Annotated in this window: 25 protein-coding genes; 12 read left to right on the top strand and 13 right to left on the bottom strand. The window is 72.6% G+C overall.

The genetic code is table 11. The annotated features are described in order from the left end of the window. The 3 genes from ETD83_RS07540 to ETD83_RS07530 all read left to right on the top strand — a co-directional run. Positions 1 to 3,822: type I polyketide synthase (locus ETD83_RS07540; RefSeq protein ID WP_138644333.1), on the top strand; the 3,822-nt coding region annotated here is incomplete at its 5' end. Continuing rightward, positions 3,819 to 9,869 carry a type I polyketide synthase gene (locus tag ETD83_RS07535; RefSeq protein ID WP_138644332.1) on the top strand — a complete coding sequence of 2,017 codons (6,051 nt, stop codon included), beginning with the start codon at positions 3,819 to 3,821 and terminating at the stop codon, positions 9,867 to 9,869. The genes ETD83_RS07540 and ETD83_RS07535, both read left to right, overlap by 4 nt. Next, a complete protein-coding gene (locus tag ETD83_RS07530; RefSeq protein WP_138644331.1) occupies positions 9,866 to 11,833 on the top strand; it encodes an alpha-hydroxy-acid oxidizing protein in 1,968 nt (655 codons plus the stop codon). The genes ETD83_RS07535 and ETD83_RS07530 overlap by 4 nt, the downstream gene beginning before the upstream one ends. 78 nt (positions 11,834 to 11,911) lie before the next feature. Here ETD83_RS07530 and ETD83_RS07525 read toward each other — a convergent pair whose 3' ends face one another. The 3 genes from ETD83_RS07525 to ETD83_RS07515 form a co-directional block, all read right to left on the bottom strand. Next, positions 11,912 to 13,222: an activator-dependent family glycosyltransferase gene (locus tag ETD83_RS07525; protein WP_138644330.1), complete on the bottom strand. Its 1,311-nt coding sequence runs from the start codon at positions 13,220 to 13,222 to the stop codon at positions 11,912 to 11,914. Between the two features lie 23 nt (positions 13,223 to 13,245). Next, positions 13,246 to 14,445, bottom strand: coding sequence for a cytochrome P450 (locus ETD83_RS07520; protein ID WP_205717537.1), 1,200 nt, complete (start codon positions 14,443 to 14,445; stop codon positions 13,246 to 13,248). Between the two features lie 64 nt (positions 14,446 to 14,509). Continuing rightward, on the bottom strand, positions 14,510 to 30,976 hold the full coding sequence (locus tag ETD83_RS07515; RefSeq protein WP_171064063.1) for a non-ribosomal peptide synthetase: 16,467 nt from the start codon (positions 30,974 to 30,976) through the stop codon (positions 14,510 to 14,512). A 715-nt stretch (positions 30,977 to 31,691) separates the two neighbouring features. Between ETD83_RS07515 and ETD83_RS07510 the strand changes: the two genes are divergently transcribed. Then, complete coding sequence (locus ETD83_RS07510) at positions 31,692 to 32,444, top strand: AfsR/SARP family transcriptional regulator (protein ID WP_138644327.1); 753 nt, start codon at positions 31,692 to 31,694, stop codon at positions 32,442 to 32,444. Here ETD83_RS07510 and ETD83_RS07505 read toward each other — a convergent pair. The 3 genes from ETD83_RS07505 to ETD83_RS07495 all read right to left on the bottom strand — a co-directional run bounded on the left by ETD83_RS07505 (position 32,441) and on the right by ETD83_RS07495 (position 35,930). Then, on the bottom strand, positions 32,441 to 33,745 hold the full coding sequence (locus ETD83_RS07505; protein ID WP_230420751.1) for an activator-dependent family glycosyltransferase: 1,305 nt from the start codon (positions 33,743 to 33,745) through the stop codon (positions 32,441 to 32,443). The two genes, ETD83_RS07510 and ETD83_RS07505, sit on opposite strands and share 4 nt — an antisense overlap. 148 nt (positions 33,746 to 33,893) lie before the next feature. Next, positions 33,894 to 34,559, bottom strand: a complete 666-nt coding sequence (locus ETD83_RS07500) for a dTDP-4-dehydrorhamnose 3,5-epimerase family protein (RefSeq protein ID WP_138644325.1) — start codon at positions 34,557 to 34,559, stop codon at positions 33,894 to 33,896. A gap of 66 nt (positions 34,560 to 34,625) precedes the next feature. After that, the gene (locus ETD83_RS07495; protein ID WP_171064062.1) at positions 34,626 to 35,930 is read right to left on the bottom strand and encodes an activator-dependent family glycosyltransferase; all 1,305 of its coding nucleotides are present in this window, start codon (positions 35,928 to 35,930) and stop codon (positions 34,626 to 34,628) included. Between the two features lie 245 nt (positions 35,931 to 36,175). Here ETD83_RS07495 and ETD83_RS07490 point away from each other — a divergent pair, with 245 nt between their 5' ends. Genes ETD83_RS07490 through ETD83_RS07480 form a run of 3 tightly spaced genes read left to right on the top strand, consistent with a single transcriptional unit; the run spans position 36,176 to position 39,955 of the window. Further along, the gene (locus tag ETD83_RS07490; protein WP_171064061.1) at positions 36,176 to 37,273 is read left to right on the top strand and encodes an NAD-dependent epimerase/dehydratase family protein; all 1,098 of its coding nucleotides are present in this window, start codon (positions 36,176 to 36,178) and stop codon (positions 37,271 to 37,273) included. Next, a complete protein-coding gene (gene rfbH / locus ETD83_RS07485; RefSeq protein WP_138644322.1) occupies positions 37,266 to 38,570 on the top strand; it encodes a lipopolysaccharide biosynthesis protein RfbH in 1,305 nt (434 codons plus the stop codon). The genes ETD83_RS07490 and rfbH overlap by 8 nt, the downstream gene beginning before the upstream one ends. Beyond that, positions 38,567 to 39,955, top strand: a complete 1,389-nt coding sequence (locus ETD83_RS07480; protein ID WP_138644321.1) for an NDP-hexose 2,3-dehydratase family protein — start codon at positions 38,567 to 38,569, stop codon at positions 39,953 to 39,955. Before rfbH ends, ETD83_RS07480 begins: the two co-directional genes overlap by 4 nt. Before the next feature lie 21 nt (positions 39,956 to 39,976). Here ETD83_RS07480 and ETD83_RS07475 read toward each other — a convergent pair whose 3' ends face one another. From ETD83_RS07475 to ETD83_RS07460, 4 genes are all read right to left on the bottom strand, one after another. Next, positions 39,977 to 40,969 (bottom strand): Gfo/Idh/MocA family protein, encoded by a 993-nt coding sequence (locus tag ETD83_RS07475; RefSeq protein WP_138644320.1) that lies wholly within the window; start codon positions 40,967 to 40,969, stop codon positions 39,977 to 39,979. A 99-nt stretch (positions 40,970 to 41,068) separates the two neighbouring features. Further along, positions 41,069 to 42,052, bottom strand: coding sequence for a dTDP-glucose 4,6-dehydratase (gene rfbB, locus ETD83_RS07470; protein ID WP_138644339.1), 984 nt, complete (start codon positions 42,050 to 42,052; stop codon positions 41,069 to 41,071). Beyond that, positions 42,052 to 42,957: a glucose-1-phosphate thymidylyltransferase RfbA gene (rfbA, locus tag ETD83_RS07465; protein WP_138644319.1), complete on the bottom strand. Its 906-nt coding sequence runs from the start codon at positions 42,955 to 42,957 to the stop codon at positions 42,052 to 42,054. Before rfbA ends, rfbB begins: the two co-directional genes overlap by 1 nt. 256 nt (positions 42,958 to 43,213) lie before the next feature. After that, a complete protein-coding gene (locus tag ETD83_RS07460; RefSeq protein ID WP_171064060.1) occupies positions 43,214 to 44,530 on the bottom strand; it encodes a lysine N(6)-hydroxylase/L-ornithine N(5)-oxygenase family protein in 1,317 nt (438 codons plus the stop codon). A gap of 246 nt (positions 44,531 to 44,776) precedes the next feature. Here ETD83_RS07460 and ETD83_RS07455 point away from each other — a divergent pair, with 246 nt between their 5' ends. Both ETD83_RS07455 and ETD83_RS07450 read left to right on the top strand, forming a co-directional pair. Continuing rightward, the gene (locus ETD83_RS07455; RefSeq protein WP_138644318.1) at positions 44,777 to 45,424 is read left to right on the top strand and encodes an FMN-binding negative transcriptional regulator; all 648 of its coding nucleotides are present in this window, start codon (positions 44,777 to 44,779) and stop codon (positions 45,422 to 45,424) included. 258 nt (positions 45,425 to 45,682) lie between these two features. Then, positions 45,683 to 45,919 carry an MbtH family protein gene (locus tag ETD83_RS07450; RefSeq protein ID WP_138644317.1) on the top strand — a complete coding sequence of 79 codons (237 nt, stop codon included), beginning with the start codon at positions 45,683 to 45,685 and terminating at the stop codon, positions 45,917 to 45,919. 193 nt (positions 45,920 to 46,112) lie between these two features. On the opposite strand, the gene ETD83_RS07445 is transcribed toward ETD83_RS07450, so the two are convergent. From ETD83_RS07445 to ETD83_RS07435, 3 genes are all read right to left on the bottom strand, one after another. After that, positions 46,113 to 46,796, bottom strand: coding sequence for an LmbU family transcriptional regulator (locus tag ETD83_RS07445; RefSeq protein ID WP_171064059.1), 684 nt, complete (start codon positions 46,794 to 46,796; stop codon positions 46,113 to 46,115). A 539-nt stretch (positions 46,797 to 47,335) separates the two neighbouring features. Beyond that, positions 47,336 to 47,548 carry an MbtH family protein gene (locus ETD83_RS07440; RefSeq protein ID WP_329602686.1) on the bottom strand — a complete coding sequence of 71 codons (213 nt, stop codon included), beginning with the start codon at positions 47,546 to 47,548 and terminating at the stop codon, positions 47,336 to 47,338. Positions 47,549 to 47,816: 268 nt separating this feature from the next. Further along, positions 47,817 to 48,839: a ParB/RepB/Spo0J family partition protein gene (locus ETD83_RS07435; RefSeq protein WP_205717536.1), complete on the bottom strand. Its 1,023-nt coding sequence runs from the start codon at positions 48,837 to 48,839 to the stop codon at positions 47,817 to 47,819. 586 nt (positions 48,840 to 49,425) lie between these two features. On the opposite strand from ETD83_RS07435, the gene ppk2 reads away from it, so the two are divergent. The 3 genes from ppk2 to ETD83_RS44260 all read left to right on the top strand — a co-directional run bounded on the left by ppk2 (position 49,426) and on the right by ETD83_RS44260 (position 51,709). Then, positions 49,426 to 50,229 (top strand): polyphosphate kinase 2, encoded by an 804-nt coding sequence (gene ppk2, locus ETD83_RS07430; protein WP_138644316.1) that lies wholly within the window; start codon positions 49,426 to 49,428, stop codon positions 50,227 to 50,229. A gap of 82 nt (positions 50,230 to 50,311) precedes the next feature. Beyond that, complete coding sequence (locus ETD83_RS07425) at positions 50,312 to 51,010, top strand: arsenate reductase/protein-tyrosine-phosphatase family protein (RefSeq protein ID WP_230420749.1); 699 nt, start codon at positions 50,312 to 50,314, stop codon at positions 51,008 to 51,010. Between the two features lie 27 nt (positions 51,011 to 51,037). Then, positions 51,038 to 51,709, top strand: coding sequence for an arsenate reductase ArsC (locus tag ETD83_RS44260; protein WP_138644315.1), 672 nt, complete (start codon positions 51,038 to 51,040; stop codon positions 51,707 to 51,709). Positions 51,710 to 51,711 lie beyond the last annotated feature (2 nt).

The following is a 51,711-nucleotide window of genomic DNA, read 5'->3' as shown; positions in this document are numbered from 1 at the left end:
CACCTGCCCACCCCCCTCAAAACCATCCTGTTCGCCGACGAAGACACCCCCGAAGCCGTCCAGGTGCACCAAACGGTCTTCACCCAGCCCGCCCTGTTCGCCCTGCAAGTCGCACTATTCCGGCTGCTAGAGCACCACGGCGTCACCCCGCACGCGCTGCTGGGCCACTCCCTGGGTGAGATCACCGCCGCCCACCTGGCCGGAATCCTCACCCTCACTGACGCCTCCACCCTGATCACCCACCGCGCCCGGCTCATGCAAGCCGCGCCCACCGGCGGCGCGATGACCGCGATCCAAGCCACCGAGGATGAGATCCGCGCCACTCTGGCCGCCTACACCGGGCGCCTGGACCTGGCCGCCGTCAACAGCCCCACCACCGTCGTCATCACCGGCGACACCGACGCCACCGCAGAACTCGCCGCCTACTGGGAGGGCCAAGGCCGACGCACCACCCAGCTGAAGGTCAGCCACGCCTTCCACTCCCCCCACATGGACGGAGTCCTCACCGAATTCCGGGAGATCGCCGAAACCCTCACCTACTCCGAACCCCGCATCCCGATCGTCTCCAACCTCACCGGACAGATCGCCACCGCACAGCAGCTCACCGACCCCGACTACTGGGTCCAGCAACTACGCCACACCGTCCGCTTCGCCGACGGCATCCACACCCTCACCCAACACGCCACCACCACCTACCTCGAACTCGGCCCCGCACCCGTCCTCACCACCCTCACCCGAGCCTGCCTCGACCACGACAACCCACAGGCATTCACCCTCCTACACCCCGACCAAGCCGAAACGACCACCTTCACCACCGCACTCGCCCACACCTACACCAATGGCACCCCCGTCAACTGGAACCACTACTTCCCCCACGCCCGCACCGTGCCGCTGCCCACCTATCCCTACCAGCGCGAGCGGTTCTGGTTGAGGGCCCCGGCCGAGCCTGTAGCCCGGGCGGCCGGACAGGAGCATCCCGTGCTCGGCGAGGGTGTGGAGCTGGCCGACGGGCGGGGCCTGCTGTTCAGCGGACGCCTCGACGTGGAGGCCGAGCCATGGCTCGCCGACCATGCCATCGCCGGAGCCGTGATGCTGCCCGGCGCGGGTGTCGCGGAACTCGCGTTGTACGCGTCGCGGCACATGGGGGCCGGGCGGGTGGCCGACCTCGCCCTTGAGCAGCCCCTGTCGCTGGAGCAGCCTGCCGCGATCCAGCTCACCGTCGCCGCCCCTGCGGCCGATGGGAGCCGCTCCCTCGCGCTCTACTCCCGGCCCGCGACCGCCGCGCCGGGCGCGGAGTGGACCCGTCATGCCACCGGCACGCTGGAGACCGCCGGGGCCGACGAGCCGGCGCCTCTGACGTCGTGGCCGCCGCAGGGGGCGTCGCCGGTTCCGCTCGACGGGCTGTACGCCCGCCTGGCCGAACGCGGCTACGGCTACGGGCCCGCCTTCCAAGGGCTGCGCGTTCTGTGGCGCCATGGAGCCGACTTGTATGCGGAGATCGCGCCGCCTCCGGGCTCGGGGGGCGACGGCTTCCTGCTGCATCCCGCCGCGCTGGACGCCGCACTGCACACCCTGCTCGCCGCCGCCGGGGATCATGACCGGCGCCTGGTGCCGTTCGCGTGGAGCGGCCTGACTCTGCACGGCGAGGGCAGCGGCGTGTTGCGGGTACGGCTGCGGCCCGGCCGCGGCGACACCTGGTCCCTGCTCGTCGCCGACGAGGGCGGCGCGCCGGTGCTCGGTGTCGACGAGCTCGTGCTGCGCGAGCTGCCGTCCGCCACGGGACGTCCGGCCGATGCCGCCTCGCTGTTCGCCCTGCACTGGATCGGCCGGACGTTCGACGCGCCCGCCCCGCAGGGGCCCTGGGCCGTGGTCGGCCCGGACGGTGACGAGCTGCGCGATGCCGTGCGGGCGAGCGGGGTGACGGTGCGCGCCCACGCGGGTCTGGACGACCTGTCCGGGTCCATCGACGACGGTGCGGAGGTTCCCGCGGTCGTCGTCCTCAAGCTCGGTGAGGCCGCTGCACACAGTGGTCCCACCGCGACCGGTGCGGCCGCCGCCGCGCACAACGGCACCACCGCAACCGGCGCGGTAACCGCTCTCGGCGCGAGGGGCGGAGCCACCGGGCCCGCGGCACACCGCGCGGCCCCCGCCCCTGGTGGGCCCACCGAACCCGGTGGGTCCCCCGGGGCGGACACCCGGGAAGTCCTGGGTCTCGTCCAGGACTGGCTCAGCGATGAGCGGTACTCGTCCAGCCGGCTCGTCGTGCTCACCCGGGACGCGGTCGCCGCGGCCGAAGGGGAGCACCCGGACCCGGGACGCGCCGCGGTGTGGGGGCTGGTCCGCGTCGCGCAGTCGGAGCATCCCGGGAGGTTCACGCTGGTCGACACCGACGGTCGGCCGGAGTCCGTCCGCGGGCTCGTGCCGGCCGTCGCCTCGGTCGAACCCCAGATCGCCATCCGTACGGGCGGGTTCCTGGTGCCGCGGCTGCGCGCACACCAGCCGCGGCCCGCGGGCACCGCGCCCTTCGACGAGCGGAGCCGCGTCCTGATCACCGGCGGCCTCGGGACCCTGGGGCGCCTCATGGCCCGGCATCTGGCGGACCGGTACGGCGTCCGGCGGCTGGTGCTCACCGGACGGCGCGGCCCGCGCACGCCGGGCGCCGCCGAGTTCGTGGCCGACCTTGAGGCCGCGGGCGTCCAGGTGACCGTCGTGGCCTGCGACATCGCCGACCGCGCCGCCCTGGCCGCCGCCCTCGACGGGCTCCCCCAGCCACCGACCGCGGTGGTGCACACGGCGGGAGTCCTCGACGACACCATCATCGAGAAGCTCACGCCCGAGCGCCTGGACGCCGTCCTGCGGCCGAAGGCCGACGCCACCGTCCACCTGCACGAGCTGACCCGGCACCTGGACCTGTCCGCGTTCGTGCTGTTCTCGTCCCTCACGGGGATGATGGGCGCCGCCGGGCAGGGGAACTACGCGGCCGCCAACGCCTTTCTCGACGCCCTGGCCCTCAGGCGCCGCGCCGAGGGGCTGCCCGCGGTGTCGCTGGCGTGGGGGTTGTGGGGCACGGAGGCCGGGGAGGGCGCGGACGCGTCCGGCGCCGGCCTCGCGGGCGAGCTGGGCAGCGCGGATCTGCTGCGCCTGTCGCGTTCCGGTGTCGCCCCGCTGCTCGTCGGCGAAGGGCTCGCCCTGTTCGACGCCGCCGTCGCGGACTCCGCGCCCGTTCTAGTGCCCGCCCGCTTCGAGCTGGGCGCGCTCGACGCGGAGTCGGCCCCGCCCCTCCTGCGGGCCCTCGCGCCCGCCGCCCCGCGCGTGGCGGCGGCGCGGCCCGCCGAGGATCCGGCCGCCGCGCTGCGCGGCCGCCTGGCCGCCGCGCCTCGCAAGGAACGCCGGCACATCATCCTCGAAACCGTACGGACGGAGATCGCCGCCGTCCTCGGGCACACCAGCCACGAACGGGTGGTGGCCACCAGGCGCTTCCTGGACATGGGCTTCGACTCGCTCACCGCGCTCGAACTGCGCAACCGGCTCAGCTCGGTGACCGGGGTCCGGTTGCGCCCGACACTCGTCTTCGACCATCCGAGCCCCGGCACCCTCGCCGATCGTCTCGCCGCCGACCTGGCCGATCCCGCTGACCGAGCTGATCCCGCCGGCCGGGCCGATCCCGCCGCCGGGCCCGACGAGCCCGGCGGGCCCGAAGGGCCGCAGGCGGGCGGCGGCAGCGCCCTGGACACGATGACCACCGAGGAACTGGTCCGCCTGGCTCTGGGCGCAGACCGCAATGACCAGCCCCAGCACGGAATCGATGGAGATGAACGATGACGGCCACAACCCACGAGCAAGTCGTCGACGCATTGCGGGCCGCGTTGAAGGACAACGAGCAGTTGCGGACCGCCGCCGCACGGCGGGACGAGCGCGAGCACGGGCCGATCGCCATCGTCGGCATGGCCTGCCGCTACCCCGGCGGGGTCGCGTCCCCGCGGGACCTGTGGCGCCTGGTGACCGATGAGGTCGACGCCATCGGCCCGTTCCCCGCCGACCGCGGCTGGGACCTGCCCTCGCTGTACGACCCGGACCCGGACACGCCCGGGACGTCCTACGTCAAGGAGGGCGGTTTCCTGTACGACGCCGCCGACTTCGACGCCGGGTTCTTCGAGGTCTCGCCCCGCGAGGCGTACGCGATGGACCCGCAGCAGCGGCTGCTGCTCGAAACCGCGTGGGAGACCTTCGAGAGCGCCGGGCTCGACCCGGCGGCGCTGCGCGGCAGCCGCACGGGTGTCTTCGTCGGCACCATGTACGACGACTACGGCTCCCGCCTTTATCCCCGTCCGCCCGAGTACGAGGGCTACGTGGGCCTCGGCAGCGCGGCCAGTGTCGCCTCCGGGCGCCTCGCCTACACGTTCGGGCTCGAAGGGCCCACCCTGACGGTCGACACGGCGTGCTCGGCCTCCCTCGTGGCGCTGCATCTGGCAGGCGGCGCGCTGCGCCGCGGCGAGTGCTCCCTGGCCTTGGCCGGGGGCGCGACCACGATGGCGACGCCGATGCCGTTCGTGGAGTTCAGCCGCCAGCGCGGGCTCTCCACCGACGGTCGCTGCAAGTCGTTCGCCGCGTCCGCGGACGGCACCGGCTGGTCCGAGGGCGTCGGGCTGCTGCTTCTGGAGCGCCTTGAGGACGCCCGCCGCCTCGGGCATCCCGTCCTCGCCGTCGTCCGGGGCTCCGCCATCAACCAGAGCGGTGACAGCAACGGCCTGACCGCGCCCAGCGTCCACGCCCAGGAAATGGTCATCAAGCAGGCCCTCGCCGCCGCGGGCGTCTCCCCGGCAGAGGTGGACGCCGTCGAGGCGCACGGCACCGGCACCACGCTCGGCGACCCCATCGAGGCGAGCGCCCTGCTCGCCGCCTACGGCGCGGACCGTCCGGCGGACCGCCCGCTCTACCTGGGGTCCCTCAAGTCCAACATCGGGCACGCGCAGAGCGCCGCCGGGGTCGGCGGCATCATCAAGATGACGATGGCGTTGCAGGAGGGCCTGCTGCCGAGGACCTTGCACGCGGACGAACCCACGCCGCACGTGGACTGGTCCGAGGGGACCCTGGCGCTGCTGACCGAGGCGAGGCGGTGGCCCGAGTACGGGCGTCCGAGGCGGGCCGCGGTCTCATCGTTCGGCATCAGCGGCAGCAACGCCCACGTCATTCTCGAACAGGCCCCCGAGCCCGCCGACGCCGGGGAGGCCGCCGGGACCGGGGAAGGGGGCGCGGCGCCGCTGCCCGTCGTCCCCATCGCCCTGTCGGCGCACAGCGAACCCGCGCTACGCGCGCAGGCCGCCCGCGTCATCGAGCTGCTGACCACCGAGACCACGGAACTTCTCGACCTCGGTTTCTCCCTGGCCACGACCCGCGGTCACCTCGCGCACCGCGCCGTCCTGCTCCCGGAGGGGCGGGAGGGCCTGCTGGACGGCCTTCGCGCGCTCGCGGGGGGCTCCGGGGCGGACGCGGCCGTCCGCGGCAAGGCGGCCGAGGGACGCGACGCCTTCCTGTTCGCCGGGCAGGGCGCCCAGCGGCCCGGCATGGGCGAGGAGCTGTACCGCGCATTCCCGGCGTTCGCCGCCGCGTTCGACGCGGTCTGCGCCGAGGTCGACGCCCGCCTGGACCGCCCGCTGCGCGAGGTCGTCTTCGCGCCCGAGGGCTCCGCCGAGGCGGCGCTGCTGCACAGCACCGAGTACACCCAGCCGGCGCTCTTCGCCTTCGAGGTCGCCCTGTTCCGCCTCTTCGAGTCCTGGGGGATCAGGCCCGACGCCGTGATCGGGCACTCCGTCGGCGCGCTCGCCGCCGTGCACGCCGCGGACGTGCTCTCCCTCGCCGACACGGCCGAACTGGCCGTGGCGCGCGGCCGGATCATGCAACGGCTGCCGGGAGGCGGTGCCATGGTGGCGCTGCGCGCCGGCGAGGACACCGCCGCCGCGCTGATCGCCGGGCGCACGGACCGGATCTCCCTCGCTGCCGTGAACGGGCCCGCCGCCACGGTGCTGTCCGGCGACCGGGACGAGCTCGCCGCGATCGTCGCCGAGTTCGAGCGCACCGGCGGCAAGGCCACCTGGCTGGAGGTCAGCCACGCCTTCCACTCCCCGCTGATGAAGCCCGCACTCGACGAGCTGCGCACGGTCGTCGAGGGCCTGACCTTCCGGGAGCCGCAGCTCACGGTGGTGTCGGACCTGACCGGGCGGCCGGCGGAGCCGGGCGCGCTCGCCGACCCCGACTACTGGGTCCGGCACGCCGCCGAGCCGGTCCGCTTCCAGGACGGCGTGCGGTCACTGGCGGAACTCGGCTGCACTCGGTTCCTGGAGGTCGGACCGGCGGGCGACCTCACCGCGATGGCCGCCGACTGCCTCCCGGCCGAGGCCGAGGCGGGGGCCGCGCCCGCGCTGGTCCCGGCGCAGCGCCGCCGGCTGCCGGAGACGACCGCGCTGCTGACCGCGATCGCGCGGCTGCACGCCGCCGGCGCGGAGGTCGGCTGGGCCGCCGTGTTCGCGGGCCGCAGCGCCCGCCGCGTCGCACTCCCGAGCTACCCGTTCCAGCGCCGCCGCTACTGGCTCGACATGCCCGAGCGCACCGGGGACGTGCGGTCGGCCGGGCTCGGCGGGCTCGACCATCCCGTGCTGGCCGCCGTCGCCGACGTGCCGGAGCCGGGCGGGACACTGTTCACCGGACGGGTCTCGCGCACCGCGCTCCCCTGGCTGGACGATCACCGCGTCGGGGGCCGGGTGCTGCTGCCCGGCACGGCCCTGCTCGACATGGTGGTGACCGCCGCCCGCACGGCGGGCTGCGACCTGGTCGAGGAGCTCGTCCATGAGGCGCCGCTCGTCGTGCCGAACGGCGCGGAGATCGAGCTGCGGGTGTTCCTCGCGGCGGCCGGCGAGGACGGCGGCCGCGCCGTCACCGTACACGCCCGCCGCGCGGACGGCACCGGCCCGTCGGCCTGGACCCGCCACGCCCACGGCACCGTCTCCCGCCAGGGTCCGGGCGCGGACGCGGACCCGTGGGACGGGCCGCCCGGTGACGCCGTGTCCCTCGGTGTGCCCGACGACCTCTACGCCGCTCTGGCGGCACGGGGGCTCCGGTACGGGCCGGCGTTCCGCGGCGTCCGGGCGATGTGGGAGCACGGCACGGAAACGTACGCCGACGTGGCCCTGCCCGAGGAGACACCCGCCGGTACGCACGCGCTGCACCCCGTGCTCCTCGACGCCGTCCTGCACCCGCTGGCGGCCAGGGACACCGAAGACGCTGACGGCTCTCCGGGTCTGGCCATGCTGCCGCACACCTGGACCGGCGTGCGCGTCCACGCCGTCACCGCCGACCGGGTACGGGCCCGCCTGGCGCCCGCCGGGTCGGACACGGTCGCGGTCGACATCACCGATCCCGAGGGCAGGCCGCTGGTCTCGATCGGCTCGCTCGCCCTGCGGCCGGCTCAGGCCGGGGGCATCGGCTCCGTCGACGAGGACGAGTCCGACGGCCTGTTCCTGCCGCACTGGACGCCGATGCCCGCGCCGCCCACCGCGGCGCCGTCCGCGTCGGCCGAGTCCTGGGTGGAACTTGGACCGGGCGGCCACCGCGATCCGGCCGCCCTTGCCGAGGCGCTCGCCGCCGGGGAGCCCGCTCCCCGGACGATCCTGCTGCCGTGCCCGGTCCCCGAGGCCGTCACGTCGGCGGCCGTGCGGGACACGCTGCGCGACGTCCTGAGCGCGGCCCAGTTCGTCGTCGGGAACGACCGGTTGACGGGCGCCCGGCTGGTCGTCGTGACCCGCGGCGCCGTCGCCGTGGCCGGGGAGCGCTCGCCCGGGCAGCAGCCCGCGCACCGCGCGGTGTGGGGCCTGCTGCGCTCCGCCCAGGCCGAGCACCCGGGCCGCTTCGTCCTGCTCGACGACGACGGCACGGCCGCCTCACGCGAAGCCTTCCCCGCCGCGCTGGCCACGGGCGAGCCGCAGCTCGCGCTGCGCGGCGGCACCGTGTACCGGCCCGCCCTCAGCGCGACCGCGCCCGCGACGACCCTCCGCCCGCCCGCCGGGCGGAACTGGCGCCTCGACCACGCGGGCAAGGAGTCCTTCACCGAGATCTCTCTCGAACCGTGGCCGGAAGCGGAGCAGCCCCTGGCAGCGGGCCAGGTCCGGGTGCGCCTGCGGGCGGCCGGGTTCCGCTTCCGCGACGTGCCGCTCTCCCCGGGCGGGGCGGGCGCCGGCGTCGTCGTCGACGTGGGTGACGGCGTCAGCGGCCTGCGTCCCGGCGACCGCGTCCTCGGCCTGTGCTCCGGCGTCGGACCGATCACGGTGACCGACCGCCGCCTGGTTTGCCGCGTCCCCGACGGGTGGTCCTTCCGCCAGGCGGCCGCGGTCACCGCGTCCCGGCTGACGGCCGCCGCGGACCCGGACCGCGTCCAGGACGCCCTCCTCGACCTGTCCGGCAAGGGCGCGGCGCCGCCGCCGCAGGTGCCGGTCTGGGACGTCCGCAGCGCGCCCGACGCCTTCCGGCACCTCGCCGACACCGGGTATACGGGCGAGATCGTCCTCGACCTGCCGGACCCCGAGGAGCTCTGGGACACCACGAGGGCGGTGCTGGTCACCGGCGGTCTCGGCTGGCTCGGCCGGATCACCGCCCGGTACCTGGCGCAGCGGCACGGCATCCGGCAGTTGGTCCTGATGGGCCGCGGCGCACCCGGGCCCGACGCGGAGCGCACCATCGCGGACCTGCGCGGCCTCGGCGCCGACGTCCGCACGGTGGCCTGCGACGCCGCCGACCGCGGGGCGCTCGCCGCCGCGCTGGACGACCTCGCCCGCGACGGCGTCCGCATCGGCGGGGTCGTCCACGCGGCGGGCGTCCTCGAAGGCGGCATCCTGACCGACCTGACCGCCGGCGACTTCGAGGGGCCGCTGCGTCCCAAGGTCGACGCCGCGCTCAACCTGCACGAGCTGACCGCGGAGCTGGACCTGTCCGCGTTCGTCGTCTTCTCCTCCATCGCGAGCACGTTCAACTCCGCGGGGCAGGGCGCCTACGCGGCCGGGAACGCGTTCCTGGAGGGCCTGATGGAGCGGCGGCACGCGGAGGGCAGGCCCGGCGTGTCCATCGTGTGGAGCCAGTGGGACGTGGGCGGCGGCATGGGCAGCACGCTCACCAGGGCCCAGATCGCCCGCATGGCGCGCCTCGGCGTCCTGCTGATGCCGATCGAGCAGGGCCTGGCCTTCCTCGACGCCGCCGTCCGCCGGAACCGGCCGGTGGCCGTGGCGGGGCGCTGGGACGTCGAGGCCCTGGCCGCGCAGCGCCGCGGCGGCGCCCTGCCGCCGCTCCTGGAGTCCCTGCTGCCCGCCGGGGCGGACGGGCCCGAGGAGCGCGCCGCCGGCTCCGGGACGCGGCACGCGCAGGACACCGGGCCGGCGGAGGGCACGGCGGAGGGCACGGCGGAGGGCAGCGGCGACAGCGTCCTGGACCAGCTCCTCGCCAACCTCGCCGGGGTGCTCGGCCACGCCTCCGCCGCCGACGTCGACCCGGACCTCGCCTTCGACCACGCGGGCGTGGACTCGCTGGCCGCGGTGGAGTTCCGCAACCACCTCACGGCCGCCACCGGGTTCCGGCTTCCGGCCACGTACGTCTTCGACTGGCCGACCCCGCGCGAACTCGCCGGCTACCTGCGCGAGATGGTGCCGGGGCTCGGCGCCGAGGTCACCGGCGTGGACTCCTCACTCATCGACCAGATCGCGGGTTTCGAGGCCGCGTTCGCGGAACGGGCCCTCACGGGTCCCGAGCGCGACGTCGTGCGGGAGCGCCTCGGCCGCCTCCTCGACAAGCTGGCCACCTCCACCGAGAACGGGGCACCGACCTCATGACCGAGCGCACCGCCGAATCCGCACCCGCCCAGCCCAGGACGCCGGACCGTGCCGGACGCTGGATCCGCGTCTTCCATCCCCGGGAGCACGCCACCGCCCGCCTGGTGTGCTTCCCGCACGGGGCGGGCACCGCGCAGGCGTTCACCGGCCTGTCCGGGGCGCTGCCCGACGACGTCGAGCTCCTCGCCGTGCAGTACCCCGGCCGTGCCGAACGCAGGGCCGAGCCCTTCGCCGCGGACATCGCGGCCCTGGCCGCCGGGACGGCCGACGCCCTGGCCCCGTGCGCCGACCGTCCCCTGTTCCTCCTCGGCCACAGCCTGGGCGCCCTCGTCGCCTTCGAGACGGCCCGCCTCCTGGAGCAGCGCGGCGGGGCCGCCCGCGTGTTCGTCTCCGCCGCGCGGCCCCCGTCGGCGGACTGGGAGGAGCCCGACCTCGACGCCATCCCGGACGACGGCCTCGCGGACGGCCTCCGGCACCTCGGCGGCGTCCCCGAAGCGCTCCTGCGGGAACCGGACTTCCTGGCGGAGGTGCTGCGCATGATGCGCGGCGACCACCGGCTGCTGCGCCGCTACCGGTGCTCCGAGGACACCGTCCTCGCGACACCGCTCACCGTGCTCCTCGCGTCCGCGGACCCGAAGAACACGCTGGAACAGGTGCAGCCCTGGACCCGCCACACCACGGTCGACCACTCCGTGGAGATCCACTCCGGCGGCCACTTCGGGCTGACGGAACGCGTCGCCGAGATCTCGAAACTGCTCACCCGGTACATCCACGACGACCTGGCGGCGCGCGCCGCCGGCCCCCCTGCCGACCTGGTCCTGGAGATCTACCTGGCGGGCCCGGACGCGCGCGGGGGCCGGCTCACCACCGATCTCACCCTGCTGGAGGACGAGGCACGCGAGGTGCTGCCACCGGCCGTGCACGCGTTCGTGGCGGGCAACGCCGGAACCGGGGCGACGGGGCGCGCCAACCGCGAGGCGTTCGACCGGTGGCGTCTCGTGCCGCGGGTGATGCGCGGCGTCACCCGCCGCGACCTGTCGGTGTCCCGCGCGGGCCTGCGCCTGCCCGCACCCGTCCTGCTGGCGCCGATCTCCGCGCAGACCGTCGTCCACCCCGAGGGCGAACTCGCCGCCGTCCGGGCCGCGGCCGACGCGCGCCTGCCCTTCGTCCTGTCCTCCTACGCCTCGCACAGCCTGGAGGACGTCGCGGCGGCGGCAGGCCCGCAACCCCGCTGGTTCCAGCTCTACTGGCCCTCGGACGAGGAGCTGGCCACGTCCCTGGTCCGCCGCGCCGAGGCGAGCGGCTACACGGCACTGGTCCTCACGGTCGACAACCCCGCCCCCGGCTACCGGCCCGCCGACCTCGACCACGGCTACCTGCCGTTCCTGCGCGGGACGGGGCTCGCCAACTTCACCAGCGACCCGGTGTTCCAGGCGGCGCTGCCGCCCGGCGCGGGCACCGACGCGGTCGTCATGCACTGGGCGAGCGTCTCCGGCAACCCGTCCCTCACCTGGGAACGGCTCCCGTGGCTCCGCGAGCTGACCGACCTGCCCATCCTCGTCAAGGGCGTCCTGCACCCGGACGACGCCCGCCTCGCGCTGGCCGGCGGCGCGGACGGGGTGATCGTCTCCAACCACGGTGGCCGCCAGCTCGACGGCACGATGGCCGCCCTGGACTGCCTGCCCGCGGTGCGCGCCGCCGTCGGGGACGACGTCCCGGTCCTGCTGGACTCCGGTGTCCGCACCGGCGGCGACGTCGTCAAGGCCCTGGCCCTCGGCGCCGACGCCGTCCTGTACGGCAGGCCCTACCTGTACGGGCTGGCGCTCGACGGGCAGAGCGGTGTGCACCACGTCCTGCGGTGCCTGCTCGCCGAACTCGACCTGGCGCTGGCGCTGACCGGCTGCGGCAGCGTCAAGGCCATCGGCCCCGACCTGCTCGCGCCCGCCGGTCCCTTTCCCGGCTGACCCCGCAGATGCTGAACGCGGCCGAGCTCAGGCTCGGCCGCGTTCAGCGTTCTGATTTCTCCGTTCTCCGGTCCCGGTTCAGCGATCGCGGAAGTGGCTCGTGAGCCGCTCCAGTTCCTTGACCGCCTCGCCTGGGGTGGGCTGGGCGAGCAGTTCCTTGCGCAGCCGCCCGGCGCCCTCACGGAACGCGGGCTCGTCCAGGAGCCGCAGCAGGTGCTCGCGGATCCGCTGCCCGCTCAGCTCCTCCGGGTCGTCGCCCGGGATCCACAGCCCGGCCCCGGCGCGTTCCAGGCGCGGGCCCCGCTCACCGATGTCCGGCATGATCCGGCTGATCACCAGCTGGGGCACCCCGTGGACGAGCGAGTCCACGAACGAGGGGATCCCCCCGTGGTGGATGACGGCCGAGCACGACGGGATGATGACGTGCAGCGGCACGAACTCCACCATCCTGGTGTTGTCCGGGACCCGCTTGAGCTCCTTCTGGACCTGTTCGGGCAGGGTCACGACCAGCTCGATGTCGAGATCGGCGACGGAGTCCAGCATCGCCTGGAGCTGGTCGCCGGACAGCGCCAGCGCCGACGGGTCCTTCTCCATCGTCCAGCCGAAGGTGGCGAGGACGCGCCGCTTCGACGGGTCGCGGCGGGTCCAGTCCGGCACCACCGACGGCCCGTTGTAGGGGACGTACCGGAGGGGAACGGACGGCACGTCCGACTCCAGCACCATGGAGCCCACCATCTGGTCGATGGTGAACTGGCCGGTCACCAGTTCCTCGGAGAACGGCGCGCCGTACTTGTCCGCCCACTCCGCCAGCCAGTCCCCGAGCGGGTCCTCGCGCTTCTCCGGCGGCTGCTCCGCCCGCACCCGCAGGTAGTGGTCCCGCATCCGGGCGTCCACGTTCAGCCCGATCGGCACGCGGGCGTGCGGCACCCCGACCGCGGCGGCGGCCACGGGGCCCGCGTAGCTGATCCAGTCCCAGACCACGAGATCGGGCTTCCACCAGCGGCAGTACTCGACCAGGTCCTCGATCATCGAGTCGTTCATGGCCTTGATGTTCGCGGCGATGAACCGGTACCCCCAGCGCAGGCGGTCCCAGGTGAGCTTCTCCTCGCGGTTCTCGGACAGGTCGAAGCTCAGGTCCAGGTCGGCCTGGCCGTCGAGTTCCGCGGTGAGCTTCTCGAACAGCTCGCCCTGCGAACGCTCCAGCTTCTCGAAGACCGGCTCGTCGGAGCCGACGGGGACCGCCGTCAGGCCCGACCTCGTGATGACGTCCGTCAGCTCCGGGCCGCTGGCGACGCGCACCTCGTGCCCGGCCGTCTGCAGGCCCCACCCCAGCGACACGAGGAGGTGGAAATGGCTCTGCCAGGGAAAGGTGACAAGCAAGACGCGCATGGCGCTCAGCTCCTTCGTGTCCTCTAGTTGACGAGCAGCGGCAGCTTCGAGGCCAGGAGGACCTCCTCCATCGCCGTGAACTCGTGCGGGTTGTCCGGGTCCGTGCGCACCTTCGGGAACCGCTCCAGCAGGACGTTCGTCCCGATGCGGCCTTCGAGGCGGGCCAGCGGCGCGCCGATGCAGAAGTGGATCCCGCGGCCGAAGCCCAGATGCGGGTTGGGGTCGCGGTCCGGGTCGAACACGTGCGGTCGCTCGAACTGGCGCTCGTCCCGGTTCGCCGCGCTGAGCCAGAGCCTGACGAGCCGGCCCTTCGGAATCTTGACCCCCGCCAGCTCCGTGTCGGCGACGGTCGCGCGGATGGACGCCACGAACGGCCCCAGGAACCGCAGGCTCTCCTCGATCACCCCGGGGGCCAGGTCCGGGTTCGCGCGCAGCCGTGCCATCTGCTCCGGGTGGGCGTCCAGGCACAGCAGCGTGTTGCCCAGCGTCGCGCTGGTGGTGAGGTGCCCGGCCATGAGGAGCTCCCTGGCGAAGACCGCGATGGCGGCCTCGCTCAGGCGGAAGCCGTCGATCTCCGCTTCGACCAGCTTGGTGAACAGGTCCTCCCGCGGCTTCCGGCGCCGCTCGGCGATGTGCTCGCGCAGGTAGTTCATCATCTCGGGCACCTGGCCCATGGCGGCCGCGACGTCCTCGTCCGTGCGCTGCTTGTCGGTGCTCTCGACGGTCACCTCGCCCGCGGCGGTGACGATCTTGTCCACCCACTCCTTGAAGAGGCCGCGGTCGCTGTGCGGGACACCGAGCATCTCGGCGATCACGATCAGCGGCATCGGGTACGCGAGGTCCTCGATCAGGTCCAGGCGGTCCTTGTCCGCCGCCGCGTCCAGCAGCTCATGGGTGATCTTGGTGATCTGCGGTTCGAGGCCGGCCACCATCCGCGGGGTGAACGCGCGGCTGACGAGCTTGCGCATCTTCGTGTGCTTCGGCGGGTCCGCGGCGCTCAGCGCGCCCTCGCTGAGCGCCTCGCCCTCCTCGGCCTCGCCGAAGAACAGCGCCTCGATGTTGGACGAGTACGTCTTCGGGTCGCCGTAGACCTCGACGCACTCGGCGTACCCGTACACGTGGAACACGCCGTTGTCGTCGACCTTGACGGGATTGTCCGGCCGGCGGTCCCACATCCAGAAGTACGCCGGATTCATTCCCCAGCGGTCAGCGACGTGCGTCACTTTCTTCTCCCTTGCTCTCTCGGTTCCATGGGTGATCCCGGGCGCGGTCATCGAGGACCGGCCCCTAGTCGCGGAGGTGGCGGTTGAGAACGGCGCAGATCTCGGCCGCGGGCTTCGGCGCGGTCAGGCCGAAGTGCGTGGAGTCGATGTCGTAGGCGTGCACCTCGCCCTCGACGTAGGGGTCCCACAGGCCCGGCTGCGCCTCGGGGCTCTGCGTCGCGTTGAAGAACAGAACGGTGCCGCGGTAGGTGGGCTGCTTGAACTCCGCGACCATCCGGGTGTGCTCGACCATGACGGTGGCCCCGTTCTCGACGATGGTCCTGCGGTCCTCGTCGTCGGCGTCGCCCGGCAGGTAGCCGTCCAGGAAGTCGCGCGCCTCGGACCGGTCGAGACGCGAGCCCGCGTGCCGCACGAACCAGTCGCCCGGGACGGCGTCGAGCAGCGCGACCAGGGCCACCTCGTGCCCCCGGCCCTGGAGCTCGGCGGCGACGGCCTGGGCGAGGGGCCCGCCGATGGAGTGCCCCGCAAGCTGGAACGGGCCCTCCGGCTGGACGGAGAGGATCTGCTCCGTGTAGTCGGTGACCATGGCCGCGAGGCTCTCCGGCAGCGGCGCGCCGTCGAAGCCGCGCGCCTGGACGCCGTACACCGGCCGGTCGCCGAGCCGCCCGGCCATGCCCAGGTAGGCCCAGCACAGGCCGAAGCCCGGGTGGATGAACCACATCGGCGGCTTGGTCCCGCCGGTCCTCAGCGGGAGCACCACACCGAACGGGTCGCTGTCGCCGGTCGCGCCGGAGCCCCCGGTCAGGTGCGCGGCCAGCTCCGCGACGGTCGGCGCCTGGAACACCAGGCGGATCGGCACCTCGACGTTCAGCACCGTGCGGATCCGGTTGATGAGCTTGGTGGCGAGCAGCGAGTGGCCGCCGAGGTCGAAGAAGTCGTCGTCGACGCCGACCCGCTCGACGCCGAGGAGCTGTGCGAACACGTCGGTCAGGAGCTCCTCCTGGGCGGTGCGCGGGGCCCGGTAGGGGGCGTCGCTGACGAACTCGGGCGCGGGCAGCGCCCTGCGGTCCACCTTTCCGGTCGCGCCCAGCGGAAGGCTCTCCAGGATCATGAACGCGGACGGCACCATGTGGCCCGGCAGCCGCTGCGCGGTGAAGACCCGCAGCTCGTCGGCGTCCGGCTCCTCCCCCGCGGCCGGGGTGAGGTAGGCGATGAGGCGCTTGCCGGCGCTCCGGTGGTCCCGGGCCACCACCACGGCCTGGGCGACGCCCGGATGCGCGGCGAGGGCCGCCTCGACCTCGCCGGTCTCGATCCGGAAACCGCGGATCTTGACCTGGTCGTCGGCGCGGCCGTGGAAGACCAGGAGGCCCTCGTCCGTCCAGTTCACCACGTCGCCGGTGCGGTACATGCGCTCGCCCGGCCCGCCGAAGGGGCAGGCCACGAAGCGCTCCGCCGTCAAGCCGTACCGGCCCAGATAGCCGCGGGCCAGGCGCTCACCGGCGACGTACAGCTCGCCGGGGACCCCCACCGGCACCGGCCGCAGCGCCGCGTCGAGCACGTACATGCGGGTGTTGTCCATCGGGTGGCCGATCGGGACGACGTCGCGGGCGTCGGCGGCATCGGCCATGACGTGCATGGTGGTGGCCGCGGTCGTCTCGGTCGGGCCGTAGCCGTTCACGACGGACAGGCCGGGGCAGGCCCGCAGCACCCGCTCCACGGCGGCGGGGGTCACCACGTCACCGACCGTCCACACCTCGCTCGCCGCGCCGAACGCCTCGGGCGTCTCGTCCGCGACGGCCATGAACAGGCCCGCCGGCATGGCGAGACCGGTCACCCCGTGATCGGCGATCATGCGCTTGAGCGCGGCGGAGTCCAGCCGCCCGGGCGGCAGGACGACGATGGCCCCGCCGCTGAGCAAGGGGCGCCACAGCTCGTAGGTGAAGGTGTCGAAGGCCTGCGTGCCGTGCATGAGGATCCGTTCGCCGTGCCCCGTCTCGGCGACGCACCGCTCCGCCATCCGCACCACGAGGCGGTCCGCGGTCAGGACCGCCATGCACCGGTGGGAGATGCCCACCCCCTTGGGCCGGCCCGTGGAGCCGGACGTGTACATCACGTAGGCGAGCTGGTCCACGTGCCCGGCCGTCGCCGCCGCGGGCGGTTCCGCCGACGCGGCGGCGATCTCGCGGGCGGTGTCCGGCTCGTCGACGACCAGGTGGGGGCAGCCGCTCTCAGGCAGGCCCGCCGACGTCTTCTCGTCGGTCACGAGGACCGTCGGGTCGGCGTCGCCCAGCATGAAGGCGATGCGCTCGGCCGGATGGTCGGGGTCGACGGGCAGGTACGTGCCTCCCGCCTTGGCGATCGCGAGGACGGCGATGATGTGCTGCACCGAACGCGCCATCGCGAGCCCGACCAGCGACTCCTGGCCCACGCCCCGCGCCGCAAGGACCCGCGCGAGCCGGTTGGCCCTGGCGTCCAGGTCCCCGTACGTGAGCGTGGTGTCGCCGGAGATCACCGCGACCTCGCCGGGGTGCCGCGCGGCGTGCCGCCCGAACAGCTCGCCCAGTGTCGCCTCGGGAGCGTCGGTGACGAAGTCGTTGAAAGCCGTCAGCATCCGCTCGCGCTCGGCGGGGTCCACCACGTCCACCTGGCTCACGCGGAGGCCGGGGTCGGCCGCGATGTGCCGGAGGATCCGCGCCAGCCGGCCCGCGAGCCGGTGCGCGGTCCCGGAGTCGATGGCGTGCTCCTGGTAGCCGAGCACGAGGCCCAGCTCCGGTTCGTCCACGGCGAACAGGCCCAGCGGGTAGTGGACGGACGCCTTCCAGTCCATGCCGGTGATGGTGAGCCCGGCCGCGCTCTGCGTCTCGTGGAGGCCGTCCTCGTCCGCCGGGTAGGACTCGAAGACCACGACCGTGTCGAAGAGCGTCCCGAGCCCGGTGGCCCGGTGGATCTCGGCGAGCCCGAAGTGGTGGTGGTCCATCAGCGCCGCCTGCCGCTCCTGCAGGTCGCGCAGCAGCCCGGCGAGGGTCTGCCCGGGCGCCGGGTTCACCCGCACCGGCAGGGTGTTGATGAACAGGCCCACCATCTCGTCCACGCCCTCCACCTCCGGCGGCCGGCCGGAGACGGTGGCGCCGAACACCACGTCCTGGCGCCCGGTGTGGCTCGCGAGGAGCATGCCCCAGGCGCCCTGCACCAGGGTGTTGAGGGTGATGCCGAGCTCCGCGGCGCGCCGCGACAGCGTGCGCGCCGTGTCCTGGTCCAGGTCGACCTCGATGCGCCGGTGGCCGCCGCCGGTCGTCTCCTGCCTGGCCTGCGGGGCCGCGAGGGTCGGCTCGTCCACCCCGGCGAGCTCCGCCGTCCAGGCCCGCGCCGGTGCCTCGTGATCCTGGCGCGAGAGCCAGTCGAGGAAGTCGCGGTAGGGGTAGGTCCGGCCGAGGCTTCCCGCGTCGCCGCCGGTGCCGTACAGGCGCAGCAGGTCGTGCAGCACGAGGGGGCTCGACCAGCCGTCGTACACGATGTGGTGGACGGTGAGGAGCAGCTCGTGGCGCTCGGCCGCCCGCTTCACCAGGGCCAGGCGCAGCATCGGCGGGGCGGTCAGGTCGAAGCGCTCGGCCTGGTCGCGGGCGCGGAGGTCCCGCAGGGCGGCGTCCTGCTCCGCCTCGGTCAGGTCGCTCCAGTCGAGGGCCTGCCAGGGCAGTTCGACGCGTTCGAGCAGCACCTGCACCTGCTCGCCGTCGGCCGTGGCCACGAACGCGGTGCGCAGGCTGTCGTAGCGGTCGAGCAGGGCCTGGCCGGCCGCGCGCATCCGCTCCGGGTCGGCCCGCCCGGTCAGGTGGAAGACCAGCTGCACCTGGTAGGCGTCGAAATCGTCGTCGGCCAGCCGGCTCTGGAACAGCAGGCCGGACTGCATCGAGGTCAGCGGCCACACGTCGGCCACGCCCCGGTACTGCTCCTCCCACACCTCCAGGTCCCGCTGCCGCACCTGGACCAGCGGCACGTCCGACGGCGTCAGGCCGCCCGCGCCGGGCCGGGCGGCGTGCCGGGCGAGCCCTTCGAGGGCCGTGCGCCACAGGTCCGCGAACTCCCGCACCTCCTCCCGGGTGAACAGGCCGGTGGGGAAGGCGATCCCGGCGGTCAGCCGCGGGCCCTGCGGGGACTCCACGGCGTAGGCGGTGATGTCCAGGGCGGCCAGCGCGGGCGTGGTGGGCTCGGGGGCGAGGTCGTCCAGGTCGGCGGCGATCGTCCAGCCCGCGTCGCCGGACTCCGCCGCCGGTCCGCCCGAGCCGAACCGGCCCAGGTAGTTGAAGGAGACCTGGCCGTCGCCGCGGGCCGTGAGGGCCTCGGCGGTCTTCGGGTTGAGGTGGCGCAGCAGGCCGTAGCCGATGCCCTTGTCGGGGATCGATTGGAGCTGCTCCTTGACCGCCTTGACGGCGCCGCCCGCCGGGCGTCCGCCCGCGATGGCCGCGTCGAGGTCGAGGCCGCCGACGTCGAGGCGGACGGGGTAGACGGTGGTGAACCAGCCCACAGTGCGGGTGATGTCGGTGCCGGGGACCGCGGTCTCCTCGCGGCCGTGGCCTTCGAGGCGGATCAGGGCCGAGGACTCCTCGACGCCCCGTGCCCGGCGCCACTTGGCCATGGCCAGGGCAAGGGCGGTGAGCAGTCCGTCGTTGACGCCGCTGTGGAAGGCGGCGGGCAGCGTCGTCAGGAGCGCACGGGTGACCTGGGGTTCCAGCTTGACCTGCACCGTCTCCACGGTGGCGCGCACGTCGACGGCCGGGTCGAGGGCGCGGGCGGAGAGCAGCGGGTCGGGGCCGTCCAGGACGTTCTGCCAGGTGGGTAGCTCGGCCACCCGCTCGGGCGCGGCGGCCGCCTCGACCAGGCCGTGCGACCAGCGGCGCATCGTGGTGGGGACCGGGGCCGGTCGCGGCGTCCGGCCCTGGCGGACCTGCTCCCATGCCTCGGCGAGGTCGGACAGCAGGATGCGCCAGGAGACACCGTCGACCACCAGGTGGTGCAGGACGATGATGAGGCGTCCTGAGACGTCGGGTCCGGCGTCGCACCAGATGAAGCGGGCCATCTGACCGGCCGCTGCGTCCAGTTCGCGGACGGCGGCGTCGACCTCGGCCTTCGTCTCGCGCCGCCAGGTGGTGTCCTGCCAGTCGCCGCCGCAGTGCCTGCGGCGGACGAGCGCCGCCACGTCGACGGCGCCGGGCTCGGCGGCATCCAAGCCCGGCTCACCCGCGCGGACGCGGACGCGGGCGCGGAGCATGTCGTGGTGGTCGACGACCGCGGACAGGGTCGCCACCAGGCCGCTCTCGTCGATGCCCGCGGGCAGGGCCACCGCCATCGACATGACGAACCCGTCGTGGCCGCCGGCGTACTCGCTCATCCGCCGCGCCACGGGAGGCAGCGGCATCCAGCCCACACCGCCGCCCGCCGGTTCCCCGCGGGCGGGCCCGCCCCGGTCCGTGACCGCGGCGGCCGCGGCGAGCGCCGCGACGGTCCGGTGCTTGAACATCAGCCGCGGCGTGACCTCGATACCCTGCGCGCGGGCGCGGGAGACGACCTGGATGGAGCGGATGCTGTCGCCGCCGATGGCGAAGAAGTCGTCGTCGATCCCGACCCGGTCCTGTTCGAGGATCTCGGCGTAGATGGCGGCGAGCGCCCGCTCGTCGTCGGTGCGGGGCGCCCGGTAGGCGCCGCCGGTGACCTCCGGTTCGGGCAGCGCGGCCTTGTCGAGCTTCCCGTTGGGCGTCAGCGGGAGGGCGTCGAGCAGCATGAACAGCGAGGGCACCATGAAGTCCGGCAGGCGCTCGGAGAGGAACGCGCGCAGCCCGTCCGCGTCGGGGGCGCCGCTCCCCTCCGGGCCGGCGCCCCCGGCCGGGGCAGGCACCGCGTAGGCCACCAGGCGCCTCTCGCCGTCCTTGGTCTCGTGGACGGTCACCACGGCCTGCGCGACGCCCGGGTGCCGGCCCAGGGCGGCGGCGATCTCGCCGGGCTCGATGCGCATGCCGTTGATCTTGACTTGGTCGTCGCCGCGGCCGACGTAGTCGAGCTGCCCGTCGGCGCCCTGGCGGACGATGTCGCCCGTCCGGTACATGCGGGTGCCGGCGGGGCCGTAGGGGTCGGCGACGAAGCGCTCGGCGGTGAGCACGGAGCGGTTCATGTAGCCGCGGGCCAGGCTCGGCCCCGCGACGTAGAGCTCGCCCGGGGTGCCCGGCGGCACCGGGGCGAGCCGCTCGTCGAGCACCCGCAGCCGGTTGTCGGCGATGGCGGTGCCGATGGGCGTGCGGTCGCTGGTGAGGGGCGCGCTGATCGAGCCGCAGACGGTCGTCTCGGTGGGGCCGTAGGCGTTGACGAAGCGGCGTCCCGGCGCCCACGCGGCGACCAGCGCCGGCGGGCATGCCTCGCCGCCGACGGTGACGGTGCGCAGCCCGGTCAGGGCGCGGGACGCGCCGGGCGGGAGCGCGGCGAGCACGCTCGGCGGCAGCATCACGTGAGTGATGTCGCGCTCGGCGAGCGTGCGGGCCAGGATGTCGCCGACGACGCGCTGTTCGGCCGGGATCACGAGGGCCGCGCCGGTGGTGAGGGTCTGCACCAGCTCCCAGAAGGCGGCGTCGAAACTGGGGGCCGCGACCTGGAGGACGCGCGCGTCCGGGGTCAGGGCGAGGCGCTCGCGCGTGGTGCGGCTGAGGGCCGCGATGCCCGCGTGGGTGACGGTGACGCCCTTGGGCAGCCCGGTCGAGCCCGAGGTGAAGATGACGTAGGCGGGGTGGGCGGGGTTCAGGACGGTCGCCGGGTCCGTGCCGGGGCTCTCCCGCCACGCCGCCTGGACCTCGGGGGTGTCGACGGCGACGACCTCGGTGGTCACGCCTTCCGGCAGGTCCCCTCCGCCGCTCCGCGTCGTGAGCAGGACGGCGGGGGCGGCGTCGGTGAGCATGAACAGCACCCGGTCGGCCGGGTAGTCGAGATCGACGGGCAGGTAGGCGGCGCCCGCCTTGAAGACGCCGAGGGCCACGGCGACCTGGTCCGCGCAGCGCGGCATGGACACGCCGACCGGCTGCTCGGGGCCGACGCCCCGGGCGATCAGCCAGTGCGCGATCCGGTTCGCCCGCTCGTTCAGCTCCTCGTACGTCCAGACCTGGTCGGGCGACTCCACCGCGAGCGCCCGCGGAGCCTGCCGCAACCGTTCCGCGAAGAGCTGCGGGAAGGTGGCCTCCGCGACCGTCCGCTCGGCCCGCCGCTCGGCCACGCGCAGCTCGCGGCGTTCCTCGGCGGTGAGCAGATCGGCGTCGCCGATCCGCTGCCCGGGGTCGCGGACCGCGGCGGCCAGCAGCCGCTCCCAGCGGGCGATCAGGGTCTCGATCGTCGAGGCGTCGAACAGCTCGGTGGAGTACTCGGCGGCGATGTGGACGCCCGCGGGCGCGCCGCCGTCCCCGGTGGTCTCGCTCAGGCTCAGCGTGAGGTCGTACCGGGACGTCCCGGTGCCCACGCCCTCGCTGACGACCCGCAGGCCCGCCAGCTCGAAGTCCTTGTCCTCGGTGTTCTGCAGGATCAGGGCGATCTGGAAGAGCGGGTTGACCGAGGCGGAGCGCTCCGGGTTGAGCTTCTCCACCAGGGCCTCGAAGGGGATGTCCTGGTGGGTGTACGCGGCGAGGCTCGTCCTGCGCACCTGGCCGAGCAGCTCGGTGAAGGTCGGGTCGCCCGCCGTGTCGGTGCGCATCACCTGCACGTTGACGAACAGGCCGATCAGGTCGTTCAGGTTCTCGTCGACGCGGCCCGCGATACCGCTGCCGAGCGCGATGTCGGTGCCCACGCCGAGCCGGGTGAGCAGGGCGGCCATGGTCGCCTGCAACACCATGAAGGGGGTGGTTCCGGTGGCCCGGGCGAGGCCCGCGATGCCCTCGTGCAGCGCGGCGCCCATGGTGAACTGCAGCACGTCACCGCTGCGGTCGAGCTCGGCGGGCCGCGGCCGGTCACCGGGGATCGTGACCGTGGCGGGCAGCCGGGACAGCTGCTTGGACCAGTAGCGGTACTGCCTGCTGAACCGGCTGCCCGGGTCGCCGTCGTCGCCCAGCAGCTCCCGCTGCCAGAGGGCGTAGTCGGCGTACTGCAGCGGCAGCGGCGCCCACCGGGGCGGCTCGCCCCGGGTGCGGGCCGCGTAGGCGACGGCCAGGTCCTTCGCGAGGGGCGTCGCCGACCAGCCGTCGGCCGCGATGTGGTGGATCACGAGGACCAGGACGTGCTCGTCCGGGCCGGCGCCGAGCAGGACGGCCTTCAGCGGGATCTCCGCGGCGATGTCGAAGGGGTGGCGGGCCGCCGCGTCGATCTCCCCGGCGAGGTCCGCCTCGTCCGCGGCCTGCCGCACGGGAAGCCCGACGCGCGCCCGCTCCGGCCCCAGGACGTGCTGGTACGGCTTGCCCGCGACCTCCCGGTAGACGGTGCGGAGGATCTCGTGCCGGGTGACGATGTCGTTGACCGCCTCCTCCAGGGCGCGCACGTCCAGCTCGCCGCTGAGCCGCAGGACGAGCGGCATGTTGTAGGTCGCCGCGTGACCCTCGAACTTGTGCAGGAACCACAGGCGCTGCTGGGAGAAGGACAGCGGCGGACGTTCGGGCCGCTCCACCACGGGGGCCAGCGGTGCCCGGGCGGAGGCGGCGACGTCCAGGTGCGGGACGAGCCCCGCCACGGTCGGGTGGGCGAAGAGGGTCCGCAGCTCCAGTTCGGTGCCCAGCGCGACGCGGACGCGGTTGACGAGCTTGGTCGCCATGATCGAGTGCCCGCCGAGGGTGAAGAAGTCGTCGTCGATACCGACCCGCTCCACGTGCAGGACCTCTGCGAACAGCTCGCACAGCAGCTCTTCCTGAGCGGTGCGCGGGGCCCGTCCCGCAGCGGCCCTGGCGAAGTCCGGCGCGGGCAGCGCCTTGCGGTCCAGCTTGCCGTTGGCGGCCAGCGGCACGGAGTCGATGGCGACGACGGCGGCGGGCACCAGGTGGGCGGGCAGGCGGTCCTGCAGATAGCCGCGCAGCGAGCCGGTCAGGGCGTCGGCCTCCCCCGGCTGCCCGGTGCCGTCCGCGCCGTTCAGGCCGTCCGTGCCATCCGGGGCGGGCACGACGTAGGCGACGAGCTGCTGTCCCCCAGCGCGCCCGGCGTCCCGGGCGACGACCACGGACTGGGCGACGCCCGGGTGCCCGGCCAGGGCGCGCTCGATCTCGGCGGGCTCGACCCGCACACCGCGGATCTTGACCTGGTCGTCGTCGCGGCCGGCGTACTCGAGCTGCCCGTCCGCGGTCCAGCGGGCCAGGTCGCCGGTGCGGTACATGCGCGCGCCGGGCGGGCCGTAGGGGTCGGCGACGAAGCGCTCGGCGGTCAGGGCGGCACGGCCGAGGTAGCCGCGGGCGATGTTGCCCCCGACGTACAGCTCGCCCACCACGCCGGGCGGTACGGGCGCGAGGCCCTGGCCGAGGACGTAGGTCCGCATGTTCCCGAGCGGCGTGCCGATCGGGGCGCTGCCGGCGGCCTCCCAGGCCCGGCCCGCCTCGACGGCGAACGCGGTGGCGTAGAACGACTCGGTCTGCCCGTAGGCGTTGACGACGCGCACCCCGGGCAGGGCCTCGCGGACGCGCTGCACGAGCGTGCCGGGCAGCGCCTCACCGGCGAAGACGACGGTCTCCAGGCCGGAGACCCCGGCCATGCGGTCGCCCAGCTCGGCGAAGACCGACGGCACGGTGCTGATCACGCTCGCCGACACCGTTTCGCGCTCGGCGAGCACGAGGGCGTCCCGGACGATCTCGACGGTGCCGCCCCGGGCCAGGGTCGTGACGATCTCGAAGACGGACACGTCGAAGTTGACGGAGGTGCCCGCGAGCATCCGGGTGCCGGCGTCCACGCCCACCCGCTCGGCGAGCCGCGTCACGCCGTTGACCACGTTGGCGTGGCTGATCACCACGCCCTTCGGGAGGCCGGTGGAGCCGGACGTGTACATCACGTACGCCGCGTTCCAGGGCCGCGCCGCCGGTTCCGCGGCCGCGTCGCCGGTGTCGAGGTCTACGTCGCCGGTGTCGAGGTCCACGTCGCCGGTGTCGAGGTCCACGTCGCCGAGGAGGAGGGTCGGGACGTCGGTCCCGGCGAGCACCCCGGCGGTATCGGCGTCGGTGAGGACCAGCCGGGGCCGTGCGCTGCCGAGGATGTGGTCCAGGCGGGTACCGGGGTACTTCGGGTCGATCGGCAGGTACGCGCCGCCCGCCTTCAGGATGCCGAGGATGCCGGTGACCAGGTCGGCCGAGCGCGGCAGCGCCAGGCCCACGACGGTCTCGGGGCCCACCCCGAGCCCGGTCAGCGCACGGGCGAGACGGCCGGCGCGGGCGTCCAGCTCCCCGTACGTGCGGGCCGTGTCGCCGCAGGTCACCGCGATCTTGTCCGGCGTCTTCGCCGCCTGCCGCTCGACCAGGCCGGTGATGGTCAGCTCGGGGGTCTCGGCGGCGGTGTCGTTGACGCCGGTCAGGAACCGCTCACGCTCGGCGGGCTCCAGCAGGTCCACCGTGCTGAGCTTGGCCCGGGGGTCGTCGGCCAGCCGGGCGAGGACGCGTCCGAAGCGCCGGGCTATGACGGCCGTCCGCTCCGCGTCGAGAAGGTGGTGCTGGTACTGCAGGCCGACCTTCAGGTGCGGCTCGGCGAAGGCCATCACCACCAGCGGGTAGTGCGTGCCGCTGAGCGGGCTGATGCCGGTCACCGAGATCCCGGCGGCCGAGTACGCCTCGCTCAGGCCCGCGCCGTCGATCGGGTACGACTCGAAGACCACCACCGTGTCGAACAGCGAGCGCAGCCCGGTGGCCTGGTGCATTTCGAGCAGGCCGTGGTGGTGGTGGTCGAGCAGGGCGCTCTGCCGCCGCTGGAGCTCGCCGAGGACGTCGCCGAGCGACCGGCCGGGGGCGCATTCCACCCGGACGGGCAGCGTGTTGATGAACATGCCGACCATCTCGTCCACGCCCGCGACCTGCGGCGGACGCCCCGAGACGGTGGCGCCGAACACCACGTCCCGGCGGCCGGTGAGGCCCGCGAGGAGAACGGCCCAGGCGCCCTGCACCAGGGTGTTGAGCGTCACGCCCAGCTCGCCCGCGCGGCGCGCGAGCCCGGCGGACCGCTCCGGCGTGAGCGGCACCTCCATCTGGCCGACCCCGGCGGCCTCGCCCCCGAGGACCGGCGCGTCGGGGACGAGGAGGGTGGGCTCGTCGACGCCGTCCAGCTCCCGCGCCCAGGCGCGGGCGGTGGCCTCCCGGTCCCGGCGGGCGAGCCAGGCGAGGAAGTCGCGGTAGCTCCGCGGCCTGGACAGGGCGGCGGCGTCCCCGGCCGAGCCGTACAGGCGCAGCAGGTCCTGCATGAGCAGCGGCACCGACCAGCCGTCGAACAGGACATGGTGGGTCGTGAGGACCAGGTCCCACTCACCGGCCGCGAGCTTGACCAGCGACATCCGCATCAGCGGCGCGGCGGCCAGGTCGAGGCGGGTGCGGTGCTCCTCCTCCAGTAACCGCTTGCGGCGGTCTTCGCGCTCGTCCGCGGCGAGGGCGCTGAGGTCCTCCTCGCGCCAGGGCAGCTCGACGCCGTCCTGGACGATCTGGACCCGGTCGCCGTCGTCGTCGGTGACGAACGCCGCCCGCAGGTTCGGGTAACGGTCGAGCAGCCCCTGACCGGCCGCGCGCATCCGCCGTGGCTCGACCTCACCGGCGAGGTGGAAGGCGAACTGCATCTGGTAGGCGTCGAACGCGGCACCGGCCAGCTCGGTGTGGAACAGCAGCCCGCTCTGCATCGCCGTCAGCGGCCATACGTCGCTCAAGCCCGCGTACTGCTCCTGCCAGGCGTCCAGCTCGCCCTGGCTCACCTCGACCAGAGGCACGTCCGACGGCGTGAGGCCGCCCGCGTCCGGTCGCGCGGCGTACCTCGCAAGGCCCTCCAGGGCGGTGCGCCACAGCGCGGCGAACTCCTGGACCTCGTCGGCGCTCAGGAGTCCGGTGGGGAACTCCAGGCGGGCGTCCAGGCGCGGGCCGCGCTCGGTGTCGGTGACGTAAGCGCTGATCCCCAGGGTGGCGAGGGCGGGCATGTCCCCGTCCGGCCCGACCGCCAGCATGGTGGTGCCCTCGACCTGGGCGAAGCCGAGGCCGCGCAGCTCCTGCGGCATGTTGGCCGAACCGGTGTAGCGGCCCAGGTAGTTGAAGGTGATCTGCCCGGCCGCGTGCCCGCCGAGGACGGCCTCGGTCTCGGGGTTGAGGTAGCGCAGCATGCCGTAGCCGACGCCCTTGTCCGGGACGGCGAGCAGCAGTTCCTTGACGGCCTTGACGGCGGCTCCGGCGGACGCGCCGCCCGCGAGGGCGTCGTCCAGGTCGACTCCGGCCACATCGAGGCGGACGGGGTACATGCTGGTGAACCAGCCCATGGTGCGCGACAGGTCGGCGCCGGGAACGACGGCCTCCTCCCTGCCGTGGCCCTCCAGCCGGACCAGCGCCGAGGTCTCGCTGATGCCGCGCCGCTCGCGCCATTTGGCGACGGCGACGGCCAGCGCGGTGAGCAGGCCGTCGTTGACGCCGCCGCGGAACGCGGCGGGCAGCGTGGTCAGCAGGACCTCGGTGGTCTCGGCGGGCAGGTCGAAGGAGACGTGCCCGACCGTGGCCATCGTGTCGACGGACGGGTCGAAGGGCCGCGCGCCCAGGTCCGGGTCGGGGCCGGACACGATCTCGCGCCACAGCCCGAGCTCCTCCGCGCGCTCGGCGGCGGCCTCGGACAGCGCCTGCGCCCAGCGACGTGCGGAAGTGGCGACTTCGGGCAGCCGCGGGGCGCGCCCGTCGCGGATCTGCCGCCACGCGGCGGCGAGGTCGGGCAGGAGGATGCGCCAGGACACGCCGTCCACCGCGAAGTGGTGCAGCAGGATGCTCAGCCGCCCGGACGTCTCGGCGCCCGCGTCGAACCACACGAACTGCGCCATCACGCCGCCCGCGGCGTCCAGCCGGCCCGCCGCGGCGTCGAGTTCGGCGGCGGCCCGTTCCCGCCAGGACTCACCCCAGGTACCGTCGCACACCACGCGGTGGACGAGCGGCGCCACGTCGACGGTGCCGGGCGCGGCCACCTCCAGCCCGGTCCTCTCGCCGGTGACCAGCCTGGAGCGCAGGATGTCGTGCCGGTCGAAGGCGGCCGTCAGTGTCGCCGCTAGGCCGTCCCGGTCGATCCCGGCGGGGAGGTCGACCGTCATCGCCATGGTGAACCGGTCGATGTCGCCGCCCAGCCGCATCAGGTAGTGGCCGATGGGCAGCAGCGGCATGAAGCCGGTGCCGCCGCCCTCCGGCTCCCGCGGGGTCGGCGCGGTCTCGCCGCCCTCCCCGGCCGCCCGGGCGAGCTCCGCCACGGTCCGGCATTCGAAGATCTGCCGCGGGGTGATCTCGACGCCCTGTGCCCTGGCCCGGGAGACGACCTGGATGGAGCGGATGCTGTCGCCGCCGACGGCGAAGAAGTCGTCGTCCACACCGGCCCGGTCCAGGCCGAGCACCTCCGCGAAGACGGCGGCGAGCACCTCCTCGGCGGGGGTGCGCGGGGGGCGGTAGGCGGTGCCGGTGACATCCGGCTCGGGCAGCGCCCCGTGGTCCAGCTTGCCGTTGGGGGCCAGCGGGAGCCGGTCCAGCATCACCAGCGCCGACGGCACCATGAACTCCGGCAGCCTGGCGGAGACGAACTTGCGCAGGTCACGCGCGGAGACGGCGGCGGTCAGGTCGACCTCCAGATCGCCCAGGCTCGCCACCGTGCCGAAGCCCGAATCCCACATGCCCGCCGGCACCACGTAGCCGACCAGCCGCGCGCGGCCCTGGTCCCGGCGCGCGACGACGGCCGCCTGCGCCACACCCGGGTGCGCGGTCAGCGCCGCCTCGACCTCGCCCGGCTCGATGCGGACGCCGCGCACCTTCACCTGCGCGTCGTCACGTCCGGCGTATTCGAGTAGGCCGCCGGCCGTCCAGCGGGCCAGGTCGCCGGTGCGGTACATGCGCGCGCCGGGCGGACCGTAAGGGTCGGCGACGAAGCGCTCGGCGGTGAGCCCCGGCTTCCCGTGGTACCCGCGCGCCACGTTGCCCGCCACGTACAGCTCGCCCACCACACCCGGCGGGACGGGCTTGAGGCCCGCGCCGAGGACGTAGGTGCGCATGTTGCCCAGCGGGGAGCCGATGGGCACGCTCGCGGTGCCCGTCCAGGCGTCGTCGGCGGTGAAGGCGGTGGCGTAGAACGACTCGGTCTGCCCGTAGGCGTTGACCACGCGGGCGCCCGGGATCACCTCGCGGACCCGCTCGACCAGCGAGGCGGACAGGGCCTCACCGGCGAAGACGACCGCCTCGGCCTGGATCTTCCCGCCCACCCGGTCCAGGACCTCGCCGAAGACGGACGGGACCGTGCTGATGACGCCCCCGGACCAGCCCCCGCGCTCGTCGACGACCAGGACGTCGCGGACGACCTCGACGATGCCGCCGGAGGCCAGGGTGGTGACGGTCTCGAAGACGGAGACGTCGAAGTTGACGGACGTGCCCGCGAGGGTGCGCGTGCCCGCGCCGATCCCGGCGACGCCGGCGAGGCGCAGCACGCCGTTCACCACGTCCCGGTGGGTGATGGTCACCCCCTTCGGCACGCCGGTCGACCCCGAGGTGTACATCACGTACGCGGCGTTCGCCGGGCGGGCCGCGGCCGGCCGCGCCCGCGGGCCCGCCGCTGCTGGATCGGCTGACCGGGCGTCCTCGATGAGCTCGGCGTCCTCGATGAGCAGGGTCGGCACGTCAGCGCCGGGCAGCACCCCCACGGTGTCCGCGGCGGCGAGGACGAGCTGGGGGCGGGCGTCGGAGAGGATGTGGCCCAGGCGCGCCCCCGGGTAGGCGGGGTCGATCGGCAGGTAGGCGCCGCCCGCCTTCCAGATGCCGAGGATGCCCACGATCAGGTCCGCCGAGCGCGGCAGGGCCAGGCCCACGACGGTCTCCGGGCCGACGCCCCGCCCGGCCAGCTCGCGCGCCAGCCGCTCGGCCCGGGCGTCCAGCTCCGCGTAGGTCAGCTCCAGGTCGTCGTGCACGACGGCGGTCGCGTCCGGCGTCGCCGCCACCTGGCGCTCGATCAGGCCCGCGACGCTCAGCCCGGGTGTCTCGGCCGCCGTGTCGTTCCAGGTGCGCAGGACGAGTTCGCGCTCGCCGTCCGCCAGGACGTCCGCCAGCGCGACCGGCCGTGACGGTGCGCCGGTCAGCAGCTCGGTGAGGCGGACGAGGCGGTCCATGACGGCCTCGGCCGTGGACCGGTCGAACAGATCGGTCGCGTACTCCAGGTGGATCGACAGCCCCGGACGTCCTGGCTCGTCGAAGAAGCTGAACTCCAGGTCGAACTTGGCCATCGACGTCCACAGCGGGGCCATGTGGGCGCGCAGGCCGCCCGGGAGGCCGAACTCGACCGAGGCGCCGTCCGACCAGGTGAACATCACCTGGAACAGCGGGTGGTAGGCGGTGGACCGCTCGGGGTTGAGGGCCTCCACCAGCCGCTCGAACGGCGCGTCCTGGTTGTCGTACGCGGTCAGCGCCTTCCGCTGCACCTGCGCGAGGACCTGGTCGAAGGAGGGGGTGCCGGAGAGGTCGGTGCGCAGCACCCACGTGTTGACGAAGAAGCCCACCAGGTCGGTGAGGTCGGCGTCGCGGCGTCCGGCGATGGTGGAGCCGATCGCGATGTCCTCGCCCGCGCCGAGCTGCTGCAGGAGGACCGCGAGGACGGCCTGGAACACCATCGGCGTCGACACCCCGGCGCGCTCGGCCAGGGCCTCGGCCCTGGCCAGCAGGTCCTCGCCGACGGCGCGGTCGACGACGTCGCCCCGGTGGCTGGCCGCCGGGGGGCGCGGCCGGTCCGCGGGCAGGCGCAGGGGCTGCGGCACGCCCGACAGCTCGCCGCGCCAGTAGTCGAGCTGGGCGGACAGGACGCTGCCCGGGTCGTCCTCGTCGCCGAGCAGTTCGCGCTGCCACATCGTGTAGTCGACGTACTGCACGGGCAGTTCGGGCCAGCCGGGCGCCTCGCCGCTGACGCGGGCGGTGTAGGCGGCGGCCAGGTCGCGCGCCAGCGGGCCGATGGACTCGCCGTCGCCGGCGATGTGGTGGACCAGGAGCAGCAACCGGTGGTCCAGGGCGCCAACGCGGAACAGGGTCGCGCGGACGGGTATGTCCTCCGACAGCCTCAGCACGGTGGCGGCGGCCTCCCGCACCGCGCCGTCCAGCTCCCCGGGGGCCACCTCGGTCACCGGGACGTCCAGGCGGACCTCCTCGGCCGGGAGCACCCGCTGTTCGGGGACGCCGCCGGCGTCCTCCACGATCAGGGTCCGCAGGCTCTCATGCCGGGCCACCACGTCACGCACCGCCGCCGCGAGCGCCTCCGTGCCCAGCTCACCGGTGAGCTGGACCAGGAAGGGCACGTTGTACATCGCCGACGGGCCCTCGAACCTGTCGATGAACCACAGTCGGCGCTGCGCGAAAGACAGTGGGATCATTACTCGGCACTCCTGTTCATCCTGCGCGGACGCGGCTGGTTCGCCACTGGCTTTCATCGGCATTTCGTCGCTTCCCCAGAGAAAGATCCCAGCGGAAGTCTCACACCGGCAGAGCGACAGTTATCTGGCACCAGGAGATGGAACCGTCACTTGACCGATGTCACCGAACCGGCGGGGGAATATCGAGCCGACAGCGACCCCGCGCGCGCCGGTTCTCGCCAGGACCGCCGTTCTCGAGTCCGCCCGTTTCCGTCCTGTAGGGATGGTCGCGCAGCCATTAGGAAAGCACGTCGCCCCAGGCGCCTGTCAATGCTCGAACACGGCGCGGCACCCATTCCCGGAAGCCCGGCCTGCCTCCCGTTTATGGAACTCACGCGCTGTCCTGGCGACCAGACAGCGGTTCGGGGCCGCCGAGGACGCCGGATGGCGGCCCGCACGCTGGTCCGGCACCGGTACCGGCCGGCCGGCCGGGCGCCCGGCACCCGCCGCGGCCGGGTCACGATCGGCCGATCTGAGGTATGTTCAGGCCAGCCGGGGCGCGGTCCCTCCCACCACTGGATGTCAATCTCCACAGGTGGGGCAGAAGGCTCTGAATTCCTTGATCCGCGGCTCCGTCCCGACTTTCACTCACCGGACGAATTCCGCACGCCGCGGCCACCGCAGCGGCGTCACCCGGCGCGGACGAACGTCTTTCCAGAGAATGGGAGTTCACAGCGTGCGTTACGAGATTCTGGGACCGCTGCGCGTCATCGACGGAAAGAGCGCGCAGACCGTCAACGCGCAGAAGGTGGAGATCCTGCTGGCCGCGCTGATCATCCGGTCCGGCCAGGTCGTCAGCGCCGACCGGCTCATCAGGGAGATCTGGGGAGAGGAACCGCCGCGCAGTGCCACGGCGGGCCTTTACGTCTACATCTCCCAGATCCGCAAACTGCTCCGGCGTCCCGGAACGCAGCCGAGCCCCGTCCTCACCCGGCCCCCCGGATACGTCCTGACGCTGGCGCCGCCGGACGGGCTCGACCTGCGCGACTTCACGGCCCTGCTGAAAGAGGGCCGGGCCCATCTCAGGAGCAGCGACCACAAGGCCGCGGTGCGCAGCTTCGAGGACGCGCTCGCCCTGTGCCGGGGCCCGCTTCCCGCCGACGCGGCGCGCGGGCCGATCCTCCAGGGGTTCCGCACCTGGCTCAACGAGGCCCAGCTGGAGTGCATGGAGGGCCTGATGGACGCGCGCATGGCCCTCGGGCGGCACCGCGAGCTCGTCAGCGACCTGTACCTGCTCAGCACCGAGCACCCCATCAGGGAGGCGTTCCACCGGCAGCTCATGCTGGCGCTGCACCGCAGCGGATGCCGGGGCGACGCCCTGCTCGCCTACCAGCGGGCCCGCCGGACGCTCCGGGAGGAGCTGGGCGTCGAGCCCGGAGCGGCGCTCCAGGACGTCCAGCGGGCGATCCTGATGGACGACGGCCATTAACGCGACCGGTAGCGGCTGGTGAGCAGCTCCAGCTCCCGGACCGCCTCGCCGGGGGTCGGCTGGGCGAGCAGCTCCGTGCGCAACCGCCCGGCGCCCTCCCGGAACGACGGCTCGTCCAGGAGCCGCACCACGCGCTCGCGGATCCGCTCCCCGCTCAGCTCCCCGGGATCGTCACCCGAGATCCACAGGCCGGCCCCGGCCTGCTCCAGGCGCGGACCGCGCTCGCCGATGTCCGGCAGGACGCGGCCGACCATCAGCTGAGGCAGCTCGTGGGCGATCGAGTCCAGGAACGGGCCGATGCCCCCGTGGTGGATGACGGCCGAGCACGACGGGATGATGACGTGCAACGGCACGAACTCCACCATCCTGGTGTTGTCGGGGACGCGCTTGAGCTCCTTCTGGATCTTCTCCGGCAGCGTCACGACCAGCTCGATGTCCAGGTCGGCCAGGCCGTCCAGCATCCCCTGCAACTGCTCGTTGGAGAGTGCCTGGGCCCAGTCGGCCTGCTCCAGGCTGATCCCGAAGGTGGCCAGGACGCGCCGCTTCGACGGGTCGCGCCGGGTCCAGTCCGGTTCCACGGACGGCCCGTTGTACGGGGTGTAACCGATGGGGACGCTCGGGACGTCCGACTCCAGCCGCAGGGAGCCCACCATCTGGTCGATGGTGAACTGCCCGGTCACCAGCTCCTCGGAGAACGACGCGCCGTACTTCTCCGCCAAGCCTCCGAGCCACTCCTCCAGCGGGTCCTCACGGTCCTCCAGGGGCTGCTGCGCCCGCACCCGCAGGTAGTTCGCCCGCATCCGGGCCTCGGCGTTCAACCCGATCGGCATGCGCGCGTGGGCCGCCCCCACCGCCGCGGCGGCGACCGCGCCCGCGTAGCTCAGGTAGTCCCAGATCACCAGGTCCGGCTTCCACCAGCGGCAGTACTCCACCAGGTCCTCGACCATCGAGTCGTTCATGGCCGCGTGGGTCCGCTTGTACATGCGGTACGCCCATTTCAGGCGCTGCCAGGTGAGTTCCTCTTCGCGGTTCTCGCACATGTCGACCAGGAGGTCGCCCTGCTCGGTGAGCTCCTCGACCTTTCCCAGGACGTCCGCGTCGAGCAGCTTCTCCAGCTTCTCCATGATGGGCTCGTCGGAGCCGACCGGGACCGCCGTCAGCCCCGATCTGGTCATGGCGTCGGTTATCTCGGGCCCGCTGGCGACGCGCACCTCGTGCCCTGCCGCCTGCAAGGCCCACCCCATCGACACGACGAGGTGATAGTGGCTCCGCCAAGGAATGGTGACGAACAGGACGCGCACAGCGGTCAACTCCTAGGTAGATACCGGAACATCGAAAACCCTCGCCGAACCCTCTTAAGGCGACCTTGAACCGTCCTTGGCCTGGACGGCGCCCGTCCGGCGCCCCTCCAGCACCCGGCCGGTCCGGCGGGCCGGATCAGCGGCCGGATCAGCGGTACGACGGTCGCGCGGCCGGGCGAGACGTGCCATCGTGTGCGGCGCCGTTGCCATCGGGCCCGGGCTGCTCGGCGCCCTCCGGCGGCGTCCCCGGCCAGCGCGGCAGGATGCCCTTCGCGCGGGCCTGTGCCAGGGTCGGCGCCCGCGCGTCCTTCTCCGACAGCAGCGGAGGCTCGGTGAACCCCCACGGCAGGGCCAGCTCCGGGTCGAGCGGGTCGATCTCGAACTGGGTGCCCGGCACGTAGACCGTCGACAGGGCGTAGCAGATGCAGGTGTCGTCCGTCAGCGCCAGGAAGCCGTGGCCGAGCCCCTCGGTGAGGTGGACGGCGACACCGTTCTCCGCGCTCAGCACGTTGACGGTGTACCGGCCGAACGTGGGCGAGCCGACGCGCAGGTCGACGGCGATGTCGCGGAACGCGCCGCGGACACAGGTGACGTACTTGGCCTGTCCCGGCGGGATGAGCACCCCGTGCACGCCGCGCAGCGTGTTCCGCCGCGACACCGAGTAGTTGACCTGGCGGACCGTGAACGGTCGCCCGATCGCCTCGCTGACCAGGTCCGTGCGGAGGGACTCGAAGAACGCTCCGCGCTCGTCGGTGTGCCGGTGCGGGGTGATGACATAGGCGCCGGGAACGGCGTCCGTCTCCTCGATCTCCATAGGATCCTCACGCCTCCCTGATCGGGCGCTGTCCTGGCGACCGGACAGCGGTCCAGGCCAGTGGCATCAACGAGAGCGGTAGCGGCCGGCGAGCCGCTCCAGTTCCGGGACGACGTCGCGGGGCGCCGGCTGGGCGAGCAGTTCCGCGCGCAGCCGCGCGGCGCCCTCGCGGAACTCCGGCTCGTCCAGCAGCCGCACGAGCTGCTCCCGGATCCGCTCCCCGCTCAGCTCGCCCGGCGGGATCCACAGCCCGCCCCGGGCCTGCTCCAGCCGGGGTGCGCGGTCCTCGATGTCCGGGACGACGCGGCCGACCATCAGCTGCGGCACCTCGTGGGCGATCGAGTCCAGGAACGCGGGGACTCCCCCGTGATGGATGACGGCCGAACACGACGGGATGACGACGTGCAACGGCACGAACTCCACCATCCTCGTGTTGCCGGGGACGCGCTCCAGCTCCTTCTGGATCTGCTCGGACAGGGTCACGACCAGCTCGATGTCGAGATCGGCGAGGGAGTCCAGCATGTCCTGCACCTGATCGACGACCAGGGCCTGGTAGTCCGCCCCCTCGTCCTGGCTCACCCCGAACGTGGCGAGGACGCGCCGCTTCGACGGGTCGCGGCGGGCCCAGTCCGGGACGACGGCGGGTCCGTTGTACGGGACGTAGCTGATGGGCACATGGGGCACGTCCGACTCCAGCAGCATGGAGCCCACCATCTGGTCGATGGTGAAATGCCCGGTCACCATCTCCTCGGCGAACGACGCGCCGTACTTCTCCGCCCAGCCTCCGAGCCAGTCCGCCAGGGCGTCCTCCCGGTGCTCGGGGGCCTGTTCCGCATGCACCCGCACGAAGTGCCGCCGGAACCGGGCGTCCATGTCGATCGAGGTGGTCATGCGGGCGTGGGCCGCCCCCACCGTCGTGGCCGCGACCGAGCCCGCGTAGCTCAGCCAGTCCCAGAGCACCAGGTCGGGCTTCCACCAGCGGCAGTACTCCACCAGGTCCTCGATCATCGAGTCGTTCATGACCTTGAGGATCTCGGTGAGGTACCGGTTCAGCCAGCGCAGGCGGTCCCAGGTGAGCTTCTCCGCGCGGTTCTCGGCGAAGGCGAACAGCAGGTCGTCGTTCGCCCCGAGCCGTTCCAGGGTGTCGACGATCTCCTGGTGCTCCTCGCTGTACATCTCGCCGAGCTTCTGCAGGACGGGCTCGTCGGAGCCGACCGGGACCGCGGTCAGGCCCGATCCGGTGATGACGTCGGCCAGCTCCGGGCCACTGGCGACACGCACCTCGTGGCCCGCCGTCTGCAGGGCCCACCCCACCGGCACGACGGGCTGGAAGTGAGTCCGCCAGGGAACGGTGACAAACAGGACGCGCACAGCGGTCAACTCCTCCGTAGGCACCAGAACATCGAAAACCCTCGCGGGCCCTCCTAAAGGCGACCTTGAGCTGTTCTTGGCCCGCCCGCCCGCCGCCGAATTACCGCCGAATGGCGCGAAAGGCTGGGCCTAGATCCGCTTTAGCCGCGCGGGCCACACTTGCCGGACCGGTTCGCGTGGAGAACCTACAGAGCGGAAGGCCGGATGACAGGGAGAGTTTCTTGGAACCATTTCCCGCAGGCCCCGTGAACGAAGGGCAAGGCCCGCTCGTGAAAGGAACGCTCACCGGTCAATCGGTCCTCGTGCTGGGCGCCTCCGGCTATCTGGGGCAGCACATCTGCACGGCGTTCGCCGCGGCGGGCGCCCGGGTGGTCCGGGTCGCCCGGGGCGCCCGGCCCGGCGCCGCGGTCACCCACGACGCGGCGAACGGCCACGACGGCGCGAACGGCCACCACGGGGCGAGCAGCACGGTGCGCCTCGACATCGCCGCCGCCGACCTCGCCGAGCTCACCCGCCTGTGCGCCGACGCCGAGGCGCAGGTCGTGGTGAACGCCGTGGGCGCCGTCTGGGAGGCGACCGCGGACCAGATGACCGAGCTCAACGCGCGCCTGGTGGAGCGGCTGACGGACGTCGTCGCCGCCCTGCCGCGGCGGCCCCGCCTCATCCAGCTCGGCAGCGCCCACGAGTACGGGCCGGCGGGCCCGGACGACCTCATCGACGAGGACTGGCCGCCGGCGCCCGCGACCGCCTACGGGCGCACCAAGCTGGCGGGCACCCGCACCGTCGTCGGCGCCGTCCGGAGGCGGGAGGTCGACGGGGTGGTCCTGCGCGTCTCCGTCACGTGCGGGCCGGGCGCCCCCCGGGGCAGCCTCCCCGGGACCGTGGCCGCCCACCTGGCGGCGGGCCAGGACGTCCTGCGGCTCGCACCGCTGCGCGCCCACCGCGACCTGGTGGACGTCCGGGACGTCGCCGACGCCGTCGTCGCCGCGGCGCTGGTCCCGGCGCCCGCACTCGCCGAGGCGGGAGCCGTCGTCAACATCGCCCGGGGCGAGACCATCCCGGTCCGCAAGCTCGTCGACCTGATGATCACCTGCAGCGGCCGGTCGGTCCGCGTGCAGGAGGAGCAGCCCGCCCAGGCGAACCGCTCCGACGCCCTATGGCAGCGCCTGGACATCTCGCGGGCGCGGCGGCTGCTCGGCTGGGCACCGCGCCGGACCCTCACGGACTCGGTGCGCGATCTGCTCACGGCCACGGGGGTGCTCGTCCCCGACGTACCGAACGGTCTCGACTCCGGGACGGCCGCTCGACTCCGGGACGGCCAAGGAAGGACAGCACATGAGTGAACGGGCCGCGCACATCCTCGATGAGGTCCGCAAGTACCACCAGGACAGCGACGGCGGCCGGGGGTTCGTCCCGGGCGTCACGGAGATCTGGCCGTCCGGCGCCGTCCTCGACGAGGAGGACCGGGCCGCGCTCGTCGAGGCCGCGCTGGACATGCGGATCGCGGCGGGCAAGTCGTCCAGGAGGTTCGAGTCGGCCTTCGCCCGCCGGATGGAGCGGCGCAAGGCGCATCTGACCAACTCCGGCTCCTCGGCGAACCTCCTCGCGGTCACCGCGCTCACCTCGCACCAGCTCGGGGACCACCGGCTGATGCCCGGCGACGAGGTGATCACGGTGGCGGCGGGCTTCCCCACGACCGTGAACCCCATCCTGCAGAACGGCCTCGTCCCGGTCTTCGTGGACATCGACCTGCGCACGTACAACACCACCGTCGAGCGCGTCGAGAAGGCCATCGGCCCCCGCACCCGGGCGATCATGATCGCGCACGCGCTCGGCAACCCCTTCGAGGTCGCGGAGGTGGCGGAGCTCGCCGAGGAACGCGACCTGCTGCTGATCGAGGACACGTGCGACGCGGTCGGCACCACCTACAAGGGGCGGCTCGCGGGGACCTTCGGGGACCTCACGACCGTCAGCTTCTACCCGGCCCACCACCTCACCATGGGCGAGGGCGGTTGCGTGCTCACCTCGAACCTGGTCCTGGCCCGGATCGTGGAGTCGCTGCGGGACTGGGGCCGGGACTGCTGGTGCGAGCCGGGCGAGAGCGACACCTGCCGCAAGCGGTTCGGCTACCAGATGGGGACGCTGCCGGCCGGCTACGACCACAAGTACATCTTCTCGCACGTGGGCTACAACCTGAAGGCGACCGATCTCCAGGCGGCGCTCGGCCTGACCCAGCTCGACAAGCTCGACGAGTTCTGCGCGGCGCGGCGGCGCAACTGGCGGCGCCTGCGCGAGGGCCTCGCGGACGTGCCGTGGCTGCTGCTGCCGGAGCCAACGCCGGGCAGCGACCCGAGCTGGTTCGGGTTCATCATCACCGTCGACCCCGAGGCGCCCTTCCGGCGCGCGGAGCTCGTGGACTTCCTGGAGAACCGCAAGATCGGCACGCGCCGGCTGTTCGCCGGGAACCTGACGCGCCATCCCGCCTACGCCGACCGCGATTTCCGGATCTCGGGCGAGCTGACCAACAGCGACCTCGTCACGGAGCACACCTTCTGGGTCGGCGTCTACCCGGGCCTGACCGAGGAGATGATCGACTACGTCATCGCCTCCATCACCGAGTTCGTGGAGGACAACCGATGACCGCCGTGGATGACAAGCGGGTACGGCCGTCGCTCAGGCCGCGGCAGGACGCCGCGCTTCCCGGCCGCGTGGCCCTGTCGGCGGCGACGCTGACGGGCGACTCCGCGGAGGAGATCCGCGGCTGGCTCCACCGGCGCCGCGGCGAGGTCCGGTTCGCGGTGGACCGCATCCCCTTCGACGCCCTCGACGGCTGGTCCTTCGCCCCGGAGACCGGGAACCTCGTCCATCGCAGCGGCCGCTTCTTCACCGTGGAGGGGCTGCGCGTCGGCGTCGGTGAGCAGCCCGCCCGCGTCGAGTGGCAGCAGCCCATCATCGTCCAGGCGGAGGTCGGCATCCTCGGCATCCTGGCCCGGGAGTTCGACGGCGTCCTGCACTTCCTGATGCAGGCCAAGATGGAGCCCGGCAACCCCGAGCTGCTGCAGCTCTCCCCCACCGTGCAGGCCACGTACAGCAACTACACCAAGGTCCACAAAGGTGCGGCCGTCCGCTACCTGGAGTACTTCACCGACCCGTCCCGGGGCCGCGTCCTGTCGGACGTGCTGCAGTCCGAGCACGGCTCCTGGTTCCACCGCAAGCGCAACCGCAACATGATCGTCGAAGCGGTGGGCCCGGTACCGGAGCACGAGGACTTCCGCTGGCTCACCCTGGGCCAGATCCACGAGCTGCTGGCCTACGACAACACGGTGAACATGGACGCGCGCTCGGCTCTGGCCGGCCTGTACGGGCAGAGCGCCGCCCACGCGCTGGGCTCAGACACCGAGCTGCTGTCCTGGCTCGCCGCCCAGCGGTCCGTGACCCCGATCCGCGGCGAACGCGTCCCGCTCGCCAGCGTGCCGGGGTGGACGCGCGGCGCGTCCTCCATCGACCACGAGGACGGGCGGTACTTCCGCGTCGTGGCCGTGTCGGTGCAGGCGGGCAACCGCGAGGTCGGCCACTGGACCCAGCCGCTGTTCGAGCCGCGCGGACAGGGCGTCGTCGCCTTCCTGACCCGCACGATCGAGGGCGTGCCGCACGTGCTGGTCCGCGCCCGCGCGGAGGGCGGCTTCCTGGACGCGGAGCTCGGCCCCACCGTCCAGTGCACGCCCGGCAACCACGCGCACCTGCCCCCGGAGGACCGGCCGCCCTTCCTCGACCTGGTGACCGCCGCGGCCCCGTCCCGGATCCGCTACTGCGCGCTGCACTCCGAGGAGGGCGGCCGTTTCCTGGACGCGGTGAGCCGCTACCTCGTCGTGGAGGCCGGCGAGAGCGAGGCGCCGCTCGACGCGCCGCCCGGATTCCGCTGGGTCTCCCGCGACCAGCTCGCCGCGCTCGCCCAGCACAGCCACTACGTCAGCGTCCAGGCGCGGACGCTCCTGGTGTGCCTGAACACGCTGAAGGAGGCGTAGCGGCGGGCCACGGGACCGGAGCTACGGGATCTCGATCCGGACCGCCTGCCGCTCGACGTCCGCGACCAGCCGGGCCTGGCGCAGGCTCGCCGCCGCGCGGTCGGCCGCTCCGGTCCCCGTCCGCACCGCGTCCGCGAAGTACCGGACGACGTTGGCGAACTGGTCGTCGGCGCGGAGCGTGATCTCCTCGCGGTGGTCCTGCCGCTCGACGCGCAGCACCGGCCGGTGCTCCGGCGGCGGCGTGAACGCCCGGTCGAGCAGCAGCCGCCCGGCGCCGCCCGCGAACTCGCAGCTCGTCCGGTACGAGTGCGCCATCCCGAAGAGCAGGTCGGCCGTCACCCCGCCGGGCGTGCACGCGAGGATCCGCCCGGACGCCACCGCGCCCGTGCCGGCCCGCACCCGCAGCACGGCCGCGACCACCTCGACGCCGGACCCGAGGTAGTACAGGGCCGAGTGGATCGGATAGATGCCCATGTCCAGCAGGGCGCCGCCGCCGACGTCCGGCTGCCAGCGGATGTCGTCCGCGGGGAGCTCCGGGATCGTGAACACGCTCGTGAAGTCGCGCACGTCCCCGATGGCGCCGTCTGCGAGCAGCTCGCGGACGCGGGCGTGCTGCGCGTGGTGCGGGAAGGCGACATTCTCCAGGAGCACGAGCCCCAGCGACTCCGCGAGCCGCAGCAGCCGCACGGTGCTCTCCGCGTCCCCGGTCAGCGGCTTCTCGGCCAGGACGTGCTTGCCCGCGCGCAGCGCCTCCTCGACCCACCGGGCGTGCAGCATCGCGGGCAACGGCACGTAGACGGCGTCGATGCCGGAGGACGCCAGCAGCGCCTCGTACCCCACCACCGGTTCGCAGCCGAACGCGGCCGCGAACCGGGCCGCCTTGGCCGCGTCCCGGCTGGCGACGGCGGCCACCTCGACACCCGGCGCGGCGGCCATCGCCGGGAGGGTGCGGCGCCACGCGATGTCCGCGCAGCCGAGGACGCCGAAGCGCAGCGGTCGTGGTGGTGCTGCCACAAGTTCCTCCAGAGGGACGCCGGGGCTCGTTAAGCCTGTCACGCTGTCATGCCCGGTCACGTGGTCATGCGGTGTCACTGGTCATGCGGTGGCACTGGGTCATGCCGTGGCGCCGCGGCCGAGCGGCTCCCACCAGGCGCGGTTCTCCTGGTACCAGGCCACCGTCTCGGCGAGGCCGGACTCGAAGTCGCGCCGGGGACGGTAGCCGAGCTCGCCGCGGGCCTTGCCGTCGTGAATCGAGTAGCGCCAGTCGTGGCCCTTGCGGTCCTCCACGTAGCGCACCTGGTCCCAGCTGCCGCCGCACTCCTTGAGCAGCAGCTCGGTGAGCTCCAGGTTGCTCAGCTCGGTGCCGCTGCCGAGGTTGTAGACCTCGCCGGGACGGCCGCCCGCGCGCACCAGGTCGATGCCGAGGCAGTGGTCCTCGACGTGCAGCCAGTCGCGGACGTTCTTGCCGTCGCCGTACAGCGGCACCTCGCCGCCGGTGAGCAGCCGCGAGATGAACAGCGGGATGACCTTCTCCGGGAACTGCCGCGGCCCGTAGTTGTTGCTGCAGCGGGTGACCCGGACGTCCAGGCCGTGGGTGCGGTGGTAGGAGAGGGCGATCAGGTCGGAGGCCGCCTTGGACGCCGCGTAGGGCGAGTTGGGGCCGAGGGGGTCCTCCTCGGTGAAGGAGCCGGTCGTGATGGAGCCGTAGACCTCGTCGGTGGACACGTGCACGAACCGGCCGGCCTCGTGGCGGAGCGCCGCGTCCAGGAGCGTCTGGGTGCCGGTCACGTTGGTGCGCACGAACGCGTCCGCGCCGGCGATGGACCGGTCGACGTGGGACTCGGCAGCGAAGTGCACCACCTGGTCGGCCCTGGCGACGAGCCGGTCGACGAGCTCGGCGTCGCAGATGTCGCCCTGGACGAAGCTGAGCCGCGGGTGGGTGAGATCGAGGTTGTCGAGCCTGCCGGCGTAGGTGAGCTTGTCGAGCACGGTGACGTGGGAGACCTCGGCCGCCGTGCCGAAGGGGCGGGGGCCGAGCAGCGCGCGCACGTACGCGGATCCGATGAACCCGGCGGCGCCGGTGATCAGGAGATGCATCATTCCTCCAGGAAGCTGGCGGGTGCCGGGTTCAGGCGGTGCCGGCGGGCGCTGTCCATGACGTACCGGCCGTAGGGCGAACCGCTCATCTCGGCGCCGAGTTCGTAGCAGGCCTCCGTGCTGATGAAGCCCATGTACATCGCGATCTCCTCGACGCAGCCGAGGCGCGTGCCCTGGTGGTGCTGCGTGTCCCGGACGAACCGCCCGGCGTCGAGAAGGGACTCGTGGGTCCCGGTGTCCAGCCAGGTGACGCCCCTGCCGAGCCAGACCAGATCGGCGCGCCCCTCCGCCAGGTACGCGCGCAGGACGTCGGTGATCTCCAGTTCGCCGCGCGCGGAGGGCCGCAGGCCCTGCGCGATGTCCGTCACGGTGTCGTCGAAGAAGTACAGGCCAGGGATCGCGAGATTGGAACGCGGGTGCTCCGGCTTCTCCTCGATGGAGATGAGCTGCCCCTTCGCGTCGATCTCGGCGACGCCGAAGTGCTGGGGCTCGGCCACCTGGTGGCCGAACAGGACGCAGCCGCGCATCTCCTGCGCGGCCCTGCGGAGCCTGGACGGCAGCTTCGCGCCGTGGAAGAGGTTGTCACCCAGGATCAGGGCGCACTCCTCCCCCTTGATGTGGTCGGCGCCGACGCGGAAGGCGTCGGCGATCCCCCGTGGCTCGTCCTGGGCCGCGTAGTCGATGCGCATGCCGAGCCTGCCGCCGTCCCCGAACAGCCTGCGGAACAGGTCGATCTCCGTGGGACGGGCGATGATGAGCACGTCGTCGATGCCCGTGAGCATGAGCACGGACATCGGGTAATAGATCATGGGCTTGTCGTAGACCGGGGCGAGCTGCTTGGAGCCCACGAGGGTGAGGGGCTGCAGCCGCGTCCCGTTCCCGCCCGCCAGCACAATGCCCTTCACCGGTTTAAGGCCTCGGAACAGGGGCGTGCGGCCATTCGGCGCGCCGCCCGGAAAGTCCGGTGGACCACATCTCCTCCATTTGTCGCAGACAAAAGCGATGCGCCACATCCTGGGCTGCCCGTCCAAAGCGAATCTTGGGCCGGCCAAAAACCGTGGCGGTACTCCGTGAATTTCCGTCGGCTCGGGAATCGGCGAGGCAATAACTGCCGGGGCCGCGATGAGAATGCGTTCATCCCGGCCTGTCCCGCGCGCCGGGTCAGGCGTTCAGGCTCGGCAGCTCACGCTCGGCCCGCCGATGGATGATGGAGTCGGCGATCTCGCCGCTGCGGATGGCGGTGTTCGACAGCAGCGACGAGGTCAGGCCGTGCGAGTGCTCGGTCCCGCCCTGGAGGTAGATGCCGCAGGACAGGCCAGGGGTGACGAGCCGGTAGTCCCGCTGCACCTGGTAGCGCCCCTCCTCGTCGCGTGCGCAGAACCGGTCCAGGTCGCCGAGCAGCCCGGCCGGCTCCATCGCGTCGTAGCCGGTGGCGAAGACCAGCACGTCGACCTCCAGCTCGCCCGCGTTGCCGTCCAGCAGCGACGACAGGGACACGTGGATCCTGTCGCCGGCCCGTTTGACCCCCTCGACCCGCGTCAGGTTGAGGAACCGCAGCCGCGCGGCGCCGCACAGCTCCTCCTCGTACGAGCGCTGGTAGAGGTCGCGGATGACCTCGTCGTCGACGACCGAGTAGTTGGTGTTGCGGTGGTAGTTCCAGAACGCCTCGCGCGTCCGGTCGCTGCCGAAGTAGTACTCGTCCACGGCGCCGGGATCGAAGACCTGGTTGGCGAAGGGCGTGTCATCGGCGATGGAGTAGCCGTAGGACGGGACGACCGAGGTGACCTCGGCGCCCGGGAGGTTCTCGTGCAGGAACCGGGTGATCTCGGCCGCGCTCTGCCCGGCTCCGACCACCGCCACCCGCGCGAGGTCGCCGGGTTTCGTCCGCCCGTACTTCTCCAGGAACTCGGAGCTGTGCCAGACCCGGTCGTCCCGGTCGACACCGGCGGGCATGCGCGGCACCAGCCCCGTCGAGATGGCGACGTTGCGGGCGTTGACGGTGTCCGTCCCCGCCGCGGTGCGAACGCGCAACCACAGGTGATCGGCCGTCTCGGGCCCGGTGCCGGGCGGCAGCCGGATCTCCTCCACTGTCGCGCCGTAGCGGACGCGGTCGGTGAAGCCGGAGGCGGCCCATTCGAGGTACTGGTGGAACTCCTGGCGCGTCGGGAAGAAGCTCTGGTTGTTGGCGAACCTCGCCAGGCGGCCCATCTCGTGCAGATACGCGATGAAGCTGAACCGCGACATGGGATTGCGGAAGGTGGCCAGATCCTTCAGGAAGGTCACCTGCATGGTCGTCGACGGCAGCAGCATGCTGCGATGCCAGCCGAATGCGGGCTGCCGTTCGAAGAAGGCGGCCGCGGGCGGACGCTCCGACGCGTTGGCCCAGTGTTCCTCCAGGGCGATGGCGAGCGACAGATTCGACGGGCCGAATCCGATGCCGACCACATCGTATGCCTCGTAACCGGTACGCACAGACATCTCTCCCTTAGCGCTGCCGAGACAGGGAGTCCGGCACTTTTAGCGGGCGAATTCCGGCAGCCATGGCACGGATACCGCCATTCTTGCCGGGCCGGGTCCGGAGCCGTGCATTCGCTGTTGCGCCGAAGAATACCTGGGGTCAACTTAAGGGGAAACGTGTCCCTTCAACAGTCGCCGTCCGGCGGAGCCCTGTCCTGCCGACAGGACAGCAACGCACGCGACCGGCGCGGAGGATGTGAATTCACAATGTTCGTTCCCAGCTTCTATCGCGAGCCCGACGGCGCCTGGATGGCCGAGCTCGTCCGCGGCAATCCGCTGGCCCTGGCCGTGATCAACGGCGGCGACGCGGAGGGGCCGTTCGCCACCCACCTGCCGGTGATCCCCGATCCGGCCGCGCATCCCGACTGGCCAGGCGACCTGGAGGGCGCCACGCTCCTGGGCCACATGAACAGGATGAACCCGCACTGGGAGGCGCTGGAGACGGGCGCCGCCATCCTGCTGACGTTCAGCGGCCCGCACGCCTACGTCTCGCCGGCCCTGTACGAGGTGACGCCCGCCGCGCCCACCTGGAACTTCACTGCGGTGCACGTCCGCGGGACGGTCCAGAAGATCGAGTCGGTCGAGGAGACGCTGGAGGTGGTCCGGTCCACCGCGCTGGCGTTCGAGGCCGATTTCGGCGCCGGGTGGGACCAGTCCGAATCGCTCGGCTACTTCCGCCGGATCGTCACGGGCGTGGGCGCGTTCCGGGTCACGGTCACGAGCGCCAAGGGCATGTTCAAGCTCAGCCAGGAGCAGCCGGCGGAGGTCTTCGAGCGCGTCCAGAAATCGTTCGACGGAAGCGAATGCACCCGGCACCGGGAAACGGCTCGCCTGATGGGCAGGTTGCCGCGCTGAGCCCGGAAGTTCCCGGCCGGGGCCATTCCAAGGTTCCTGATCGGTAACTATTCCACCCGAGCGTTCCGTCGGTAGGGTGTGCTCGCTGTGGGTAACCAGAAGAGGACACGATCGGGGCCCGCCGTTCCGCGCGGGCCCCATCGAAGTCACACCGGCCCTCAATGATCAGCGTGCTGGACGGCCCCATCGGCCCGGCATTCACCCCACCGTGCACACCCCTGAATGCCTACGCGCGCACGGCTCGAATTGGAGTGGACGATGAGCACCAATCCCTTTGACGACCCGAACGGCCTGTTCTACGTCCTGAGGAACGATGAGGAGCAGCATTCGCTGTGGCCGTCGTTCACCGACGTCCCGGCCGGCTGGACGGTCGTGTTCGGTGAGGAGGACCGCCAGCAGTGCCTGGACTTCATCGAGGAGAACTGGGCCGACATGAGGCCGAGGAGCCTGCGCGACGCCATGGCCGCGGACCGGGCCTCCAACGGCCGGGCCTGAGCCTCGCGCCGCCTCGCGCCGCCCCGCGCCATCTCGTGGCGCCTCGCCGGCCGGGACACCGTCCCGCCCGCCGGGTGAACATGGCACCGGGCCCGTTGCATCCCCCAGGGGAAACGGGCCCGGCCACTTCAAGAAGATCTGGACGTTTCCGTGCCCGCCGGCCTACCGCGCAGGGGCGGGACACGGGACGAAACTAGTCCTCGACCTCTTCCAGGACTCGCTCGGCGGCGCGGTCCAGAGTCGCCAGGACCCACTGCTGGAAATCGATTCCAGACTGCGTCGCGGCCCGGTGCCACCGCTGAAGGTGACTACCCGGGACGGCCAGCCGCCGCGTTTCCTCCGTTCGTTCCGGCTGCTCTGGTTTCGTCAGGTCGAGCGCCTCGCCGTCGCGGGCCACGCGAATGGCCTTGCGCAGCTGCTTGGTCGTCCATTTCATCTTCTCCGCGCGGTCGAGCCAGCTGTCCTGCTCCTGCACCGGAAGGGAGGCCACTTCGGCGTGGTGCTGGAAGCTCAGGGCCGGCCGCCGTCTGTGTAAATCGAATCGCCCGGACACCCACGCGTAATTCCGCAGGGTCTGATATTGTAAGCCGACGGCGCGAATACCGCGCTCGTATCGGTCGGTATAGTTCTCCTTTCCGTAGATGAGCCAGTCTCCGAGCCACCACAGTGACGAATTCACGAGGCCGGAGAGCTGATGGCCGGCTCGCTCCCAGTCTTCGAAGGCCAGCCCGGCGGGTATCTGCAGCCCCACCTTCGTGGTCAGCACCTGGCTGCGCGCCGTCGGGTCGTCCGGCACGGGCCGCCGCGGCCCCGGCTGCGGGGGGCGGCGGAAGAGAACGGATTTTGTTCCTTGATGGTCACTGGTTCGGTTCGGCATTGATCCTCCGCACGAATACCGCAACGACAGCTTGCGGACGTGTTCGGACTAGGGGCGGATATGTCCGGATAAGGACGATTTGGGTCACATGGGGCATCGCAGGGAGCAGCTGGTCGCATACGTCGGCCAACTATCGGGAGCGTCAGACCAGATTTCCCCGTCCCGGCGGCGATAACCGATCAAGGTCGTTCACCGACGGCCGTCCGACACGCATTTTACGCGCCCGCGGCGCCGGCCCGCTCACGCCCCTTTCCACGATCTCCATGGCCGCTCGGCATCCGCGATCGGAACAACCGGGGAACGCCGGTTTCGACGCGATCACGGATTATCATGCCGGCGCTACGGCGGGACGGAGCGGGCGTTATCCCCGAGCCTGCGTCTTCGATCACCCCGTCGTCCTTCCTTCCCCGTCGGAGCCGCTCAGGCTCCGGCCACACGACCGCACTCAGAGGCCGTCGTTCACTGCGTGATCAGGGCGTACGGACTGCGGCGTCACATCCCACCGGGCACACCCCGGGCCTGGGAGCGGCGCCCCCGCGCTACCTCTTGTCCATGGCCTCGATCAGGCTGTCGGGTCGCATGTCGGTCCAGGACTTCTCGATGTGGTCCAGGCACTCCTGGCGGGCGGCCTCCCCGAAGACCGCTCTCCAACCGCCGGGCACGTCGACGAAAACCGGCCAGAGCGAATGCTGTCCCTCGTCGTTGACCAGAACCAGGTACATGGCGTCTGGGTCTTCGAATGGGTTCGTCACCACGATGTCCCTTCTAGAGAGATCGATTCGAGGAGTCATGTTCGGATCCGCTTTCCGGAGTCCTAGCCGCCACGCAGACAATGATTAGCGATCAGGGAGGCGCATGGTCAAGTGCGGCCACGTCGCCAGTTGGACAGTCTGGGACGTCCGTTTCCGGCCACAAAAACACGGGGCCTCGCCACCGCGACCGCCACCGACTGAGAGTGGTCGCGGTGTTCGAAGTTCCGCTGTTCGATGAGGCACTCGGTAGCGGGATAATCGCACCCGGTCACGCAGACCTCTTAACCTTTGGTGCAAGTGCGGCCCGGCGGCCGCGAGAGGCGAGGCTCAGGCCGCTGCCCGGCGGGTCCTCGGGCGGCTGAGATGATCGCAGCTCCCGCAGTTCTCCCGCGAACGACCGCAATACCTGCGCGCAGGCGTGGCTCAACTCCGCCATCAAATCCAGGCGGTGCGGAGGCAGCCCCTTTTTGATGGCCTCTTCGTCGCGGACGACCGCCTGGCACGCGTCGAACATGCGCAGCAGCGTCCGGCCCGCATCGGTATGGCGCAGCGACGGGTCCCTGCGCAGCCGCTCGACGACGGCGGTGAGGTTCGAGATCACTTTGGCCGGCGCGTCCTCCGGCGCGGTGCCGCAGACCTCCAGGCCCTCGTCCGCCCGGGGGCGCCCCGGCTTGGCGGCGCGCCGCGCGGGGACCGGGTCTTCACCACGGTGGATCCGGTCGCGCACGTCCGCGACGGTGGCGGGAGAGATGCCGGCCGCCCGGGCGATCTTGCGGAGCGAGGCGTCCGGGTCGCTGGCGAGCAGCTTCGCGGCGCGCTCCCTGCCGGCGGCGCCGTCCACCGGGCGGGCCCGCCCGTCCCGGCCGATCCTGACGGCGGGCTGCAGGACGTGGCCGGCGCCCTCCCGCCGCAGCGCCCCGACCCTCTTGGCGGACAACCCCACCACGAGCGCGACCATCCGGTCCGACCATTCGGGGTGGCCGACGAAGATGCGTTCGGCCGCCGCCACACGGTCCTTCTGCGAGAGGGGCAGCCCGTTCCGGATGTTGGCCGCGACCGAGAGCACGAACACATCGGCCTCGGTGCCGTGGAAGAAGCGCGCCTCGATCTCCTCCTCGCCGCGCAGCATCGCGGCCCGGAGGCGATGCATGCCGTCGATGACCCTCCGAGAGGGCAGGTGCACCAGGATCGGGGGCATGGCCGCGCCCGACTCCGCGAGCATCCGCACGTGCTCCGCGTCCTCACCGTCCACCCGCGGCGATTCCGACATCACCAGCGATTCGATGGGCACGCGTACCGCCGCGGAGCGCTCGACGCCCTCCTGCTGTAACGACAGATGCCTGGCGAAGGCATCCTCCCCGAAGTCCCGGTCATGCGCAGTACCGTCCAATTCGACCCAGCCCCCAATGGAATGATCGAAGCGATCCACGAAGAAGAACCATTACCGTTCGTTGTACCGAGGCTCATGCGCGAGAGCCTGCAGCCGACCCGGTGCGGGGAAGAAGGTCACCGAATGACGCCGTTCGGCTACTCCGTTCAAAAACGGCCGGACCGCCTCGTCGGGGACGTCCCAACGCTGGATCCAGACGCCGGATACCTTTCGGCCTCCCTTTCGCGATTGGTCCAGATGCGGTTGTCATTCGACATTAATAAGACAGTCCTAACCGATGGCTAACCGAACCCGTTAGCCGAGGTCACCGGCGGCGGACGCGTGGACCGAAGGTCCCGGCGGGCCGCCGCTGTTCGGCACCACCGGCCGCGCCGCCGCGCAGGTGCGGTGGTGTATCGCCGCCGTCTGCGTCAGTGGTCCGCCTACCTGCGCTGACCCCCACCTGCCGACGTTCGTGGAACGGAGGGGCGAGGGGTAAGGATGATGCATGAGCAAGGTCAAGCGGTTGCCCCGAGGGGTGTACGAGCCGGAGCTGGCCCGGCTCCAGACGGAACTGGTCAAGCTGCAGGAATGGGTCCGCGACGAGGGCGCCCGCGTCGTCGTGGTGTTCGAGGGACGGGACGCGGCCGGCAAGGGCAGCACGATCAAACGGGTCACCGAGTACCTCAACCCTCGCGTCGCCCGGATCGTGGCGCTGCCCGCGCCGACCGACCGCGAGCGTACGCAGTGGTACTTCCAGCGCTACACCGAGCACCTGCCCGCCGCCGGAGAGATCGTCCTGTTCGACCGGTCCTGGTACAACCGGGCGGGCGTCGAGCGCGTCATGGGCTTCTGCACCAAGCAGGAGTACACGCGCTTCCTCCACCAGTGCCCGATCTTCGAGCGGCTGCTGGTCGAGGACGGCATCCTGCTGCGCAAGTACTGGTTCTCGGTCAGCGACGCCGAGCAGGAACGCCGCTTCCGCAGCCGGCTCGACGACCCGACGCGGCGGTGGAAGCTGTCGACGATGGACCTGGAGTCCATCACCCGCTGGGAGGACTACTCGCGCGCCAAGGACGAGATGTTCGTCCACACCGACATTCCCGAGGCGCCCTGGTACGTCGTGGAGAGCGAGGACAAACGGCGCGCACGGATCAACATGATCGCGCACCTGCTGTCGACGATCCCCTACCACGCCGTGGAGCGCCCGCCGCTGAAGCTGCCCAAACGGCCTCCCCCGAAAGGCTACGAGCGGTCACCGCGCGACATGCAGTCCTACGTCCCCGACCACTCCGCGACCCTTCCCAGATGACGCCGGAGCCGCCTGTGACGGCGCGGAGGCTGACCCCGGCCGCTTGACTCCCCCAGGTTCCTCAACGAATATTGACTCAATCATGGTTGAGATGAATGGGATCGAGCGGCGGGCGGCCGTCCACGCGGCGCTGGGCGAGCGGGTCCGGCTGGCCATCGTCGACCACCTGCTGCTGGGCGACGCCACGCCCGGCGAGTTGGGCGCGGCGCTGGGCGTGCCGTCCAACCTGCTGGCCCATCACCTGCGGGTCCTGGCCGAGGCCGGGGTGATCGACAGGACGCGCTCGGAGGCCGACCGGCGGCGGACCTACGTGCGGCTGGCGCCGGGCGCACTGGACGCGCTGGCTCCGGCCGCGTGGGTCCGGGCGGTGGCGGCATCACGGGTGGTGTTCGTCTGCACCCGCAACTCGGCGCGCTCGCAGCTCGCCGCGGCCCTGTGGACGCGGCGCAGCCCGGTCCCCGCGGCGTCGGCGGGCACCCATCCCGGTCCGCGCGTGCACCGGCGCGCGATCGCGGTCGCGCACCGGCACGGCCTGGTCCTCCACGGGCACGGCACGCGGCACGTCCACGACGTGGTCGGCGCGGGCGACCTGGTCGTGGCCGTCTGCGACAACGCCTACGAGGAACTCGATCCCAAACCGCGCCTGCACTGGTCGGTGCCCGACCCCATCGGCGCCGGCACCGGCGCCGCGTTCGAGTCCGCCTTCACCGAGATCGCGTCCCGCGTCGACCGGCTCACCGCGGCCGTCCGGCCCCGGGACGGCGAGACCGTCCCTGAGTGACCGACCATCCCTGGGAGGGATGCCCCGATGTCCGAGAGCCCGAGCACGGAGGCGTACCGGCGCGCCGACCTGAGCGTCGACCAGCAGCATGCCCTGTTCACCGCGGCCCGCCGCCTGGCCGACGAGTTCTCCGGCACCTTCGGCGCCGAGACCGTCGACCGGTACCTGCACACCAGCTACGACCAGTTCGCCGGACGCGCGACCGTGCCGCACTTCCTGCCGCTGCTCGCCGAGCGGTTCGCCCGCCAGCGCCTGCTCGCCCTGGCCCGCGTCGAGGGCAAGGACACCAGCGGTACCCCGATCGTGCTGTTCCTGTGCGTGCACAACGCCGGACGCTCCCAGATGGCGCTGGGCTTCTTCACGCACCTGGCCGAAGACCGGGCGATCGGGTGGTCGGGCGGGTCCGAACCCGGCGACCAGATCAACCCCGCCGCCGTCCAGGCGATGCGCGAGGCCGGCATTGACATCACCGCCGAGTTCCCCAAGCCCTGGACCACCGAGATCGCCCAGGCCGCCGACGTCATCGTCACCATGGGCTGCGGCGACGCCTGCCCCGTCTTCCCCGGCAAGCGCTACCTGGACTGGACCCTCGACGACCCCCGCGGCAGGGACGTGGCGGCCGTCCGCCCCATCCGGGACGAGATCGAACGACGCGTCCGCGCCCTTCTGGACGACCTGAAGGTCCCCACCCGCGCCTGACC

The sequence above is a fragment of the Actinomadura soli genome (assembly GCF_005889715.1).
Lineage (GTDB): Bacteria > Actinomycetota > Actinomycetes > Streptosporangiales > Streptosporangiaceae > Spirillospora > Spirillospora soli.
Note: the sequence above shows the minus strand (reverse complement) of the source record. Positions and strands in the feature narration are given on the sequence as shown.

Excerpts from the sequence above, each read along its gene's own strand:
- ETD83_RS07535 (WP_138644332.1), top strand. The coding sequence starts at position 3,819 with ATGACGGCCACAACCCACGAGCAAGTCGTCGACGCATTGCGGGCCGCG.
- ETD83_RS07530 (WP_138644331.1), top strand. The coding sequence starts at position 9,866 with ATGACCGAGCGCACCGCCGAATCCGCACCCGCCCAGCCCAGGACGCCG.
- ETD83_RS07525 (WP_138644330.1), bottom strand. The coding sequence starts at position 13,222 with ATGCGCGTCTTGCTTGTCACCTTTCCCTGGCAGAGCCATTTCCACCTC.
- ETD83_RS07515 (WP_171064063.1), bottom strand. The coding sequence starts at position 30,976 with ATGATCCCACTGTCTTTCGCGCAGCGCCGACTGTGGTTCATCGACAGG.
- ETD83_RS07500 (WP_138644325.1), bottom strand. The coding sequence starts at position 34,559 with ATGGAGATCGAGGAGACGGACGCCGTTCCCGGCGCCTATGTCATCACC.
- rfbH (WP_138644322.1), top strand. The coding sequence starts at position 37,266 with ATGAGTGAACGGGCCGCGCACATCCTCGATGAGGTCCGCAAGTACCAC.
- ETD83_RS07480 (WP_138644321.1), top strand. The coding sequence starts at position 38,567 with ATGACCGCCGTGGATGACAAGCGGGTACGGCCGTCGCTCAGGCCGCGG.
- rfbB (WP_138644339.1), bottom strand. The coding sequence starts at position 42,052 with ATGCATCTCCTGATCACCGGCGCCGCCGGGTTCATCGGATCCGCGTAC.
- ETD83_RS07460 (WP_171064060.1), bottom strand. The coding sequence starts at position 44,530 with ATGTCTGTGCGTACCGGTTACGAGGCATACGATGTGGTCGGCATCGGA.
- ETD83_RS07455 (WP_138644318.1), top strand. The coding sequence starts at position 44,777 with ATGTTCGTTCCCAGCTTCTATCGCGAGCCCGACGGCGCCTGGATGGCC.
- ETD83_RS07450 (WP_138644317.1), top strand. The coding sequence starts at position 45,683 with ATGAGCACCAATCCCTTTGACGACCCGAACGGCCTGTTCTACGTCCTG.
- ETD83_RS07445 (WP_171064059.1), bottom strand. The coding sequence starts at position 46,796 with ATGCCGAACCGAACCAGTGACCATCAAGGAACAAAATCCGTTCTCTTC.
- ppk2 (WP_138644316.1), top strand. The coding sequence starts at position 49,426 with ATGAGCAAGGTCAAGCGGTTGCCCCGAGGGGTGTACGAGCCGGAGCTG.
- ETD83_RS07425 (WP_230420749.1), top strand. The coding sequence starts at position 50,312 with ATGGTTGAGATGAATGGGATCGAGCGGCGGGCGGCCGTCCACGCGGCG.
- ETD83_RS44260 (WP_138644315.1), top strand. The coding sequence starts at position 51,038 with ATGTCCGAGAGCCCGAGCACGGAGGCGTACCGGCGCGCCGACCTGAGC.